This window comes from Kaistia algarum (assembly GCF_026343945.1).
Taxonomy (GTDB): Bacteria; Pseudomonadota; Alphaproteobacteria; order Rhizobiales; family Kaistiaceae; genus Kaistia; species Kaistia algarum.
Genome location: NZ_JAPKNJ010000001.1, coordinates 780,363 through 838,033, shown reverse-complemented (window position 1 = coordinate 838,033; position 57,671 = coordinate 780,363). Strand labels below are relative to the sequence as shown.

Here is a 57,671-nt window from a genome sequence, read left to right as displayed (position 1 = left end):
TAAGCTCGCACGACGGCCCGGACCGGTCGGAATCTTCGTCGGCAGCCATCGCTTCATAGGTCACGAACTCTCGGAGATCAGCTTTCGCAGCTATTTCCGCGAACATGCGCCGGAATTCCGCCTGCTCGAGCCGTTCGCGAATCTGGAGGAGCCGGCGCTGGCGCATGAGGGAACGCTGGAACTGCTGCGGCGCAATCCGGACCTCGTGGGCATTTATGTCGCCGGCGGCGGAATGGCCGGGCTCGTCTCGGCGCTGCGCGAGGCGAGGGCCGGTCATCACATCGTGGCCGTCTGCAATGAGCTCATCCCGGAGACGAGGCTGGCGCTCATTGACCAGGTAATTGATGCGGTAATCGCTACGCCCGTGCCCGAGCTCGCCAGGGCAACGGTGGCGATCATGGCGAATTCGATCCGCTCGTCCACCGAAGGAGAGCCGCCGGTGTTGCTGCCGTTCGGCTTGTACGTTTCGGAAAACGTCTGAGACCCGGAATCGAGCGGGCCACCCGAAGGCGGCCCGCTGATATCTTCGCAACGCGTGGCGTCTCAGTCGCCGGCGTAGATGTCCCGGTTTTTCGTCTCCGGTATGAACAGGACACCGATGACGAAGCAGGCGGCGGCGATCACGATCGGGTACCAGAGCCCGAAATAGATATCGCCAGTCTGTGCCACCATGGCGAAGGCCGTCGCCGGGAGCAGTCCGCCGAACCAGCCATTGCCGATATGATAGGGCAGGGACATCGACGTGTAGCGTATTCGGGTCGGGAAGAGCTCGACCAGCGCCGCTGCGATCGGGCCATAGACCATGGTCACGTACAGGACCAGGATGAACAGCAGCCCGATGACCGATGCCACCTGAGGTCGGAAGATGTCGAACGGGTTCGACATCTTGATGATGCTGGCGTCACCGGCCTTCGGGTAACCGGCCGCCTGCAGGGCGGCCAGCATCGTCTTGTCAAAGGCCGCCTTGGCAGCCTTGACGTCGGTCTGCCCGGCCGGATCGAAGGCCGGGAATTCCTGGCCGTTGATGACCATCTTGACCGGCGTGCCGGCCGGCGCCTCGGTCGTCGTATAACGGATGGAGTTCTTGGCCAGGAAGTCACGCGAGACATCGCAGGGTGCGGTGAAGACCCGCGTGCCGACGGGATTGAACAGCTTGCCGCATTCGGCCGGGTTGGCAACGACGCTGACCTGAACGGTATCCAGAGCCTTTTCGAGCGCCGGATTGGCCTTCGTCGTGATCATCTGGAACAGCGGGATATAGGTAATCGCTGCGATCAGACAGCCCACCATGATGATGGGCTTGCGGCCGATCTTATCGGACAGCCAGCCGAAGAAAACGAAGAAGCCGGTGCCGAATATCAGGGACCACGCGATCAGAAGGTTAGCCGTATAGCCATCTACCTTCAGGATCGATTGCATGAAGAACAGCGCGTAGAACTGTCCCGTGTACCAGACGACGCCCTGGCCCATGGTGAGACCCAGCAGGGCCAGCAGCGCGATCTTCGCATTCGACCATTGCCCGAAGGCTTCCTTGAGCGGCGCCTTCGAGGCGGTGCCGTCTTCCTTCATCTTGAGGAACGCCGGGGACTCATTGAGCTGCAGGCGAATCCAGAGGGAGATTCCGAGCAGAACAACGGAAACGAGGAACGGGATGCGCCAGCCAAACGACGCGAAAGCCTCCTCGCCGAAGAGCGTTCGCGTGAACAGGATGACGAGAAGCGAAAGGAAGAGTCCCAGCGTCGCCGTCGTCTGGATCCAGGACGTGTAGAAGCCGCGGCGGCCCTGCGGGGCGTGCTCGGCGACATAGGTCGCCGCACCGCCATATTCGCCGCCGAGCGCGAGGCCCTGCAGCAATCTGGCAGCGATCAGGATGATCGGGGCCGCGACACCGATCGAATTGTAGCCCGGCAGCAGGCCGACCACGAAAGTGGAAAGGCCCATGATCAGGATCGTCACCAGAAAAGTATATTTTCGCCCCACCAGATCGCCGAGCCGACCAAATACCAGCGCACCGAAGGGGCGTACCAGGAACCCGGCCGCGAAGGCGAGAAGCGCGAAAATGTCGGCGGTCGCCTTGGGGAATTGACTGAAGAACTGGGCGCCGATGATCGTCGCAAGCGAGCCGTAGAGATAGAAATCGTACCACTCGAATACCGTGCCGAGCGACGAGGCGAAGATCACTTTCTTCTCGCCCGCCGTCATCGGCCGCACCCGATCGGCTGTCCCTTTTGAAGTCGTTGCAGTTGCCATGGTCCCTCCCGACTGTCTGGCAGAAGCAGCGTATCGTCGTGAAAATCCCCCGCGCGATCTCCGGCGAACTAGTCTGCGTATCTAGCCACGTAGACGAGTTGTCCCCATCGATTCATGATCGAAGTCAAATCGCACACGGATCATCTGCCGAGTCGCACAAACCGGCAACGTAAACGAATGTGGCGCCGCAGCATCGGTATGCTGCGGCGCCACGAAAACTGAAACGATGGGTTCGATAACTATCGGTTGTCGCGGAAGATTTCGCGTTTCCCCGCATGGTTGGCTGCGCCGACAATGCCTTCCTGCTCCATGCGTTCCATGATCGATGCGGCCTTGTTGTAGCCGATCTGGAGGCGGCGCTGGATGTAGGAGGTCGAGGCCTTGCGGTCGCGCAGGACGATCGAGACCGCCTGATCGTAGAGATCGCCGCTGTCGTCGCCGAAGGAACCTTTGTCGAACACGGCGCCTTCTTCGGATGCCGCCGGCGCCGGAGCCGGGGAATCCTCCTCGTCGTGCGTGACCTCGTCGAGATATTCCGGCCGCGCCTGCAGCTTCAGATGCGCGACGACCTGCTCGACTTCGTGATCCGAGACGAACGGGCCATGCACGCGGGTGATGCGGCCGCCGCCGGCCATGTAGAGCATGTCGCCCTGGCCGAGCAGCTGCTCGGCGCCCATTTCGCCGAGAATGGTGCGGCTGTCGATCTTCGAGGTCACCTGGAAGGAGATGCGCGTCGGGAAGTTGGCCTTGATCGTGCCGGTGATGACATCGACCGAGGGGCGCTGCGTTGCCATGACGATGTGGATGCCGGCGGCGCGGGCCATCTGGGCGAGGCGCTGGATCGCGCCTTCGATGTCCTTGCCGGCGACCATCATCAGATCGGCCATCTCGTCGACGATGACGACAATATAGGGCAGGCGGGAGAGGTCCATGACCTCTTCCTCATAGACCGTGTCGCCCGTCTCCTTGTCGAAGCCGGTCGCGATCTGGCGCGTGATCACCTCGTCGCGCTCGGCTGCCTCGGCAACGCGGGCGTTGAAGCCGTCAATGTTCCGGACGCCGAGGCGCGACATCTTGCGATAGCGCTCCTCCATCTCGCGCACCGCCCATTTCAACGCCACGACGGCCTTGCGCGGATCGGTGACGACCGGGGTCAGGAGATGCGGAATGCCGTCATAGACGGAGAGTTCCAGCATCTTCGGGTCGATCATGATCAGCCGGCAGTCCTCGGGCTGGTACTGATAGAGCAGCGAGAGGATCATGGTGTTGATCGCCACCGACTTGCCGGAACCGGTCGTCCCGGCGACGAGCAGATGCGGCATCTTGGCGAGGTCGGCGATCACGGGTTCGCCGCCAATTGTCTTGCCGAGGCAAAGGCCGAGCTTGGCCTTCGCCGCTGCGAATTCCTGGCTTGAAAGCAATTCGCGCAGCCAGACTGTCTCGCGCTTGGCATTCGGCAGTTCGATGCCGATGACGTTGCGACCTTCGACCACGGCGACGCGGGCCGAAACCGCGCTCATCGAGCGGGCGATGTCGCCGGAAAGTGCGATGACGCGCGAGGACTTGGTTCCCGGCGCCGGCTCCAGTTCATAGAGCGTAACGACCGGCCCCGGATTGGCGTCGATGATCTCGCCGCGAATGCCGAAATCGCGCAGGGTCTGCTGCAGCGTCACGGAGTTCTTGTTGAGAAACTCCTCCGAGAGCTCGAAGTCGGGCTCGACCTCCGGCGGCTCGGCCAGAAGCTCGAGCGGCGGAAATTCATATTCGTCCGAAGCGCCGCGCACGCGCTCCTGGCGCGGCGGCAGGCTCTCGTTTACCGGTGTCGGCGCGACCTCGGCGGCATGCGCTGCAGCCGCTGGCGCCACCGTGCGAGGCTCCGGTGCGTCGGCGACGGGCCAGTCGAACGAGACGCGGACCGAGGCGCGCAATGGTGCCTCGATCGGCAGGATGCTGGGCGCGGCCATCTCGCGATCGCGGATTTCTGCTTCGGCCGCGGCCGCACGCGCTGCGGCGCGGCGCTGCTCGATCGGCGACAAGGGCCGTCGCTCGTCCTTGACGATGTTGCGCGGCGGTGGCGCGACGACATCTGTGCGGATCATGCGGGCGACCTTCTGCACGCTGATCGGCGGTGTCGGACCCGCCGGCTGTGCTGCCGGCGGTTGGATAGCAGGAGCCTGCACCGCGGCGGCCGGCGGGGGAACCGGCTGAACCGCTACCGGTGGCGCCGTCCTGGGCTGCGCGGCGCGAGGCTCGGCCTCGGTCGTCGCCGGCTGGGCAGCGACGGCCGGTCGTCCTTCCGGCTCCGATTCGGCTGCGCGCGGGCGCATCAGATAGTCGGGCGTCCGCGTGAAGCGGGTCGTCGGCGTATAGGTGAAGGGGCGCAGCCAGCTCGGCACGGTATCGAGCGTGGCGGCTTCGATGGCGTCCGAAAGCGATGGCTCGATTCGGGTGGGATTCGGCGTCGCCGCGGCGGCTTGCGGCTTCGGATTCCCTCGCTCCAGCGGTCGATCGCCCGGCGAAGCAGAACGGTTCCGGTCGGGATCGTTGCCGTCGTTCGAAAAGGGAGGCCGCGTGGAAGATCGCATGTTTCTCGGTGCCCTGGCTCGGTGTCTTGCCCGCCGTCTGCTGGCCCCTCAAGGGATAGGAAGTCAGCGTTAACGAAGCGTTGTAGCCATGACTCGAATTGTGTCTTTCCCCAGGGTGTTGCAGGCCTGTAACGGGTCCGGGGAGGCACGGAAAGCCTAGGTTTCCGGGATGTTTTCCTTGAAGATCGCCTGGATGCGGATCGAGGGTCCGCCCGGACGGTCGTCGCCGCGTGCCGCCCGTGCCAATCGATCGATCGCCTCGCGCGCTTCGACCCTCGGATTCTGGTCGATGACGGCGTCCATCACGCCGGAGATCAGGAAGCGCCGCGTGAACTCGGTCAACTCATGTCCGATGAAGACGACCGACTTGGCGATGCCCGATTCGGTGAGCGCTCGCGAGATGCCGCGGTTGCCGGCACCGATGTTGTAGATGCCCGCGAGATCCGGGTGTCGCGCAAAAAGCGAGGAGGCCTCGCGATAGGCGCGCTCCGTATCGTCCCGCACCTCGCGCAGCTCGACGATGGAAAGTCCGGGATATTCCTCGTCGAGAATGTGCCGGAACCCCATCTCGCGCTCTTCATGGCCGCGATAGGACAGCGATCCGGCGAAAAGTGCGACCTTGCCGGTTGCGGTCCGAAGGAATCGGCCCAGCAGGTGCCCGGCAAGCCGGCCGGCGGCGCGGTTGTCGATGCCGACATAACCGACGCGCGGCACATGGCTGATGTCGGATATCAACGTCATCACGGGAACACCGGTGCCGGCCAGCGAGCGAATCGCCTCACGCACCACGGGGTGGTCGAGCCCGATGAGCGCGACGCCTTGGCTGGCCCCGTGGAAGGCGTCCAGCTTCCGCGCCAGTCCTTCTGGATCGAAGCCTTCGATCGAGTGGATGCGGAGGCGGATATCAGGGCGGACGGATGCCGCCTCGGCGAACTGCGCCGAGAGATTGTTGATGAAAGTGTTGCCGCCGCCCGGCAGCACGATATCGAGCGCCACGACGTCGACCAGCTCCGCCGCCTGGCCGACCAGTCGTGGTGTCTCTTCCGTATAGCCCAGCCGCTCGGCCACGCTGAGAACGCGATGGCGCGTTCGCTCCCGCACGCCCTCCCGCGCATTCAGAACGCGGTCGACGGTCGCCGTTGAAACTCCGGCCTCTCTGGCGATGTCGGCGAGCGTGGTGCGCATGCGTGCATTCCCTGATGGGCGACGTTCCGATGTTCCGCCGTCTTATGGAATGGATGATGGCAATGATTGAAAATGATGTCAATTCGATCGGCCATGATGGCGATCGCGATGTCGTCGCTCTAGGCCAGATAAATAAATAAAATCAAATTGATAATCTAAAAGTCAGGCACCTTCTCCTTTTGTTGCATTGCATCAAGCTAATGATGCATCGCATCAAAGGTTGACATCGAAAGAAATCAACATCAATCATTCGGGCAATGCAGGCGCCAAGCCTGATCGAGGGAGGATGGAATGTCCGACGCCAAATCACCCGATTCCCTGGGCTTCGCGCCCGATCCGGAAATCCGCGTCAAAGATTTGAAGATCGGCGCCATCGGTGCCGGCATGATCATGGCCGAGTGCCACCTTGCCGCCTATCACGAGGCCGGCTTCCCGGTCGTAGCTATCGCGTCGCGCAGCCAGGACCGTGCCGCGCAGGTGGCCGCGCGCTGGGGCATTCCGAAAGTTCACGCGACACCGCAGGAACTCATCGAGGATTCCGATGTCGAGATCGTCGACATCGCGTTTCCGCCGGACCAGCAGCCCGATCTGATTCGTCTGGCGCTGAAGCAGCCGCACATCAAAGGCATCCTGGCCCAAAAGCCGCTGTCGCTCACCCTCGATGAGGCGATCGCGCTCCGCGATGAAGCGACGGCGGCGGGCAAGATCCTCTCGGTCAACCAGAACATGCGCTACGACCAGTCGATGCGCGTGCTGAAGCAGATCCTCGATCGGGGCGAACTCGGCGAGCCGGTGATCGCGACCATCGATATGCACGCGATCCCGCACTGGCAGGCTTTCCTGGAGGACTATGACCGCCTGACGCTCGCCAATATGAGCGTGCACCATCTCGACGTGCTGCGGTTTTTGTTCGGCGAGCCGACCGAGATCTATACGGCGGCCCGCAAGGATCCGCGGACGACGTTCGAGCATAAGGACGGCATCACCGCCTCGACGATCAAGTTCGCATCCGGCGTCTTCGCCGTCTCGCTGGAGGATGTCTGGTCGGGCCCCCGCGAGGAAGGTTTCGACAGCGACGTCTACATCAAGTGGCGCGTCGAAGGCACGGAAGGCGTGGCGCAGGGAACGATCGGCTGGCCGACCGGGGCGGTCTCGACGCTGACCTATGCCTCGAAGCGCACCACCGGCGGCAAATGGGTCACGCCGAGTTGGGAGAGCATGTGGTTCCCCCATGCCTTCAAGGGCGTGATGGAGCAACTGCAATATGCGGTGAAGAACGGGACGGCCCCCGAGCTCTCCGTCGCCGACAATGTGAAGACCGTCGCGCTCATCGAGGCGGGCTATCGCTCGATGGCGGAAGGGCGCGCGGTCAGGCTCGACGAGATCAAGGTCTGACACTTCGACGAAAATCGTAACTCAGGGAGGAGTTCGGTCATGCTTCAGGTTGGAATTTTCACGGGGTATTTCCCCTATAGTCTCGAAGAGACGGCAAAGAAGATCCGCGCGCTCGGCTTCAACACGGTCCAGCTTGATCTCCATTTCAAGGATGTCGACCTTTCCGCCGGCCAGATCACCAAGGAGAAGGCGAAGAAGGTGCGCGACACCTTCCGCGACCACGACCTGCCGATCTGCTGCATCTCCGGCTATACGAACATCATCCACCCCGACAAGGACGAGCGGGCCCGGCGGGTCGGCTACCTCAAGGAGATCATCCGCAACGCGCGCGATCTCGGCAGCCCTTACGTGATCTCGGAGACGGGCACCTACAACACCGAATCCGACTGGGTGCACGATCCCAAGAACAAGACCGAGGAAGGCTTCGAGGTCTGCCGGGAGGTCATCGCCGACCTCGCGCAGACGGCCTATGACCATGGCGCGACCTTCCTGCTCGAAACCTATGTGAACAACGTCGTCGGCTCGGTCGAGGAGACCGTGAAGATGTTCGCGCAGGTCGATCATCCCGGCCTCGGCCTGTTGATGGATCCGACCAACTATTTCGAGACGCACAACATCGACCGCATGGATCCGATCCTGAACCAGGTGTTCGACACGCTCACCGACAAGATCAAGATCGCCCATGCCAAGGATGTGAAGCGCTCGGGCGACGACAAGAGCGAGAAGCACGCCGACATCGGCGACGAGGATGCTCTCGAAAGCCACACCTTCCGCGGCGTCGGCGAGATCGAGCTGCCCGCCCCGGGTCTCGGCTCGCTGAACTACGATCTCTACCTGAAGCGCCTCGCTGAGAAGCACCCCAACATCCCGATCATCATCGAGCATCTCTCGGAAGACGACGTGCCGCGCGCCAAGAAATTCCTCGACGGCAAGCTCCGCGCCCACGGGCTCTGAGCCGCGCGAAACCCATACCGCGAACATCAATATCCCCGGGCGTCGTCGGCGCCCGGGTCTCCAACTGAGAAGCGAAGATGACCAAGCCTGATATGGGAACGATGATGACCGCGCCTGAACCCGGCCGCGACTTCTCCATCGGCCGGATCCTGCGCCAGCGCGAGGCCTCCGTCGCGCTGATGATCATCGCCGTGGTGATCTTCCTCTCTTTCGCCAATGAATATTTCCTGACGCCGCGCAACATTCTCAATGTCGGCCGTCAGGCCTCGGTCGTCGCGATCGTGGCGCTAGGCCAGGCGCTCGTCATCATCGCGCGCGGCCTCGATCTTTCGGTCGGCTCCGTGCTCGGCCTGTCCGCCGTTGTCTCGGCCTTCGTAGCGCAGGCGACCGGCAATCAGGTCCTGGCGCTCGGCGCCGGCCTCGGCACGGGCATCGTCGTCGGTCTCGTCAATGGCCTCCTGTTCACGCGGCTCAACATCAACCCATTCATCGCGACGCTCGGCACGCTGTCCGTGGCGCGCGGCCTGGCGCTGCTGTTCACCGGCGGTATCCCCATTCCCTATTCGGGCTGGGCGCAGTGGCTTGGCGCCGGCAAGATCGTCGAAGTGCCGGTCTCGCTCATCCTGATGCTGCTACTGGCCCTCATCTTCCACATCTTTGCCACGCATACCCGCATCGGCCGCAATATCTATGCGATCGGCGACAGCCCTAAGGCGGCACGCCTCGCCGGCATCGACGTCGAAGGCACAAGGCTCCTCGTCTTCGTCCTGTGCGGCCTGCTCGCCGGCCTTGGCGGCATCATCCTCGCGGGCAACCTCGCCAGCGCCAATCCGGACCTCGGCCGCGGCTATGAGCTTGATGTGATCGCCGCTGTCATCCTCGGCGGTACGGCGCTGTCGGGTGGTCGCGGCACGATCTATGGCGTCGTGCTCGGCGCGCTGTTGATGGCGCTGCTCGGCAACGCCTTCGTTCTGCTTGGCATTTCGGCCCACTGGCAGGTGGTGACGAAGGGCCTTGTGATCATCCTTGCAGTCGGAATCGACGGCTTCCGACGCGGCAGGGAGGAGTGAGTTCGCCGTTGGGAAGGGAAACTGAAATGAAGCTTACACGACGCACTCTGCTGCTGGGCACCGGCGCCGCGCTGCTGTTCGGCTCGGCGGCAATCGCCCAGGAGCTGCCGCAGGGCGGCACTGTCAAGGCGAATGACAATACCAAAGGTCCGCAGCGCATCGCCTTCATGGCATTCCAGAACAATCCGTTCTGGATCCCGGTGACCGAAGGCGCCAAGGCGGCCAAGGACTATCTCGCCAAGTTCAACACGACCGTCGACTATGTCGATCTCGGCGACACGCTGTCGGCCGAAGTGGTGATCGCCGGCATCGAAAGCGCGATCGCTCAGAAATATAACGGCATCGTCATCGTGCCGGTCTTCGACGGCACCGAGCGCGCCATCAACGAGGCGGTGGCCCAGGGCATTCCGGTCGTCAACATCATCGCGGAAGGCAACGCCCCATCGGACCGGCTGCTGTTCATCGGCCAGGACGCGAACGCGGCGGGCGCGCAGCTCGGCGAGTTCATCGGCAAGAAGCTCGGCGGCAAGGGCAAGGTCGGCGTCATCACCGGCTATTTCGGTGCCGCGCAGCACACCAATCGCATGAACGGGGCGGTCGATTACCTGAAGAAGAACTATCCCGACATCCAGATCGTCGGTCCGTTCGAGAACCAGGACAAGGCCGAGATCGCCTATTCCCTCGTCCAGGACATGTACACGGCCAATCCCGACCTGAGCCTCGTCTATGTGACGGCCGGCGGACCCTTCGGCGCGGCCAAGGCGATCAAGGACCTCGGCCTGACCGGCAAGGTCGGCGTCGTCGGCTTCGATCATACGCCGGAGAATGTCGAATATCTGAAGACGGGCGAGATGTGGGCGCTGATCGACCAGGCCCCGTTCCAGCAGGCCTTCGATTCGACCGTGCTGCTCCACAACTACCTCATCGACGGCAAGGCGCCGGCCGAGAAGGTCATCGCCGTCAAGGGCAACATCCTGACCCCCGACGGTCCGCTGAAGTAATCGCCGTCTCGGGAGGCGCGGCGGCAGCGCCGCGCCTCGTTTTCCGAAAGAGTTCCATGAACGCCTCTCTCCTCAAGATCTCGCGGCTCGAAAAGTCCTTCGGCCCCGTTCGGGTGCTGCAGGGCATCGATCTCGACATGGAGCGGGGCGAGGCGATCGGCCTGATCGGCGAGAATGGCGCCGGCAAGTCGACCCTAATGAACATTGTTTCCGGCTCGCTTCAGCCGAGTGCCGGCAGCCTTGCCTTCGAGGGACAGGACATCGTCATCCAGTCCGTGCGGCACGGCCGCGAACTCGGCATCCGTTTCGTCCATCAGGAGCTCTCGATCATTGGCGCCCTGTCGATCGCCGAGAACATGTTCCTCGGCGACTACAAGGCCGGCCGGTCCGGCTTCATCAACCGCCGTGAACTCGGGGTTGCGACGCGCGCCGTGCTGGAGCGCGTCGGGCTTGCGCATCTCGATCCTTGGATGGAGGCCGGGCGGCTCAGAAGCGGCGAACAGCAGCTGATCGAAATCGCCAAGGCGATCGTCGAGCGCCCGAAGCTCCTCATCCTGGACGAGCCGACATCGTCGCTGACCCCTGTCGAGGCGCAGCGTCTGTTCGATCTCGTGTGCGAGCTGCGCGCCGAGGGCGTCGGCGTCATCTTCATCACGCACCGCCTCGAGGAGGCGCTGGCGAATTGCGGCCGCGTCGTGGTCCTTCGCGACGGCGTGCTCATCAGCGATCGCAAGACCGACGAGACCAGCAAGTCGCAGCTGATCCTCGACATGGTCGGCAAGGCGGCGACATTTGCGTATCGCGGCGGTACGCGGACGCCGGGCCCGACGCGCCTCTCCGTCAAGGGGCTCGCCGACGAAGATCATCTGAGCCCGATCGACATGGAAGTGCGCGCCGGCGAGGTCGTGGGCCTGTTTGGTCTCATGGGCTCGGGCCGGACCGAATTCCTCGAAACGCTCTATGGCTATCGCCGCGCCCGCTGCGGCGAGGTCCGGCTCGACGGCGCCCTCCTGTCGCGGGCCGGTGCCGACAAGTCCGTGTCGTCCGGTCTGTTCATGCTGCCGGAAGGGCGGAAGATCCAGGGCATCCTGCCGACCCATTCGGTCCAGTCCAACATCACCATCGCGCGCCTTCCCGCGCTCACCCGTCTCGGCTTCGTCGCCGAGGGGGCGGAGAAGGCCGACGCGGCGCGCATGGCCCGCTCGCTCAACATCCGCATGGGTGACATCCGCCAGCCGATCACCAGCCTCTCAGGCGGCAATCAGCAGAAGGCGCTCTTTGCGCGCGCTTTGCTCGCCGAGCCCAAGGTGCTGCTGCTCGACGAGCCGACGCATGGCGTCGATGTCGGCGCCAAGGCGGAAATCTACGACATCGTCCACCGCCTCGCCGAGAGCGGTGCGGGCGTTCTCTTCGCCTCGTCCGAGCTGCCGGAGATCATGGCGCTCGCCGATCGCTGCGTCGTCTTTGCCGGCGGCCGGGTCGCGGGAACGCTGGAGCGCGCCGCGATGACGGAAGACGCCATCCTTCATCTTGCCTTCGACTTCTCGCAGGGCGGCGATGCCGCTGCCGCGATGCCGGTCGGGCCAGCCTAACGACAAGGGAAACAACACATGGTGCAGCTCTTCGGGAAGACGCTGACGCGGCGGGAGATAGCGGCAAGCTCCGGCGCCCTGGCGCAGTTCGCGGGCGTCCGGCTGATGACGCTCGGCGACGGGCTCGAGCGCGGCATCCGCATGCTGGAATTTCGCACCGGCACGGGACTGCGCTTCACCGTCCTGGTCGATCGCGCCATGGATATCGCCGATTGCGACTATCGCGGTCAGGCGATTGGCTGGAACTCGCCGGCCGGGTTCCGCAGCCCCTATCTGCACGAATATGAGGGCGAGGGCGGCCTTGGCTGGCTGCGTTCCTTCTCGGGCCTGCTGGTCACCTGCGGGCTCGACCATATCCTCTTCATGTATGACGAGCCGGCCGACCACTATGTCTACGGCCCGCGCCAGACGGTGAGCCACTCGATCCATGGCCGGGTCGGCACGATCCCCGCGCGCCTCACCGGCTATGGCGAGGCCTGGGACGGCGATGAGTGTACGCTGTGGGCGGAAGGCATCGTCCAGCAGGCGACCGTCTTTGGCGAGGATCTGCACCTCATCCGTCGCATCGAGGCCAAGGTCGGATCGAACGAAATCCAGATCCATGACCGCGTCGTCAATCACGGCTTCTACAAAACGCCGCACATGTACTGCTACCACATCAATGCCGCGGCGCCGCTGCTGGAGGAGGGCGCGCGCTACGTTGCCCCGATCGAGGACGTCGTCTGGGCGGCCCATGCTGGCGAGGCTTATCGCCAGCAGGGCGTCGGCTACCGGACGATGCCGTCGCCGCAGCTGAACTTCCACGAACAGGTCTGGCAGCATGAATTGAAGGCCGATGCGGCTGGCCTCGTTCCTGTCGCCCTCGTCAATGACCGCCTCGGCCTCGCCTTCGAGGTAGAAACGCGCAAGGACCAGTTCCCCTGCCAGTATGAATGGCAGAACCTTCAGTCGGGCCAATATGCGCTTGGGCTCGAACCCTCCACCAACCACGTTCTCGGCCACAAGGGCGCACGTGATCGCGGCGAGCTGATCTGGCTGGAGCATGGCGAGGAGCGGCGCTACGACACGGTCTTCCGCATCCATGACGGCAAAGCGGCGCTGGCCGGCCTGGAAGCAAGGATCGCGGCGATCGCCGTCCAGCCTTCGGAGGAATACCCGGCGCCCTCGGGTAACCACCGCAAGATCGCGGGCCGCTGAGGACGATGCCGAGATGACGATGGCGAACAGGACCATTCTCTATACCGGCGCGGCAGGCGGCCTTGGCCTGCCGTCCACGCTTGCCTTCCTCGCGGCAGGGGCGACCGTGGTCGCGGTCGATCACGACCCCGCGAAGGTCGCGGCGCTTCGTGCGGCGGCCGACGCCGCCGGTCATGGCAAGCTTGTCGTGGCGGCCCTCGAAATGTCGGACCTCGGCGCCTTCCGTGCTTCGCTGGAGGCGCTCTCGGCCGAGGTCGGCGGCTTCGATATCGTCATCAACAATGCGGCGATTTATCCGTCCAAGCCCTTCGAGGACTACACGATCGAGGAGCATCAGGCCGTCCAGCGGGTCAATGTCGACGCCGGCATCGTCTGCGTGCAGGTCGCGCTGCCCTCAATGCGGGCGAAGGGCTTTGGACGGATCATCAACGTTGCCAGCGTCACGCTCTCCGGCGGCTGGGCCAATCTATCCCCCTATATCCAGTCCAAGGGCGCCCTCGTCGGGCTGACGCGGGCCTGGGCGCGCGAATTCGGGGCGTATGGCGTGACCGTGAACGCGATCTCGCCGGGCGCCTTCCCGACCGATGCCGAGAAGATCCACCCCGATCCGGAAGGCTACAATCGCCACGTGCTCGAGCGGCAGGCGGTGAAGCGGCGCGGCGATCCTTCCGATATCGCCAATGCGCTGCTGTTTCTCTGCTCCGACGGCGCCGGCTTCATCACCGGGCAGACCCTCAACATCGACGGCGGCTGGTGGATGACGTGATGGTCCGTCATGCCCCGCACCGATCGCCCGCTTGCTCCAAGGAAGGCTGACATGGGAATCCTGTCCGGATACCGCGTTCTCGACTGCTCAATCGCCATGGCGGGGCCGTTCGCTGCCCAGCGCCTGGGCGATCTCGGCGCCGATGTCGTCAAGGTTGAGCCGCTGGCCGGCGAGTGGCAGCGCCATGTCGCGGCGGGCGGCGCGCGCGGCAACAAGGTCAATGTGTCGTTCCTGTCGCTCAACCGGAACAAGCGCTCGCTGGCGGTGGACCTGAAGAACCCCGAGGGCAAGGCGGTGCTGATGGAGTTGGTGAAAACCGCCGACGTTTTCCTGCAGAACTACCGCCCCGGCGTCGCGAAGCGGCTGGGCGTCGATTATGAGAGCCTTTCGAAGATCAATCCGAAGCTCGTCTATGTCTCGATCTCGGGCTATGGCGAGGACGGTCCCTACCGCGATCGTCCGGGCCAGGATCTCGTGCTGCAAGGCATGTCCGGCGCGATGCTGTCGGCCGGGCGGGCCGGCGAGCCGCCGAATGCGGCCGGGCAATATCTCGTTGACGCGATCACCGCCTACACCGCCTTCGAGGGCGCGCTGGCGGCGCTACTGCACCGCGAGCGCACCGGCGAGGGCCAACTCGTCCAGGTCAACATGCTGGACGCGATCACGACAATCCAGATGCAGGAGCTATCGGTCTTCACGGTGGCGGGCAAGCCGCAGACCCGGTCGGCCGAGCCGCATGCCCATGTCTATATCCGCGCGCCTTATGGCGCGTTCGCCACATCGGACGGCTTCATCATCGTCTCCTTCCCGAAGCTCGCGACGCTCGGCGCGGTGATCGGCGAGGAATCGTTCCTGGCCATGGATGACGAGGTCGACACCTGGACCAAGCGCGACGAGATCTTCGCCAAGACGCGCGAGAAGCTGAAGACCAAGACATCCGAAGAGTGGCTGGCGCTGCTGCGAGCGGCCGACATCTGGTGCGGCCCGGTCTATGGCTATGCCGATCTGGTCGAGGACGAGCAGATCCAGCACAACGGCACCTTCGTCGAATATGACCACCCGACCGAAGGGCATGTGAAGACGCCGGGCTTCGCGATCAAGTTCTCGAAGACACCATCCGTCGTCGAGCGCGGCGCGCCGCTGGCCGGCCAGGACACGCGTGCGGTGCTGCAAGAGGCTGGCTATGACGCCGCCGCGATCGACAAGCTGCTCGCGGACGGCGCCGTGGCACAGGCGAAGGACTGAGCGCCATGACCGAGGATATCCGCTTCGAGGTTGACGGCGCCGTCGCCACCATCACGCTGAACCGGCCGCTGAAGCTGAACGCCGTCACGCCCGAAATGGCGAAGGCGATCGTCGCGGCCGTCGAGGAATGCAATGAGAGCGACACGATCCGCGTCGTGATCGTCACTGGCGCGGGCGAGCGTTCGTTCTGCGCGGGCTCCGACATCAAGGAGCTCGACACCTACGAGACGCCCTGGCAGTTCCGCAACCGCTCGGATTATTGCGACGCGATCCGCAAGCTGCTGAAGCCGACCATAGCGGCGGTGAATGGCTATGCCTTTGGCGGCGGGCTCGAGACGGCCATGAGCTGCGATATCCGCATCGCGTCGGAGAATGCCCAGTTCGCCGCGCCCGAGATCAAGCTCGGCTGGATCGGCGGCGGCGGCATGGCGGCCTTCCTCTCCCATTCGGTCGGCGCCTCCAACGCGGCACTCATGCTGATGACGGGCGATCCGATTTCGTCGGAGAAGGCGCTGGCCTGGGGCCTCGTCTCCGAAGTCGTACCACAGGCCGAACTGCTGGCTCGCGCCCGGACTATTGCCGGGATCATTGCCAGCCGCGCCCCGATCGCCGCCGAAACGGCAAAGCTCAACCTCCAGGCAGCGGTCTCCATGCCGCTCGACAAGGCGATCGAATACGAGCGCGACCTCCAGACGATCTGCTTCGCCACTGACGACGCCAAGGAAGGACGCGCTGCGTTTAAGGAAAAGCGGCAACCGACATTCAGGAGGCGGTAGCTCCCTTGCCGCCGCGCCAGATCAGCCGGCGGTAGAGTGTCGTACGATCGATGCCGAGCCGCCTTGCGGCGAGCGAGACATTGCCGCCGGCTGCCTCAAGGGCATCCTGCATCGCCACGAGCGTGACCTCGGATAGCGATGGCTCCGTTTGAGCTTCGGCCTTGGCCGGCGAGGCAAACGACATTGGCGAGCCGGCGGCGATTTCCGCCGGCAGCGCATCCGGCGGCAGGGGGCGGCCGGGCTCGGCCAGCGCGATCAGCGCGCGCAGCATGCCGGTGAGCTGGCGGAAATTGCCCGGCCAGTCATAGGCGGCGAGGCGTTCCAGCGTCTCCCCGGCCAGAGTCCCGCCCGACAGTTCGCCGCCGAGCGACTCCCATGCGGATTTTACCAGCGCGCGCCGATCCGGGAGATCGCGCAACGCCGGCAGCTCGACGACATATTGCGCGATACGGAAATAGAGATCGGAGCGGAAGGCGCCGCTGGCGACGAGCTCGGTGAGCGGGCGATGCGTGGCGCAGAGCAGGGCGAAATCGACCTTGACCGGCACGCCGCCACCAAGCGGCGTCACCTGTCTGTCCTGCAAGGCGCGCAGGAGCCGTGCCTGCAGGGCGAGCGGCATGTCGCCGATCTCGTCGAGAAAGAGGATGCCGCCTTCCGCCTGGCGCAGCAGGCCGCTGCGGCCCTGCCGGCGGGCGCCGGTAAAGGCGCCTTCCTCATAGCCGAAGAGCTCGGATTCGATCAGGCTTTCGGGGAGCGCCGCGCAATTGACCGCAATGAAGGGCTTGTCGGCCCGGTCGCTCATCGCATGGACGCGCCGCGCGAATACTTCTTTCCCCGCTCCCGTCTCGCCATGGACCAGCACGGGCACGTCGGCGGCGACAAGGCGGACGGCACGCGCCAGCGCCGCCTGCGTGGCGCCGTTGAAGAAAGGCTCGATCTCGCCGGCAGAACGCCGGAGGTGCGGAGCTAGCGAGCGCTGCGGCAGCGTTTCGGCATCGAAGCGACCCAGCAGCGTCGTGCCCGAGCGCATACGGATTGAGCCGATCTCGCCGCCCGGCGCGATCGGCTCGAACAGTTCGTCGAGCCGGACATGGTCGATTGCTTCCCAGCCGAGCTTCAGGGATTGCAACCCATGCCGGTTGGCCGCCACCAGGCGATCTTCCTCGAAGACGAGGATCGCCTCGCTGGCCGTTCCGATCAACTCTGCATCGCTGTGGAAACGCAGCACGCGGCGACCCTCGAGGTCCCGGTCGAACAGTCGGTGCTCGATCTGCTCCACCGCGAGCCGCACGAGGCCGAGCGCGTGAACATGGCGGACGGCCGCGTGGCCGGACATGTCGAGCACGCCGACCAGGTCGCCTCGGGGATCGAAGATCGGCGCGGCGGCGCAGGTCAGGATCCGGTGCGGCTCGAAGAAATGCTCCGCGCCATGAACGCCGATCGGACGCCGCTCGACCAGCGCCGTCCCGATCGCATTGGTTCCGATCGCGCTTTCGTTCCAACCAACGCCGGGCCGGAGCGCCACCCGCGCCGCGCGGCCTGCGAAGTCGGAATTGCCGACCATGTCGAGCACGAGACCGTTGGCGTCGGTCAGGATGACCACGCTGTCGGTCAGCCGCGCTTCTGCCCTGAGCGCCGTCATCTCCGGACGCGTAATGCGCCGCAGCCGCTCGTTCTGATCCTGGACCCGCTTCAGTTCCGCCGCGCTCATCACGCCGATGCGCGGCCGTTCTCCAATATCGAGGCCGTGGGTCGCGCAGCGTTGCCAGGAACGGAGGATCGGCTCGGCGACAAGTCCTTGCGGGACATCGCCTGTGCCGAAGAAGCGGCGGCGCGCGATTTGCAGAGTATCGCCGCTCGTCTGGATCGTCATCGGCCGTTCCTCCCGGCATGTTGCTTTCTGCAACAGGTGTTGCGGCAAGCTCCAATCCTTATCGCAGACTGTTGCACCGATTTTTCAGACTCGTCCATAGCCGAGGCGGGCCCCGCCCGGCCGCCGCCAAGACAGGCGTGAACGATCATATGCTTACCGTGCTGCAGCAAAGATTGACGCGGTGCAAAGCCGGCAAATGGCACGGCGGCTGCTGAGGTGGAGGGGCGTGTTCACCATGGGAGGAAACCATGAACAAGCCCGAATTCCTCGGCGCCAAGACCAAGTCGCCGTTCAAGCCGCGTTATGAGAACTTCATCGGCGGCCAGTGGGTCGCGCCAGTGGCCGGCCGCTATTTCGACAATTCTTCGCCGATCAACGGACAGAAGATCACCGAGATCCCGCGTTCGCAGAAGGAGGACGTCGAACTCGCGCTCGACGCCGCCCACGCCGCCAAGGTCGCCTGGGGCCGCACCAGCGTTGCCGCCCGCGCGCTGATCCTGAACCAGATCGCAGATCGCCTCGAACAGAATCTCGACCTGCTCGCGCTGGCCGAGACCTGGGACAATGGCAAGCCGATCCGCGAGACGACCAACGCCGACATCCCGCTTGCGGTCGATCATTTCCGTTATTTCGCCGGCGCGATCCGCGCGCAGGAAGGCTCGCTCTCCGAACTCGACCACGACACAGTCGCCTACCACTTTCATGAGCCGCTCGGCGTCGTCGGTCAGATCATCCCGTGGAACTTCCCGATCCTGATGGCGGTGTGGAAGCTCGCGCCGGCGCTCGCCGCCGGCAATTGCGTGGTGCTCAAGCCGGCCGAGCAAACCCCGGCCTCCATCCTTGTCCTGGCCGAACTGATCGCCGATCTGCTGCCGCCCGGCGTCCTCAACATCGTCAACGGCTTCGGCCTCGAGGCGGGCAAACCGCTCGCCTCGTCGAACCGCATTGCCAAGATCGCCTTCACCGGCGAGACGACGACCGGCCGGCTGATCATGCAGTACGCCAGCCAGAACCTCATTCCCGTGACGCTGGAACTCGGCGGCAAGTCGCCGAACATCTTCTTCTCGGACGTGATGGCTGCCGACGACGATTTCTTCGACAAGGCGATCGAGGGCTTCGTGCTGTTCGCTTTCAACCAGGGCGAGGTCTGCACCTGCCCGAGCCGTGCTCTGATCCAGGAAGATATCTACGACCGCTTCATGGAGCGGGCGCTGCCGCGCATCCGCGCCATCAAGCAGGCAAGCCCGCTCGATGATACGACCATGCTGGGAGCCCAGGCCTCCAGCGAACAGCTTGAGAAGATCCTCTCCTATATCGACATCGGCAAACAGGAAGGCGCCGAACTCGTGATCGGCGGCGAACGTGCCGTGCTCGAAGGCGATCTTGCCGGCGGCTATTACGTCCAGCCCACCGTGTTCAAGGGCCACAACAAGATGCGGATCTTCCAGGAGGAGATCTTCGGCCCGGTTGTCTCGGTCACCACCTTCAAGACCGAGGAAGAGGCGCTCGCCATCGCCAATGACACGCTCTATGGCCTTGGCGCCGGCGTGTGGACGCGTGATGCCAATCGCGCGTACCGCTTCGGCCGCGGCATCGAGGCCGGCCGTGTCTGGACCAATTGCTACCACGCCTATCCGGCCCATGCGGCCTTTGGCGGCTACAAGCAGTCGGGCATCGGCCGCGAGAATCACAAGGCGATGCTCGACCATTACCAGCAGACCAAGAACCTGCTCGTCAGCTACAGCCCGAAGAAACTCGGGTTCTTTTAGTAGCTGACCGAGAGTCGGCGGATTCCCCCGAATCCGCCGACGCTTCGCCGGGCCGGACGTCTGTGCCGGCCATCCAGGCAGCCACCCCATGGAACGACAGGAGGGCCGCGATGAGCTCGTTCATCCCCCGCGTCACCGGCACGCCCGCCGCTATCAACCTCCTCCGCACGCTGCGGCGGGAACATGGCGACATCCTGTTTCACCAGTCCGGCGGCTGCTGCGACGGATCCTCCCCGATGTGCTTCCAACTGGGAGATTTCATGATCGGCGACCAGGACGTCCGGCTCGGCGAAATCGACGGCGTGCCCTTCTTCATGAGCCCGTCGCAGTTCGACTACTGGAAGCACACCCAACTGATCATCGACGTCGTTCCCGGCCGCGGCGGCATGTTCTCGCTGGAAAACGGCACGGAACAACGCTTCCTGACGCGCTCACGTTTGTTCGAAGACGTGGAGCTGGATCGGTTGGAGCCGATTGCGGCCGGCCCTGATCTAGCTCCAGTCTGATCGCCCTTTCGGATCGATCCTCCTCCCGGACGGTCTCCCTTGACCGGTGAAGCGCGCATTTTTCCGCTTCGCCGGTCTTGTTTTGGCCGGTTCAATAATCCCACTGCGCGCCGACGCCGAGTTCGCCCGCACCGTCGGCACCTGCCGCGCCCTGAAGGCGGATGTTGCGCGTTATGTCGACATCGACCGTCACCTTGCCGGACGACGCGTTCGGCCCCTGTCGGGCGCCGACATAGACCCGGTCGTTGAGGCGCTTGCCGATGCCGACCTGGCCGGTGGCGTCGACGTCGAGCGAATCGACGCCCAGCGAACGGCGGACGCTGTCCAGCACGCCAGGGCCGCCGCCAGAGAATTGGGCTATGGCCTGAGCCACTTGGATCGCCTGGCTGGCATTCAGCGTGCTGATCGACTTGCCGAACAGGATTCGCGACAGCACCTCGTCCTGCGCGAGGCTGGGCGTCGACGAGAAGCTGATCTGCGGGGCCGAGGCGGTGCCGGAGACGATGACCTCCGCCGTCACGTCGCTTGTCGTCGTCGATGCCGTGAAGTCGATGGTTGGATCGGTCGAGCCGCTGAAGCCGACCGTGCCTTCGGTGAAATCGAGGCGGCGGCCGAGAATGTCGAAACGGCCGCGACGGAGATTGAAGGCGCCGAGCGTCACCGGGCTCGCCGTCGTGCCGCGAACCGTCAGATTGCCGGCGAATTCGGCTTCGATGCCCATGCCGCGGACGAAGACCGCGTTGGGCGCGGCGAGCGTTAGGTCGAGATCGGCGACGAAGGCGGGTGCGGCTCGGCCGTTGCTCGTGGCGGCGGCGCGGGCTTTCGCCTTGGCGCGCAGGCTCGTATCGGCCAGCGTCTTCTGGCCGCCGGTGTTGATGTGGCGGACCTGCAGCGGATCCAGTCCCCCGGAGATGCGGTCGGGAATGTTGATGTCGAGGCGGCGAATGTCGAGACGGCCGCCGATCTTCGGGCGCGTCGCGATCGGACCTTCGATGGTGATATGGCCATCGCTGACCATCGAGATCAGCGCGCTGGAGAGCAGGGCCGCGCGGTTGAGGCGGATATCGATCGACGCCGGGAAGCCCTGCGCCGCGTCAAGGCCGATACGGCCGGAGCCGGAAAGCGAGCCGCCCTGCGGGGTCTGCGCGGTGAGGCGGGTCACCTCGAAGGCGCGATCCGTGCCGGTCAGCACGGCCTCGATGTTGGTGAGGGTCACCCCATTGACGGAATCGACAAAGGTCGCGCCGGTAACGCGTACCGTTCCGGAAGCGGCTGGCGCGGCGGTGGTGCCGCGGATGGCGGCGTCAACGGTGGCCTTGCCGCGAACCGTCGATCCCGAGGCGGAAAGTGCCGTATTGGCGATCGCGAGGTCGATGGCGCCGGCGATGCGCAGATCGAGGTTACCGGCGCCGATCGGGGCCGAGCCGCGAATGGTGAGGCCGGACAAGTTGCGACCATTGATCGAGGCATCGACATTGACCCGACCGCCGCCAAGCGTGCCGCGCGCGGCGATGTCGAACGGTCCGGCGCCCTGCTTGGCGATCTCGGCCGTCGTGAGGCCAGCCACCCGGAAATCGTAATTGCCGGAAGGGCTTGCGGCCGTCCCGGTGATGCGGGCGGTGCCGGAGAGTGTGCCCTTGATGTCGAGAGTGGGGGCGGCGATCGCGGCGATGGCGAGCGGCAGGTTGCGAATGTCGGCGGTCAAATCGAGGCTCTGGCCGGCGCGGCCCGAGATCGTGGCGCCGCCGCCGCCAGTCGCCAGCACCAGGCGGTCGATCGCAACTTCGCCCTTGGCAATCGTGATGTTGGCGGGGGAGGAGAGGGTGACGACCGCCGGGCCCTTGGCAAGACGAAGCTGGTCGAGCCGGATCCGCGTCGTGCCGGCCGATGGCGCGACATTGGCTTTGGCGGCGATCGATGCTCCCAGGAACGCCGTGTCGAGCGTGATGTCGGTGGCGCTGCCCGCGCTCTTCGCAGTTATCGTTGCTGATTCAATACGTTGCGAAGCGGTGACGAGGCCCGACAATGTCGCCTTGCCGTCGAGAACGGGCGTTCCTGCCGGGTCGAGGACGCGCCCATCGATGTCCGCTTGGTCGAGCCGGTTGCCGGCAAAGGCGATGTTGCGCGCCGTTCCGTTGACGGCGACGCGCTGGACCCCGTTCGGGGCATCGAGCACGACCGTCGCGTCGAGACGGCCGGCGATGTTGGTGAGGATCAGCGCCGAGAGGTCGGAAAGATCGGAGGCGGCGACGGTGAAGCGGCCGGTGGCTATACCGCTCGCTAGGCTTGCGCCGCCCGTCGCCCGGACGCCGCCAATGGCAAAATCGAGGTCGTCGATGCGCTGGCCGCCGGTTGTGGTGGCGAAGCGCGCGCTGCCCTTGGCCGGCTTGTCGGCGATCTGGCCGTCCAGGGCGATCGTGCCGGCCGGCGCATGAGTGAGGTCAGCGAGGTCGACGGCAAGCCGGAGATCTTCGATCCGCTTGTCCATGGCGACGGCCGAGGGGATGTCGATCGTCCCCTTGAGGCCGAGGGCGTCGAGGCCACCAGAGAAGCGCAGTTCGGCATTGGCGCCTCCACTGATGCGCGGGTCGAGCCGCTTCAGATCGGCGAGCGCCAGCTTTGCGGTCAGGTCGGCGGTCGAACGTTCGATGGCGCCATCGACGGCGAGGTCGAGCCCGTCGGCGGAGAGCTTCAGGCCGCTGACGCGGATCGAGCCATCGGCCGAGCGCGAGACGCCGCCCGCGATCCGGCTCTCGCCCTTCAGGAAGCCGTCGGCAATCGCGACACCGGTAGCGACGTCGCGAGCGGAGCCAGAAAGATCGAGCGAGACAGCGGAGAAGTGCTCGCCCGTATCGATCTTGCCATCGAGCGCGATGGTGCCGGAGAGCGGCCGGCCGGCGAGCGCGGCGAAGGCGGCGAGGTCGAGCCGCGGCAGATGCAGCGCGCCCTCGACGCCGGTGGCGCTCGCCTTGCCGGAAAAGGCGAGGTCGAGTGGGGCGAGCTTCACCGATGCATCGGTGATCGCGGCGCCGGAAGGGCCGAGCGCGCCGGCAAGGTCGAAACTCGCCGTGCGGCCGAGCGCTTCCATCACCTGGGCGTCGTCGGAGGAAAGGCCGCTCGCGGTGCCGGTGGCGGTGAAGCCGAGACCGTCAGCCTGGGGCGCCGTCTTGACGGCGAGGTCGAGGCGTTCGGCGCCATAGCCATGGCCGGCAAGACCCGTCGCCGCCAACTCGGCATCGACCGCTGGGTTGGCAAAGGCGCCGTTGACCTTGGCGTGCAGGCGCCAGTCCTTCCAGGCGACGCCCGGGGCGAAGCTGGCGAAATGCGAAGCATCGCCGCCGACGAGGTCGAAGGCGACATCGGCGGTTTTGGTATTGGGGTCGACCGTGCCGACCAGCGCGAGACCGAAACCGGCGGCGGAGAGGTTCAGCCCCTCGATCGTCGCGAGATTGTCCGCGCCGATCACGGCGGAGCCGTTCAGCGTCGTCTCGCCGGAGAGGAGCGGACGGATACTGGCCGGCATCAGGCCGCCGACGCTGCCCTTCAGATCGAGCATGACGCGCCGGCCGCCATCGACGGCACGAACAGCGCCGGTACCACCCAGGCGACCCGCTGCACCGGCATCGAGCGCGAGACTTCCGTTCCAATCGTCCAGTGGGGCACTGCCCTTGACGGAAAGCGACAGCGCCGGCAGGCCCTCGATGGCCGCGAGACGAGCCACCAGCCCGCCCTCCGGCTCGGAAGCCGTGACGTCGAGGTCGAGAATATCCTTGCCGCCATCCGGGGCATAGCGCGCCCGGCCCTTGAGTTTGCCGGGCGCATCGCGGCGCGTCAGGGCGAAATCGAGCGCCAGCCCCTCGGCCGGGTCGACCAGCCGGGCGGAGGCGGTCAGCCCGAGCGTCGCGGGCATGCCGACGACCGCCTCGCCGATGTCGATCGTCGCAATGTCGAGCTTGCCGAGCACGACGCGGATCATCGGCAGGCCGCCGGAGGATGCGGCCGAAGGAGTTGAGGCCGGGAGCACCGGCTGGCGCGAAATCGCGACGCGGTCAGCCGAAAGCGTGTCGACATTGACCCTGCCGCCGATCAGCGCCAGCGGGCTCCAGGCGAGGCCGAGATTGTCGATCTCGCCAAATGCTCCCTGGCTGTCGGCCAGCGTGATGCGGCCGATGCGCATGTCGGACGGCACGAAGCCCGAAATGTCCTCGATCGATACCGTGAGACCATCCCGGCTGGCGAGCCCGCTCGCGAACGAGGCGAGCATGCGCTTGCCGGGCCCCGTCTGGATCAGAGCGAAGAGGACCACGACGCCGAGGACGATGGCGACGAAGAGAATGCCGAGGGCGGCGACGATCTGGCGGGCGATACGCATCAGAAGGCCTGTCCGAGGCTTAGATAGACGCCGTAGCCGCGCTGGTCCTCGCCGCCGCTTACCGGCACGGCGAAATCAAGGCGAAGCGGTCCAACGGCGGAGTAATAGCGCAGGCCCAGTCCGGCACCGACGCCGAGCTGGTTCAAGTCCGGCGTTTCGGCGGCCGAGGCCGTGCCGACATCGACGAACGGCACGACGCCGATCGTGTCGGTGATCTTGATGCGCGCCTCGGCCGAGGCGGTGACGAAGGAAAGGCCGCCGATGATGTCGCCATCGGCGTTTTTCGGGCTCTGCGACTGGTAGTCGAAGCCGCGCAGGGTGCCGCCGCCGCCAACATAGAAGCGCCGCTGCGGCGGCACGTCGGTGAGGCTGGCGCCGAAGATCGATCCCGCGGCGACGCGGCCCGCCAGGATGTAGCGATTGTCCTCGTCGAGCGAGTGATAGGCCGAGAACTGACCCTTGGCCATGACCGGCCCGGCGCCGGCATCGCCCAGATAGACAAAGGGCTCCAGCGTGCCCGAGGCACGCAGGCCGCGGGTCGGATCCAGCACATTGTCGGTCGTGTCATAGGCCAGATCGATCGGGACGCCGAAGATGTTGTAATTGTTGGTACCCGAGCTGTCCTGGACCTGCGAGGCTTCGAGGTCGAGTCCGATGCCGCCGGAAAGCTGGTCGTTGAATGTGCGCCGGACATTGGCGGTGAAGGTGATCGCCTCGCGGATATAGGCGTTGGTCACTTCGCGCAGCACGGCCGCCTGCATCAGGAGGTCGTCCTTCGGCGTCAATATGCCGGGTTTGCCGAAGCTGACCATGAATTTGTAGCCAAACGGATCGGCATCCGGCACGGAGCTCGGCAATTCGCTGGCATAGGAGACCTGTCCGTCGAGGCGCAGCGTCTCGGCGCCGCCGAAGAGGTTGCGGTGGCCCCAATAGACATTCGCCACCGCGCCGTCCGTCGTGCCGTATTTGGCGCCGAAGCCGACATAGCGCGGCTTACGCTCGGTCACGTCGATATCGATCGGCAGCCGGCCCGATGGGTCTAGCTGCTCGCCCTCGATGATGCGCACGCCCGAGATCGCTTCATATTTGAGCAGCGCCTTGCGGGTCTCGGCGATCTTCTGCGGCGTGAACATTTCGCCCGGCTCGATCCGGACCCGTTCCTCGACGAAGCTCTTCTTCAACTTCTCCGTCCCGGTGACCGTCACCATGCCGAACTGGACCGGCCGTCCGGTCGCGATGAGATAGGTGACGTCGACGGTGCGGGAGGCATGATCGGCGACGATGTCCTTGTCGACGATCTTGGCGAAGGCATAGCCGCGGTCGCGATAGAAGGTGGAGATACGGCTCTCGGCCGCCAGAATGGCCGAGGAATCGGCCGCATCCCCGGTCTGCAGCCCCAACTGGCGCCATGTCGGCACGTCGGCGAGCGGCTTGTGCTTGTCGGCGTCGAGCAGTTCGATGGAGCCGAAATGGAACAGCGGGCCCGGGTCGACGGTGACATCGACCGGCACGGGACCGGCGGCGCGCGCCGCCTCGATCGCGGCCAGCGCGTTGGGCGCGGTCACGGGGACGCCGGCGACGCGGATGGTGATCGTCCCGCCATAACGCGCCTCGCCGTAAAGTGCGGCGGTGATCAGATCGACATCGGAGGCCGCGCGGCGCAGCAGCCCGGCCGCGCCGGAAGGCGGCGTGCGGCGGAGCGACAGGAGGTTGGACGCGCCACGCACCGCGTTGCGGACCGATCGGTCGGCGTCGACGACGTCGATCGTCAGCGCATAGGGCACCGCATCAATGACGGGCTCGGTCTTGCCTCGACCGAACAAGCCGCTGAACTGGTCGCCGATCTTGTCGAAGAAACTGTCGCCTTCGACGGCGAAAGCGCTCTGGGAACCGAGGGCGACGACGGCAAGGCCGACCAGCGCCATCCGCCCGCGCTTCGGATTGCGTCGTCCTCCAGGGAATGGCAGCCTCGAATTCGCCAACGGAACGCCTTACTCGTACGCCTCTGCTCGATGCTTTCTGCCTTCCCTATAGAACGCAGTTTCATGTGTCATCGAGGTTAATTTCGGGTTCCTTGCGACGATCAAACGTCGCCGCCAAGAAATTTCCGCTCTTCAGCAGGCTGTCTCCAAACGAAACGCTAGAAGCCGAAGGACGGTTCCTCTGCCTCATTCGGATGCATTTCGGCTCCGATGGCAAGGGTTGAGGCAGGGTAGGGGCTTTGAACCCTTCTCTTGATGCAGAGGGTTCAGGGGTCGAGCGAGGCGCCGGCCGCCAATACTCCGGGACTGGCGCCTCGCTCCGCCCCTACCCGGAACTCGTCGCTGCCGTCTCTGCCCGAAAGCTGGCATCCAACCTGCATCGCAACGTGGGTTCGGCTTCACCGTCTTGTCACCCGACGGGAGGAATGTCGAAGCCGACTGCATGATGCCTGCCGCGCTCGTCCCTTCATCCATATCAAGCCGACGCGCAACGGGCACCGGGGAACTCGTCCATGAACGAATATGACATGATCGTCATCGGCAGCGGCCCGTCGGGGCGCCGCGCCGCGGTCCAGGCTGCCAAGCTCGGTAAATCCGTCCTCGTCGTCGAGAAGGGTCGGCGGGTTGGCGGCGTATCCGTCCATACCGGCACGATCCCGTCGAAGACGCTCCGCGAGACGGTGCTCAACCTGTCGGGCTGGCGCGAGCGCGGCTTCTATGGCCGCTCCTATCGCGTCAAGCAGGACATCGGCGCCGAGGATCTGATCGCCCGCCTGCGCAAGACGCTCGACCATGAGGTCGAGGTTCTCGAGCACCAGTTCAGCCGCAATGCCGTGAAGACGGCGAATGGTGAGGCGCGGTTCGTCGGGCCGCACGAGGTCGAGGTCACGGCGGAGAACGGCGAGATCCGGGTCTATACCGCGGACCACGTCCTCATCGCCTGCGGTACCCGACCCTTCCGCCCGGATTATGTGCCTTTCAATGGCACCTCGGTGTTTGACAGCGACGAGATCATCGAATTGCCGCGCCTGCCGCGCAGCCTGGCGGTCATCGGCGCGGGTGTGATCGGCGTCGAATATGCGACGATCTTCTCGGCGCTCGACGTAGCGGTGACGCTGATCGAACCGCGCAACACCTTTCTGGACTTCATCGACAAGGAACTGATCGACGAGTTTATGCACGATCTGCGCGACCGCAATGTCGGGCTGCGGCTCGGCGCGGCGGTGACGTCGATCGAGGTCAAGGACAATGGGAAGGTCGTGACGACGCTCGCCGATGGCCGCATGGTGACAACCGACATGCTACTCTTCGCCGCCGGCCGCGTTGGCAATACGGATCGTCTCAACCTCGATGCCGTGGGGATTGCGACCGACCATCGCGGTCGCATCGTGGTCACGCCGCAGACGCTGCAGACCTCGGTTCCGCATATCTATGCCGCCGGCGACGTCATCGGCTTTCCGAGCCTCGCCTCGACCTCGATGGAGCAGGGGCGCGTCGCCGCCTGCCACGCCTTCGGGCTCGCGCCGCCGCCGCCGCCCGAGTTCTTTCCCTATGGCATCTATTCGGTGCCGGAAATCTCGACCGTGGGCATGACGGAGGAAGAGGTGAGGAAGCGCGAGATTCCGTATGAATGCGGCATTGCCCGCTTCCGCGAGACTTCGCGCGGCCACATCATGGGCTTGAACACCGGCATGATGAAGATGATCTTCTCGACCCGCACGCGCCGTCTGCTTGGCGTTCACATTGTCGGGGAAGGCGCGACGGAGCTGATCCATATCGGCCAGGCGGTGCTGAATCTGAAAGGCACCATCGACTATTTCATCGAGAACACCTTCAACTATCCCACACTGGCCGAGGCCTACAAGATCGCGGGCCTCGACGCCTGGAACCGGATGGCGCGGCCCTGAGACCGCGCCGGCCGATCCGCCGCTTCACTCGAAGAAGCTGACGCGCCCGGTCGCCACATCCTGCATGGCGGCGACGACCTTGACGTCGCCCGCCTCAACGAGGTCGCGGATGACGACGCTGCGATCGACGATCATCTTCGCCGCGAGCTTCGCATTCATGTCGGCAACGGCCTGGACGAAGGCGGGGTTGTCGGCGGTCTTCTCACCGTCAAAATCGGCACCCGCAGCGACGACTGCCGGCTCGATGTTGGAGAGTGTCGCCGTCAGATTGCCGAGCTGGGCATTGCTGATTGCGCCGCGGATGGCGCCGCAGGCCGTATGGCCGAGTACGACGATCGCTCGCGCGCCGGTCAGCTTGGTCGCAAATTCGAGGCTGCCGATGATGTCGGTATTGACGAAATTTCCGGCGATCCGGGCCGTGAACACAGCGCCGATCCTCTGGTCGAAGATCAATTCGGGCGGAACGCGCGAATCGATGCAGCCGACGATCGCGGCGAACGGCGCCTGGCCGGATGCGGTCGCCTTGATCTGGCCGAGGAGGTCGCAATTGACCGTCTCGTTGTCGAGCAGTCGCTGATTGCCGGCCTTGAGGCGCGCGATCGCGTCGTCGGGGCTCGTCGCCGTCTGCCGGGTCTTGTCGAACGGCACGCATGTATCGGCCAGCGCTGGTGCCGCGACGAGCGAAGCCAGACCGAGGCCGGCGGCGCCACGCAGGAAGCCGCGACGGCTGCAGCCACAGGCCGCAATTCCGCTATGCATATTCATGGAATGTCCCCTCCCGATGGCAGGCGCTTTCGCGGCCTGCCCGTGTCCCAACCCTTGCGGCACCTGTGAAATCAGAGGCCGCTTCCCCATATCCGGACTGGTGTGTTCGCAAGGCCGAACGTACAGACGCCGGAGCCAGCACACCGAGCCCCATACACCCCCAAGGTGAACCCTATCATGACGTTCTCGGCCTACGAAGTTTCCGTACCGCTCTTCCTCCGCGGCTTCGCCAATCTCTCCGCCAATCTTGAAAAGGGCAGGGCCTTCGCTACGGCGAACGGCATCGATCCGGACGAGCTGGTGGAGGCAAGGCTGATCGCCGACATGCTGCCGCTTTCAGGCCAGGTGCAGCGGGCGAGCGATACGGCCAAGGCCTGCGCCGCGCGGCTGACCGGCATAGCCGCGCCGAGCTTCCCCGACGAGGAGAAGACGCTGGCCGAATTGGAGGCGCGGATCGCGAAGACGGTCGATTTCCTGAAAACCGTCCCACCGGAGGCGTTCGAGGGCGCCGAGGCGCGGCCCATCACGCTGAAGTCGCGCGGCGGCGAAACGCATTTCGTCGGCCGTGACTACCTCTTCCAGCACGCGCTTCCAAACTTCTATTTCCACGCGGCAACCGCCTACGACATCCTGCGGATGCGGGGCGTTCCGGTTGGCAAGCAGGATTTCCTGGGGCCGTTCGGCCAGTAAGACGAAGGCGGCCACCCGGTTGGGGTGGTCGCCCTCTTGCCGAACCCGATTAGCCCGGGTTGGGAGCGTCGTCCGGCTGTGCGGCGTCGTCTGGCGCGCCGGGACCCTGCGGGCCGGCGTCATCGGGACCGGCGCCGGGTGCCGGCGGCGGGCCGCCGGCCGGGCCGCGATGGAAGCCGCCGGGGCCGTGGCCGTCCGGTCCCATCATGCCCGGTTCGCCATGCATCCCCGGACCACCGCGCATGCCCGGACCACGCGGCGGTCCGAAGCGCAGTTCGACGCCCGCAAGCTTTTCGAGCTGGTCGGCGGTGAGCGTGGTCTTCAGCACGTCGATTGCCTTGGTCAGCGTCGCGGCCTTGGCAGCCCGCTCGGTGATCTCGCGGGCGAGGCGTTCCTCGCGGGCGAAGGCCTTGGCGCCGTCCTTGGCCGCGTCGTCCGGCTTCGGCGGCGCGGGCGGCTCGAAGAGGGCGAGCAGGGCGCTGGTATAGTCGCGCCACGCATCGATCTGGTTGGCGCGGACCCCGATCAGGGTTTCCGCCGCCGAGAGCTGCATGGCCAGATGCATTTCACGGCCGGCGCGCGGACCCTCGCCGCGCATCCACCCCATCGGGCCACGCGGGCCGTCGGGACCGCCCTGCCGGAAGTCGGCGACCTGGGCATTCGCAGTCTTCGGTGGTTCGGAGGCCGATACGGCCGAAAGCACAGTCGATCCGGCGACGACCGCGAGGCCGAGTGCAGCCAAAGTGCGTTTCATTGCAGTCTCCTTGGTTCGTTGGACGCAGGCCGAAATTAGGAACAGCTCGTGGCATCCCATCGTCCTTTGCGTGACGGAGCCTTGCGCCAAAGGGGAAACTTGTTTCGAAAGGTTTCTGTTCCGGGCCTTGTGAGATTTCGTTACCAAATCAGCATTCTGCCGGTGGAAGATGGCAGTATGGCTTTCGGCGGAACGGGCGCCGCGTGTCCGAGCGAGGAAAAATGCAATCTCAGCCGCATATCTTGGTCGTCGATGACGATCTGGAGATCCGCAAGCTGCTCGGCCGCTATCTCGACCAGCAGGGCATGCGCGTCTCGCTCGCGGCCGACAGGCGCGAGCTGGAGGAGAATCTCGCGACGCAGACGATCGACCTGATCGTTCTGGATGTCATGCTGCCCGACGCTTCCGGCCTCGACATATGCCGCCAGCTCCGCGACCGCCGCCCGCATGTGCCCGTCATTCTGCTCACGGCGCTGAAAGAGGATGTCGACCGCATCATCGGCCTGGAGATCGGCGCCGACGACTATCTCGGCAAACCCTTCAACCCGCGTGAATTGCTGGCCCGCATCCGGGCTGTGCTGCGTCGCGTCTCCGATCTTACCGAGCCGCCGACGGTCGCTGCCTACCGCTTTTCCGGCTTCGTCGCGACGCCCGAAACGCGCAATGTCCTCGATCCGGACGGCGCCGATGTCGTGCTGACCGGTGCCGAGTTCGATCTGCTGCGGGTCTTTCTCGATCGACCCGGGCGTGTCCTGTCGCGCGAGCAATTGCTGGACCTGACGCAGGGCCGCGAGGCCGATACGCTTGACCGGTCGATCGACGTGTTGATGAGCCGGCTCCGCCGCAAGCTGGGAGATGGCGGCCAGTTCCAGATCTTCAAGACCGTTCGCAATGGTGGCTATCAGCTCTCCGTCCGCGTTGATGTGGTGGAGACGGCCGCTTGAACTCGCTCCGCCTGCGGCTCGCGCTCCTCGTCGTCGGGGCGATTGTCGCGGTGGTGGGCCTTGCGACGGTCGTTGCGATCGGCGTGATCGGACGGCCCGGGCCAGATCGCATGGTCGCAGATGCGGCGTTGCAGGTCGATCTCATTGCGCGGCTGGCGGCCGAATTGCCGGATGAGTTCGAGCCCGGCACGCCGGCCGGTTCGAGGCTCGGTCTGCAACTCATGCACCGGCCGGCCGACGGCATCGTCGAACCTCGGCTCACTGACCAGATACGACGACAGCTCAGCCGCATCGGCCGGCCGATCGACGTCGTGGTCACGCAGCCGAGCCCCGGTGCCCCGGCTACCGTCTCCGTGCCGATTGAGAGCCAGGGGTGGTGGATAACGCTGCCGCTTTCGACGCTCCCGCCGCCGCCCCGGGCTGGCTGGGTGCTGCTCCTCGGCTGGATGTCGGCGATCACCCTCGGCGCGGCCGGCATTGCCGTCGTCATTTCCAACCGCCTGGTCAAGCCGTTGCAACTGGTCGAGAGCGCGATCGCTGCCGTCGGGCCGGACGGTGTGTTGCCCGCCCTGCCTGAAACCGGATCGGGCGAAATGAAGGCGACGGCCGCTGCCTTGAACCGTCTTTCCGCCCGACTGAAGAGCGCCATGGAGAGCCGCATGCGGCTTGTCGCCGCCGCGGGCCACGACCTCAGGACGCCGATGACGCGCATGCGCCTTCGCGCCGAGTTCATCGTCGACGATGAGGAGCGGGCGCTGTGGCTGTCCGATCTGGAGGAACTTGACCGCATCGCCGACAGTGCCATCCGCCTCGTCCGCGAGGAGGTAGAGGCATCGGCGCCCGATCCGATCGACACCGGCCCGTTCCTATCCAGCCTGGTTGGCGAGCTCGTCAGTCAGGGCCACGCGCTTGAGCTGGGACCGTTGGCTCCGGCGTTCCTGAGCGTCACGCCGCTGGCACTCGCCCGCGCCTTGCGCAACCTCCTGATCAACGCGGCGACGCATGGCCGCGGCGGCAGCCTCTCCTCGCGCGTGGAGGGGGCGATGCTCGTCATCCGGATCGAGGACAGGGGGCCGGGTATCCCGCAGGAGTTGATCGACCGGGTCTTCGAACCTTTCTTCCGGGTCGATCCGGCTCGCCGTCAGTCGATGCCGGGGGCCGGTCTCGGCCTTGCCATTGCCAAGGAGATCATCGAGCGCGGCGGTGGTACGATCCGCGTGACGAACGCCGAAGGCGGCGGCCTCGTCCAGGAGGTCAGGTTGCCGCTGGCCGCGAACATCAATTGAGGCTCTACGTCGTCGCGGGCAGGTCTTGCGCCCTCGGGGGTGCCCAGATCTGCCGGCCTGCCAAGGGTAGCAGCGCTTCCGCCGGCATGGGCGCGGCAAACAGCCAGCCCTGCATGCGCTTCACGTTCCTGTCGGCAAAATAGAGACGCTGCTCTTCCGTTTCGACGCCCTCGACAATGACGGCAAGGCCAAGTTCCCGGGCGATTTCGAGCATCGGTGGAACGATCCGCGATTGAGAGGAGCCATCCGTGACATGGCGGGTGAAGCTGCGGTCGATCTTGATGCAGTCGACCGACAGATCGCTCAGATAGGAGAGATTCGAATAGCCGGTGCCGAAGTCGTCGATATGGATGAGGTAGCCTGCCTCGCGGAGCTTGCGGATGCTATCCGCCTGCGCCGCCGTATCCACAATGCGTCGTTCAGTCAGCTCCAGCGCAATCTGATTGGGGTGGATGCCGCGTAGCTCGAAATATTCGTGCAGGATTTGGAAGAGCTGAGGCTCCAGCAAATCGTTGGCTGTGATGTTGAGACTGACTTTGAAGTTCCGATTGAACCGCAGGAACGTGCTCAGATCCTGGCTGGCGAGCCTGACGGCCAGCAGGAAAAGATCGATGGCAAAGCCGCCGGCCTCGGCGACTTCGATAAATTCCGACGTATCGACCTGACTGCCATCCTTGCGGAACCAGCGCATCAGCGCTTCGGCCGATACGCAGGTTCCCGTCGATGTGTCGATGATGGGTTGGTAGTGAAGCTCCAGTTCGCGGCGTTGCATGGCCCGCCGAAGCGCCCGATCCATCGACGCGTGCCGGGTGATCCAGTATTGCACTAGGGCGGCCCCGATGATCCCGAGAAGCGCCCCGCCCGCGGCGGCGGCAGCGAGCGTGCTGGCATGGGCCAGGGCGACGTCGGACCAACGCATGCTCAGGACGTAGCAGAGCCAGCCCGTACAGGCTGAAACCAGCATTCGCTCGCTCGTGATGATTGGCTTTCCAGCGCGCAGCGCCGTCTCAGAGAGCCCGACCACCGGGCCATTGCCGGTCACGACCGAACCCATGGGGCCGATCCGAACTATGCTGAGTTGGTGGCGACGGCCCAGCATGGCCGGCGGATCGATGTTGGGCAGTCTAGCCACCACCACATGATCCGCGTTCAGCACCATCGCCTTGACGCCCGGGGCCTGCGCGAGTTCGGCGCTGACCCAAAGCCGCCAGCCGTTTGGTGCCACGAAATCCGGGTGCGCAAGCGGCGGGATGGACTGGGCCCGACTGCCGAGACTGCTGCTGCACAGCAATTTTCCATCGGCTTGATACGCGACATCCTTGACGCCTCTCGATCGCAGCAGGATCACCCTGACCTGGTCGAGAAAGGCCGCGCTGCAGGGTGGGTCCTGGATGCTGCCTACATCGCGAACGACGCTGGCCGTGTCGGCGATTTCCGTGGCGCGCTGAGCTATCGCCTCGCTGACGATTGTCTTCATGCGGTCATGCTCGAATCGGAACACGAGAAAGCCGCCCAGCGCGGTTGCCAGCAACGAGGCGACAACCCCTATCCCAATGATTCTTCTAGTATTTTTCTTCATGATCTGGAAGGGCCCCCCAGCCCTTCCAGAACAGTATCCATATCGAATTTAGTTAAACAGTGACCTTCATACTCGACAAATTTCTTGGTTAATCTATAAAATTTTAGCCAAATTTTCTGAGCAGTAGTCTCAGTGCGAGACATCCATAAAATCAATACTGTAAATTCTATCGATACATCAAAAGGGTTGTGTTTGACGGGCCTGGCGACGCGTGCCCTCAGGGGGTGGCGCCATTCGCCACGCTCCGTCCCCCGACCCAGACGGCGACGATGTTGGCCTTTGAGGCCGTGTTGATGGTCTTTTGCAGGACGCCGGCCGCGTCGTCGGCTTCTTCGACGATCCGGAGCGTCGAGCCTTGCGCCGCCGGGTCGATCAGCAGGGCGTCGAAATGGTAGCCCTCCGCGAAGATGCCGACCGGCAGGTCGAGCGCGGCGCCGCCGCCGGCGGTGGCGAGATGGAAGGCGAGGTCGAAATCGACGCGCGAGCCTGGCCGTCCGCGTCTTTCCGCCGGCAGGGACGGATCGACGCCTGTCTCCAGCATACGCGACGCCGCGATCGTCATGCGCTGCACTTCGAGCATCGAGGCGCTCGGCCCGCCTGAAATATCGGTGCCAAGCCCGACGCGGACGCCCTTTTCGAGTGCGGCCCGCAGGGGGAAGACCGAATTGGCAAAATAGGCGTTGGAGAGCGGACAATGCGCGACACCGGCGCCGCGCGCGCCGATGCGGTCCATGTCGTCCGGCGTGATAAAATTCGAATGGGCGAGGATCGTGCGCCGCGTCATCAGCCCGAAGCGGTCCAGCGCTTCCGTGTCGGTGACGCCGTAGCGCGATAGAGCATAGCCATGCTCCCAATCGCTCTCCGAGCAGTGTGTCTGAACATGGCATCCGCATTCGGCGACGATCTCGCCAAGCCCTTCCAGCACGGCGTCGGTACAGGAGGGGATGAAGCGCGGCGTCGCCACGGCGTGGACAAGGCCGTGATTGTCGGGATGGGCGGCGACATAGTCGATGACCGCGCGCGTCCCGGACAGCGCCGCCGCCGCCGAGGCATCGCGATAATAGGGCGGGCATTCGTCCGGATTATCCATCGCCACCTTGCCGACAAGTGCGCGCTGGCCCGCCTCGATGCAGAGATCAACGAGGAGGCGGGTCGCCTCCTCGTGCACGGTGGCGAAGTAGAGCGCCGTGGTCGTGCCACCGGAAAGGAGGTCGCGGACCAGCGCTCCATAGTGCCGCCGCGCGAACGCGACATCGGCATAGCGCGCCTCCAGCGGGAAGGTATGGCGCTGCAGCCAGTCCTCTAGTGGCACGTTCAGTGCCTTCCCGAGCTGGGGATATTGCGGTGCGTGGATATGGAGGTCGACGAAGCCGGGAAGGACGAAGCTGCCGGTCGGCATTTCAACCAGCGAGCCTTTGGCGAGCGCTGTCGCGCGCGCTTCCCCGTGGCCGGCATCCGACGAGCGATGCAAGGCCGCGATGTCGCCCCGATCGTCGAGGCGGATCAGCGCGTCCGCCAGGATGTCGAGGCTGCCGGCTTCGGGCGCGTGATAGAAAGTGCCGGCGATGGTCTTGCCGCGAAGATCGGTCATGGGCTGGTTTCGGTCCTGGGGTGCGGCTCGGTCCGCCAGAGAAGGCCGATGCCGATGATGGCATAGAGGATCGCGAACAACACCATGACCATCCGGGTCTGGAACGATTCCGGCGCGGTGGTCGGGATCGGCGAGACGCCGAGGCCGAACACGACGAGGAAGATGCCGAGCGACCCGGCGAAGACCTTGCCACGCGCCGGATCCGCGGCCCTTCCGCCGAGGAACAGGCCCATGGTGAGCAGAATCAGGAACATGAAGACCAGGCTCTCGCGCATGGACAGCAGCGTATAGGCGAAAGAGGCGAGCAGGCCGCCGATGACATTGACGACGAGCAGGCCCCAGATGGCCTTCTGGTCATGGGCGATATCGGCCTGGTTGATCAGCGAGACGACGGTGAGCGGCACAACGATGGCCGTCGTGAAGGCCGGGTTGATGAAGCAGATCAGCACCGAGCCCAGCAGGATCAGCGTGTTCGATGCAGCGCGTTGCAGCGGATGGGCGGGGGCCGGCCCGAGCGAGCCGGCATCGCCAGGCCCCGACGCCGCAGGCTCGGGGAACAGGGCATGCGCCGCCCAGGCGATCAGAAGGCCGGCCGCCAGCGAGCCGAGCAGGACCGCGGACGTCGCCTGGCCGAGATCGATATTGGCCATGCCGAGTACGATCGTAACGGTTGAGATTGTCAGCACCAGCCCGACGATTGGCAACGCCTTGCCGAGCGCCTGCGCCGTAAAGCAAAAGAAAAAGAGCAGGCCGATCAGCAAGAGGAGAACGACCGGACGGTCGTTGAACAAGCCGACCAGAAGGGTCAGGGCGCCGCCGGTTACAAAAACGACCGCCGCCATGACGATTCCTGCCGCCAGCGGCAGAGGACGACGGCTCGTCACCAGGAACTGTAGCGCCAGCATCGGCGCGAGAAAGGGCAGCACCGAACCGATGGCAATGGCGGCGGTGAACCCCGCCGAGACGGCGAAGGCGAGGCGCAGGCCGAAATGCCGCTCCCGCTTCAGCTCAAGCGCCTCGGCGATGCCGTCCGGTTGTTCAGGTCGCATAGCTCAGCCACGAGACGAGCCGGATCCAGAGCGAGCCGAGCGCATTGGCCACTGGATTGTCGCCTGTATAGATCACGACATTAGCCTGCGAGCCGTATCGCACGCCGGACGGGACGCCTTCGTCAAGCACGATGCGAAGCGGGAAACGCTGCGCTTCGCGCACCCAGCCGCTGTCGTTCTTGACCGTCGGCAGGCCGGTTGCCGGATCGATGCCCCCCTGCGACACACCCCAGCCCACGCTTTCGACATGGCCGCCGAAAACGCGTCCGGGCAGCGTGTCGAGTACCACTTCGACGGGTTCGCCCGGCGCAAGGTATTCGAGGCTGTTCTCCTTCAGGTTGGCGGCGATCCAAATGGTTTGCGCATCCAGGAAGGTCATGGCGAGCTGGCCGACACCGACGAACTGGCCGATCGCGAGCTGTAGATTGGTCACCGCGCCGCCCGACGGGGCGAGGACGGTGGTGCGCAGCAGGTTGAGACGGGCGGTTTCCAGCGCGGCCAGAGCCTGGCGCAACTGCGGATTCTCGTCGCCGGCCGGGCCGAGTGCCTGGCGGGCTTGCTCCAGGTCGGCTTCCGCGCGGGTGACGCGTGCCTCGGTGCTCTTCAGCAGCGCTTCCGCGTCGTCCTGCTTCGCCTTGGCGTAGACGCCCTTTTTCACAAGCTCAAGCACCCGCTGCGACTGCTCGCGCTGGTTATCGCGCTCGGAAATCGCCTCGACGAGACGGGCTTGCGCTGAATCGACGGCCGAGGTCGAGGCGCCGATGGTCTGCCCCACCAGCGCCAGCTGCGCCTCGGCATTCTCGACGGCGATCTGGAAGGGCTGCGGATCGAGGCGGAACAGCAAATCGCCTGGCTTGACGACCGCGTTGTCGACAACGCCGATCTCGATCACCTTGCCGGCAACCTCGGGCGCGATCTTGACGACATAGGCCTGAACGCTCGCCTGCGAGGTATAGGGCGTAAGCCGCTCCATCAGGATCGACACGAAGAAGAACAGGATCGTGATCCCCAGCACCACGAGTGCGGTGCGCCGCAGCGGATTGCCGTGCTTCGGTTCGTCCGGCAATTCGGGCTTCGGCTCGGGCTTGATCTCCGGCGTCGGCTCGGCAGGGGTTGCGTCGATGACGATATATTCGGTCGACATGATGCTCCCCGATCAGTGGGCCTGGGTGACGGCGGCGATCACGCCGAGATCGCGGAGGGCGGAGATCATCAGCTGGACGGCGAGCGCTGACAGCAGCAGCCCCATCACCTTGGAGATGATGATGCCTACCCCGGCATTTTTTCCGAGGCCCAGCTTGCCCGCCGACAGCAATATGCCGAGGTTGAGCGCCATGATGGCGAGCACGATCAGCGCGATCACCAGCTTCTGGACTAGCGTCTCCGTCTCCGCGACGATCGCGGTGATCGCCACGAGGCCCTGCGGCGTCGCCATCAGCGGAATGGCGAGCGGATAGATTGCTATATCGGCGGAAGGCAGCCCGCCGACTTCCTCGTCCTTGTGTTCGCCCAGCACCATGTCGAGCGCGAAAAGCAGCAGGATCAGCCCGCCGGCGATCTTCAGCGCCGGAATCGACACGTGGAAGAGGTTCAGGAGGTTCTGGCCGAAGAAGACGAAGACAAGGCACACAATCGCGGCGACCGTCACTGTGGAAAATGCGATCTGGCGCCTTAGCGCCGGCCCCGCCGTGGCTGTGAGCTTCGTGTAGACGATCGCCGCCTTGAGCGGGCCGACCGTGACAAAAAGGAGGGCGATGATGTCCGCAATTCCGAAGTCCGGCGACATGGGCGTGGGTTTCCCTGGGCGAAGCGTGCGCAGCCAGCCATGAGGAGTAGAGCAAATTACCAAGGCGAAACAGCCCCTCCAGACCTTGGCCACAGGCATGCGTCAAACCCGGAGAGCTCGCCCGCTTGCGCTCCGAAGTGGAAAACATGGCGAACCCAGAGAGTCGTCGGTAAGTAGTATTGCAGCGACGGTAGGGGCACTTTACCGAAGTCGACGAATATCCTATTATACACGGCCTCCACTTGAATCGAATACGATCAAATGTGAGAGTGAATATTCACAGGCACGTTCCGCTCCCTTTTTAGGAGGGGTTGATCATGCGTAGATTGACGCATCTGGTCTTGGTTGCCGGCGTTGCGTTGCCGTTGATCGTCATCGGCGGCGATGCGTTTGGCCAGGTTCCGCCCCACACGCCCGGAACGGTCTGTTTCACGCCGCAGTTCTGGTGCTGGGCGTCTCCGCCTGGTCCCCCGGGCTTTGCGTGTGCCTGCCAGACTTCCGGGGGCCCGATTCCAGGCCAACTCGGATAAAGGCGAAGATAAATGGCTGGAGGCAACGCTATGGCCGACTTTGCAGCCGATCAGGCGAAAGAGCTGCTTGATGATGCGATCCTTATTGCCTCGTTCGGGCAGCGCGCGGGCCGCCTCGACGACGATACGCTGTTTCTTGCCATCCAGAAGGTCAAACAGGGCAACCAGATCAGTTGGGGTAGCCAGGAATTCTCCGATCTGCAGGCCGCGATCAACAAGTCGATCAAGCTTATATCGCCTGCGACGCTCATCGATCTGAAGAGTGGCTGGAATCCTTTCGGCAAGCAGCGGGAAAAGAGCGTAGCTCGTGAGAGCCGAAGCCGTGTTCTCTTCGTCTTCGCCACGGTCCTGCTCATCTTCGTGTGCGGATTCTATACGGTCTGGTACAAGCGGGCCGCGGCGCTCGTCGAGGACAGCCCGACGATCAAGATCGACAGGCAGGATGAGATCATCAACGATGTCTTCTTCAGAGCCATTGAATCCGGCGAGATCGATAAGGATCAAAGGGCGATCAAGATCTCGAGTCTTTCGGACATTACAATCAGCGAAAAAGTCGACGAGCTTCGCAGACTTCAGCGGCAACTTGGAGAATTCAAGCAGAACTATAACGACATCATCGTCGACAATGTTCCGGGGAAGGTGCTGATATACAGCGCTTTGAACGTGTTGTGGCCGCCGAAGCTCATTTCCACTGCGCAAGCGGGTTCGATCGATATTTATTCCTTGCCGCAGCAGCCCGTGTCTCAGTTGACCGACCGTACGAAATGCATCCTCATATCGCAAACTCCGCAGCCGGCTGGAGCGGAAGCTTCACCGACAACGCATAGCATATCGAACTTGTCCGGCTACGTGTTGGATCGCGATGACATGTGGAACCAGATTCGTTGCATTGTCGGCCTGAGGTCGATGGAAGAACTCGGCCTCGCCAACGTCAATCAGGAGGTCGTCGCGCTGAAGAACAAGATCGACGTCTTGGGGCTATGGTTCCTTCCGGCGCTCTATGGCGCGCTTGGGGCAGTAATGTTCTATATGCGCGAGTTCCTCAATCCAATGACGCGAAATCCAGGACTTGCGTCGGTATTCCTGCGCGTGTCGCTGGGCGTTTTCGCCGGCATCGCCGTGGTGTGGTTCCTGTCGCCGGCGGTGAAGCAGGGCATCGGGATTCCGGATCTTGGGTTCGGCATTCTCACTGTCGCCTTCCTGTTGGGCTTCAGTGTCGACGTGTTCTTCACGCTGCTCGACAAACTCGTGACCATGGCCAAGAACGGGATTGGCCGCCTCGGCGCTCCCACACCCGCGCCCGGCGTTCCCAAGTAAGGCATCCCTCGCAAGCCTTCATTAACCACAACGGCCTAGTCTGGGTTCTGGGGTGGCGATCCTTGGTGGCTTCGTCGGAGTTGCGTGTGCGTATTTCGGCCCGGACGTTTCTTCTTCTCGCGACAGCGGCCGCGCTTCCTGGCATGGCTTCGGCCGATCCCTGGACGCGCCTCTATGCCGAGCGCACCGCCGCCTATCAGCTTCCCGCTCCGCTGGCCGCAGAATCGGCCGCGCTGACCCATGGCACGGCCAGCGAGGCGCCACCGGCGGCCGAACCGGCGCCACCGGCCGCCGCTCCCGCCGCCGAGGCTGCGCCGCCCGCGCAGACGCCTGTGACCGCACCGGTCGAAGCCGCGGCTCCGGCACCGGCCGCCAAGCCTGTCGAAAAGGCGGCCATACCAGCCGATTTCATGCAGCAGGCCAACGAGCCGGTTCTGCCCCACAGTTGGGAAAAATCCGACCGGGCCGATCCGCGCATCGCGCGGCTGCAGATCCTGCTCGACCGCGCCAACATCTCGCCCGGCGTCATTGACGGCCGCACCGGCCGCAATCTCTCCAAGGCCGTGGCAGCGCTGCAGAACATGTACGGCCTGCCTTCCACCGGCCGCCTCGGCCCCGATGTCGATGACATTCTCGGTCGTTTCGGCGCGACGCCGGTCTTCGTGCCCTATGTGATCACACAGGCCGATGTCGACGGGCCCTTCGTGCCGGTGATGCCGAAGGACTATGGCGAGATGGCCAAGCTCGACCGTCTCGCCTATCGCGGGCCGACCGAGGAACTGGCCGAGCGCTTCCACATGGACGAGGCGTTCCTGCGCCGCCTGAACCCGGATATCGACTTCAACACGCCCGGCTCGGTGATCATCGTCGCCGATGTCGGGCCGAATGCGACGGCGAAGGTCGCCCACCTTGTCGCCGACCAGCAGGCGCGCCAGCTCATCGGCTATGACGCGGCCTGGAATGTCGTCGTCGCCTATCCGGCCACCATCGGCAGCACCGACATGCCGTCCCCGACAGGTATTCATGCCGTGAAGGCGATCGCCGTCGATCCGGTCTATTGGTATCGCCCGAAGGTCAATTTCCAGCAGGGCAACAACACCAAGTCGCTGAAGCTGGCGCCTGGGCCGAACAATCCGGTCGGCGCGGTGTGGATCGGCCTGGACAAGCCGACCTATGGCATCCACGGCTCGCCGGAGCCGAGCAAGATCGACAAGACCAACAGCCATGGCTGCCTGCGCCTGACCAATTGGGACGCGAAGGAGTTGGCCCGTCTGGTGAAGCCGGGGGTCGATGTCGAGTTCATCGACCCGACCCCGACGGCTTCGGTCGCGGCGGCTCACGCCACCGCGGCGCCCGCCGCCATGGCCGAGGCCTCACAGCCGGCGGCGATGCCGCCGCCTCTGGCTCAGTAGGGACCGCCGGAGGCGATCCGCGCGAACGCCGCCTTCAGCGCCGCAATCCGGTCTGCATAGGCGGCCGAAAGGCAGCTGACATCGGCGCCGCAGGCCTGCCGCCGCGACAGCCAAGCCTTCTGGTCATCGCGCGTTGCTCCGGCGCCGCCCATGGCGAGCAGCGGTAGCAGCGTCTGATAGAGCGTCGCCATCTCCACATCGGCATCGTTCAGAGCAAGGTTGCCGCAGATCGCCACTTCATCCGGCTTGGCAGCCTTGGCGCAGGGAAAACTCGCGGCCAGGGCCGGAGCAGGCAGGGCGCCCGCCGCGAGAATGGCGAGTGAGAACAGCAGGCCGGCTTTGCTTGTCATGTCTTCGCCTTGCAGGTCGTCGCCTTGCCGGCGATGGTCAGCGTTCCGCCATTGCCCTTGATCCAGAATTCCGTGTCGTCCTTCACGTAGCGCCCGCCATCGGCGGAAAGCGCCTGTGGCAGCACGAGCTTCCGGCCGGTCTTATAGGCGAGTGTCACCGAACCTTTGGCGGCGGCCGGCGGCGTGAAGGTCGCGGTAAAGGCCGTGCCGTCGGCACAGCGATAGCGCGCGGTGGCATCGGCCATTGCCGGCGCCACAGAAGCCAGGGCGACGGCTATGCCGACCGCCGACGCAACCCAGTTGATTCGCATCTTTGCCTCCTCGACAGCATTCGCCCGGAGTTTAGCGGGGTGGATGGATCGCCGCGAGGGGCGGGCTCAAAGCTGCGTGCCGAAGGTGACCAGCCAGTCCGGCATGGCCTCCACCAGCGCCCCTTCGACCACGCGGTCATATCCGGTCAGCATGCCGAGGCCGACGAGAATAAAGGCGAGGCCGAGTAGCGTCCGCCCGATCGCCGCCGATCGCCCCGCGACCAGCTTGCCCCGGCGCGCAAGCAGGCCGAACAGGAAGCCGGCGATGAGAAGCGAGGCCGCGGCACCGAGCGCGAACACCATCATGGTGATCATCGCGGCGGCCAGCGAGCCACCGCCAGCCGCCAAGGCCAGAGCGGCGCCGAGAGTCGGCCCGACGCAGGGAGCCCAGGCCAGCGCCAGCAGCGCCCCGAGAAGCGCCTGCGCAGCAAGGCCCGAGATCGGTAGCCGGCCCGCAACTCCGTCAGCCAAGGCACCGAGCGGCGCCATCATCATCTCTGCCCGATGGGCCAGTGCCGGCACGATCGACACAATGCCGAAGCCGATCAGCAGGATCGCGATGACGATCCGCCCCGGACCGGTATCGCCGAGCTCCGTGCCGAGCGCGGCTAGAATACCGCCGATGATACCGAAGGTGACGGCGAGCCCAAGCGCGAGGGCCACGGGGCCAAGCGGATCGCGCGCCCGCGCCCCGGCGATCACGATCGGTGCCAGCGGCAAGACGCAGGGATTGGTGATGGTCAGGAGGCCGGCCAGGAAGGCGAGCGCAATGGCCGCCATGGACTTAGGAGACCGCCGAGAGGACCTCGAGAACCGAGGCCTCCGACGTCCCCCACGACATCTTCGCGACCTGCTTGCCGCCCTTCCAGGCGATCAGGGTCGAGCGCGGGACGCCGAGGGCCTTCACGATGTCCTTCTGCTTGTCATAGTCGACCTTGAAGAACTTGATGCCGTCATAGCGCGGATCGCTGGCGAGGCGGGAGAGGATCGACGCCTGCGCATGGCATTGCAGGCACCAGGGCGCATAGACATGCACCACCACCGGCTTGCCGGAGCGGATCGCCTTGTCGACGGCGGCGGCGTCATAGGCGACGAACTCAAACGCCGAGGCGGGCGGGATCGCGATCCCAAAGGCGACAAGGGCTACGGACCCCATGAGCGCGCGGCGTGACAGCATGTGAGTGTTCTCCATCGTCATCGATGACATCGATACGAAGGAAACCGGCGGGCGGTTACGCGATCACGCGGAATTGAGGACGGGTGTCAGGCGACCAGCACGGCCCCGAAGATGCTGATCAGGCCGATCGAGGCGGCTGCGCCCGTCCAGTAAAGCTTGCGATGGTGCTCGTCGCGGAGAGCGTCGCTGGGTTGGAACGCCTGGGCGGCAACAACGGCGGCGGCGGCGACGGCGGTGTAGACGAAGACAGGGAACATCAGATCCGTGGCGTGTTTTTGTTGTTAAGACCTGATTGAGGATAATGGATCGTAAACGCCGAAGTCCAGCGTGACGGACGCCGCGCCGCCGCTGAAACGCGCCACGGTGCGAGATTTCGGCCGGTAACGTTAAGGCGCGGCGGCGCGCCTTCCACCGTCCCTATTTCTTGCCCCCGGCCGAGGCGGGCTGCGGCGTCTGCATCCAGAAGGGCAGCTTGGCAAACCAGGGCGCCGCATAGCTCATGCTGGTCGACTTGCTGAAATTGGTGAAGTCGTTCCAGAGCCCCAGCGCCTTGCCGTTGCCCATGCCCTTGAAGCCACCCTGTGCCAGCACGTCGCCGGCATAGTGCGAGCAATTGGCGCAGCCGAAATCGAAAGGCTCCGTCCCTGTGCCCGGCATGCGGCCCTTGGCGTAACTCATCGCCTGGTCGACGGAAGCTCGGGGGATGCGCATCGTATTATATTCGAAGGGCCGTCCGGGCATGTAATAGGGCGGCTTACCCTCGGCCTCGTTGAAATCGGCGAACAGGGCCTTCTTCGGTCCAGTCGGCGTGTCGACCGTGCCTCGCATGCCGTTCTTCTCGGTGAACCAGAAGCCGCCGCCGTCCTTCTCCAGGATGATCGCGACATGCCCGTCGGGGCCGCCGATCGACTTGGCGAAGCCGACGCCGATTTCCTTGCCGGTCGGGGAGGGCCAGAAATTGTCGAGGTTGTCGCCGATGACCGTGAAGCGGCCGCCGCGGGTCGAGAAGCTGTCAGCCGGCCCGAGGCCACGCGCCTGGCCGTAATAGGTCCCCTTGCCGAAGGTGGCGCCGCGAACGTTCTTCGAGGCGAAAGGCAGCAGCGAGGTGACGATATCGAAGGTGCCGGTCGCGTAGTTCCCCTCGCTATATTGCTCGATGCCACCGGCGACGCCGTAGGCGGCGAGCGGCACGGCGAGTTCGGGCGCGAAGACCAGCGCCGGGGCGATGACCGCGCCGAGGCCCATGGAGATGCCGAGTTCGCTCCAGGAGAAGCCCTCGGCGCGCTTCCTCGGGTCCTCCGACATCTGGATGCCCTGCCGCACCGCATTGATGCCGCCGGCAATCAGCGCGCCCACCGCCATGACGGCGAGAATGGCGAGGAAGGCGAATTCGCCGTCCGGATCGATCAGATCGATCGGGTTCTGCGCCGCATAGACATAGAGCGACGACGAGTTGGCGTAGCCCTGCGGGTCCGGCGAAAGGAACAGCCCGTGCACAGGATTCATCAGCCGCCGCTTCGAGAGATAGAGCCCTGTTGCGGCGAGATGGCGCTGGCCGCCAAAAATCGGCTCGGCGCCGAAGATCGAAACCGGGCGGACGGCGCCGCCGGGATCAAAGATCGTGGGCAAGCCGAAGGGGCGGTAGCGATAGGTCTCGATGAGCGAGCCCTGATCGTCGGCGAGCGCCACGAGATTGTGCCGCCCGTCGAACAGCGTGAAATGGGTCGCGCCGGGGCGGTGATAGGCCAGCGGCAGACCGGTCGTCGCATGAACGGTCTTTTGCCGGATCGCAATGCCGGCTTCGCTCTCCTGATCGGCGCTATCGCCGAAATAATGCAGCCGCCGCGCCGGCCGCCCCTGTTCGCCGATCACGGCCGGCCGGCCGAGGCTGTCATAGGTGAGGCTCAGGACTGTGCTGGCGCCGGATTTGACCGTGGTGATGCGGCCGAGCGCATCGGCGCGATAGGTGAGGGTACCGTCGCTGGATTGAACGCCTTCGGCCGAATGGGTGAAGGCGGAGAGCCCGTCGCTCAGGATCCGGTGGCCCGGCAGATAGGTATAGGCGCGGTTCGCCTCGCCGGTATGCGTCGCCGTCAGCCGCGCGTCGCTCCGATCATAGCTGAAGCCTTCCGCCTCCGGAGCGCCGGCCGCTGCGCCGGAAGCCGCGGTGATCGCCGCGTCCTGGTCGGTCTGCAGCGATGCGTCGGGCAGCGGCAGGACGAAGCCCTTCTTCGCACTCGCGAGGCGGTATTTCGGGTCGAACTCGAAATAGGACAGCGCCGAAGTCTGCCCCAGCAGCGCCTCGATCCGGCGGCGATTAGCCTTGTCGTAGCGATAGCGGATCCGCTGGTCGGCGCCGGCCGGGCTTGTCGCGGCCAGGTCGACGAGGCGTTTGCGCTCGTCATAGCGCGCCTGGATAGCAAGGGAGCCGGGAAGGTCCGCACTACCGAAATGCGCGCCGCCGGAAGGCTTTAGCAGGGCGAGCGGCGTAACGCCGGAGCCGAGCGCGCCAGCGGCTGTCTGCTCGATCTTCGTGACCGTGCCGTTCAGATCATGGCTGTGCCGCTCCGTGCGCCCGTCCGGCCAGATGCGCAGTACCTCGCCGCTCGCCTCGTCGAAGCTGCGGGTCATTGTGGCGCCGCCGCTCGTTTCGGCGACCAGGCGGCTGCGGCTGTCGTAGGCGCGTTTCACCGTCTCCGCGCCAAGATCGGCGCGCACCACACGGCCAAGGCCGTCATAGCGGAACTCATGGGCGGGAACGGCGTCGACGCCAGCCGGTACTGCCGCATTGGTGATCGCGGCCAGCCTTCCGCCCGCGTCATAGGAATAGTCGAAGGCGACGCCGCTGCCGAGCGCCTCCTGCGCGATCCGGCCGTCCGCGCCATAGCTGCGCGTCGACGTGACGCCGTTCGGATAGGCGGTGGCGATCATCCGGCCGACGCCGTCATAGGCATAGGTCGAGATCTCGCCGGTCGGGTCGGTATAGCGGATCGGCCGCGATAGCGGATCGAGCTGCCAGCGATGGGCGACGGCGAGCCCGGCCGCATCGTAGATTTCCTCGGTTCGCTGGCCGAAGGCGTCATAGGCGATGGTTTTCACCCGGCCCAACGCGTCTTCCTGCCGCACCATCCGGTCGGCGGCGTCATAGCCGAACTGCATCGCCGAGCCGTCCGGATCGATGGCGGCGCTGCGGCGATTGCGGGCGTCGAAGCTGTAGCGCTTGACGATAGACGAGATCGTGCCGTCGGGCTCGACATGCCGGCTCTCGGTCCGGATCACATTGGCGTTGCCGTCATAGTCGTAGCGCTCCTCATTGCCCATCGGGTCGGTCTGGCGCGTGAGCCGGCCGAGCCCGTCATAGGCGAACAGCGTCTCGCCGCCACGCGGACCGACAATACGGACGAGGCGGTCGTTCGGGTCGTGGAAATAGCGCGTGACGACGTCGACCGCCATTGTCGGGTCGTCGACGAAGGAGGCGGTCGTCTCTTCGACCAGCCGGTATTTCTCGTCATAGCGATAGGTCGTCTTCGCCAGCGTCCGTACGGTTCCCGACCCGTCGTCGCCAATAGTCTCGACACGTTCGACGAGGTCGCCGCTGCGCCAGGCCTGCCTTATTTCGGTGCCGTCCGGCCGCGTCGTCTTCTGAAGCCGCGCGAAGCCGTCATGGTCGTAGTGGGTAGCGAGCCCATCCGAGGCGATCTCCTGCGTGACTCGGCCGCTGCGGTCATGAACATTGCGGGCCGTAAGGCTGGTGCCGTCGCCGCCGGAACGGGTTTCCTTGATCAGCGCCCCGCGCTCGTCGAAGACGCGGCGGATCACCGTTCCGGCCGGATCGACGGTGCGCGCTGCAAAGCCGCGAAAATCGTAGCAGGACGTGACGACCCGCGGCGCGGCGGTATTGGCGGCCATCACGATCTTCAGCGGAAAGCCGAGCACGTCGCGCTCGAAGCGGTCGACGATGCGGGGGCCGAGGCCGGGCTCCGCATAGTCGCCGCGCGGCCGCTCGATCGCGCTGAGTTTCCGGTCGGCGTCGAAATGCAGGAAGACGCGCGGATCGTCGCCATTGACTGGCGGAGGCGAGACGATCTCGGTCTGGCCGAGTGCGTTGACGTTCTTGTTGGTCGAGTTGCCGTTGCCGTCCTTGTTGGCGACATCGAAACCGAAGGCGTCGTAGCCGGTCTCGTTGACGATGCCGAGGCCGCCGACATCGAAGACCTGGCCGATGAGGCGGCTCGCTTCCGCACCGGCATTGCCATAGACGCTCTCGTTGCGCGCGCCGTCGGGAAGGATCGTCGCAAGGGTCTGGCCCTTGGCATTATGCTCGAAAAGCGTCGCCGAATTCTGCACCGTGCCGTCCGGCAACGTCGCATCGGGATGGCGGATGCGCTTCAGCTTGCCGGTATTGGTGAGCGCGCCGGGGTTGAGGTCGAAATCATAGTCGTAGCGGACCAGCGAGCCGGCCTCGTTCTTCTCCTCCACCAGAAGCTGGTATTTCGGCTCGTAGCCGCCGCGCCAGACGATCCGGCTCGGCGCCGGGAAGCCGGCGGCGGCGGTGAGTTCACGGCGCAGAAGCTTGCCACGCATGCGCGGATCGACATTCCCATCGTCGAAGATGGCGAGTTCGGCGCTGCCATCGGGAAGCGTCGTCGAGACGAGATTGCCTTGGCTGTCATAGCCGTAACCGATAGCGACGACGCGGAACGACAGGTCCTTGACGAGACGGAAGCGCCGGTCGAGCAAGTCACCGCGATAGTTGAAGGTGTAGGTCTCGACCCCGAAATCGGGATTCATCACCTCGACCTGCACGGCGCCGATATTGATGAAAAGCGGATCGTCCTGGTCGTATTGCAGCTGCGTGTAGCAGAACTGGAACAGATAATCGCCATAGAGCTGTTCCGTTAACTTGGCGAAGCCGAAGGAAGCCGGGTCGTCCTCATAGGCGTTTTCGAGATAGACATTGCCGTCCGAATCCGCGACGCGAACGATGTTGTGGCGGATCAGCGGATGCTCGAAAGGATCGGCATAAACGTAGATCCGGTCGACCCCGTCTGGATGGTCGCTGGTCGGCGGCGAGACGACGCGGGTGAGCTGCATCGTCTGTTCGTCATGCTCATAGGTCCAGCGCCGCCCGGCCGGATCGCTGATCGCGACCAGCAGCCCGCAATCGTCATAGTCGAAATGCAGGAAGCGATCATCGTCGTCGCGCACCTCGGCGAGGCGGTTCTCGCTGTCATAGGTGAAGCGCAGCGCATTGCCGTGGCGGTCCGACAGCCAGACGATTGGGATCCGCTCGATTTCGGTCCAGCCGCCGGGGCGCTGGAAGCGCATCGTCGTGCCGCCCTCGCCGAGCACCTCATAGGTCTGCGCCTGGCCGACGACCGGCTGCAGCTTCTCGAATACGCCGCGCGGCGGCTCGAAACCGGCGCCGGTCGGCTTGAAGATGTCCTCGTGCAGATTGCGCCAGAGCGCGATCGTCCCATCGGAAAGTTCGCGCAGGTAGAGATTGTAATTGTGGTCGAAGTTCCAGCCGAACGGGCCGAACACGGCGATACCGCTGCGATAGCTGCGCTTGACCGCGAGCGGCAGGATCGTGTTGGGGATTTCGAGATCGGTGTCGTCGAGAAAGAACGCGCCGTTGAAGAGATCGACCGGATCGCCGGCGTCGGTCTTGGTCTTCGGTTTGTCGGAGGAGACCTGCTTTTCCGGTTCGCCCGTCGGCGGACGCGTCGGCTCGTCGCCGGGACCGGGCGGCGCGTCGGGCGGTGTATCGGGCGTCTCCGCGCCATCCGTCCCGGCCTCTTTGGGGGCGGGAGCGCCCTGATTGGCGGCGGAATCGCCGGCATTCGGATCCGGCTTGGTGTCGCTGGGCGGCGTCGGCGGTGTGCCGGTCGGCTGGGCATTCGTGCCCGGCCCGCCCGCGCCGCCGGAAGCCGTGCAGGTGTCCTGCATATTCTTCCAGAAGTTCGGCGACTTGTCGGCCCGGCCCGTATCGGGGTTCTGCGACTTGAACGCATCGGCGAAGGCGAGGGCCTCGCAGGGATTGTCGGTCTGAAACTTGTCGCCACCCTTGTAGGTCGTTCCGCCATAGTCGAATTTCTTGGCACTCGCTGGGACGCCGACCGTGAAATTGGGCATGGCCGTCTCCTTCGCGTCCTAGCGGATCGCAACCACCACGGCACGATTCCCAGCCCAGACCAGATCGCCTTCGTTGATGTCGACGGCGACCTCGGCAATTTCCGAAGCGGCGTCGATGAAGGCCGCGAGGTCTTCCTCCAGCCGCAGGCATTCCGCATTGGTCATCACCCGGCCGACGAGACGCGCGATTTCCGCCGGATTATCTGGCTTTGTCAGGAACCGCTCGACGACGACCAAGGTTGGCTCGCCGGTCTGGCGATGGCGGCCGAGATGGATTTCGAGACCATCGCGAACCAGTTCGTTGCGCGTCACCGTGACCATCAGGGGCTTGCTGCCATAGTCGATCTCGATCTCGGCGATGTCCTCGACGCGAGCCATGGCGAGATCGGCGTGGCGCTTGCCGATGGCCATCATCGTCTGCGCCGTGCGGGCCAGTTCCCGGCCCGCCTCGTCGTCGCGCGCGACATTGACGATGAACTCCTCGAAGCCGTCCTCATCGCGGGCGACCACGTGCCAGACGCTGGAGGTGTGGCCTTCCTTGATGTTCCAGAGTTCGCAGAGGCGCGGGCCCTTCGGCGGAAGTCGCGCTTCGAGATAGCGCTCCGCCGCGCGCGCCGATTGGCGGAACGAGAGGACGTGCAGCCGCAGCGCCGCCGCGCGCAGGTCGAGAAGCGCCGGCTCGTCGCTGGGCGATCCGTCATGAAGCCGATGGGCCAAGCGCGACCAGTCCTCCGGCTCGGCGATCTCGCTCAGGAGGCCGCGGCTGGCGATACCGTGGAACGGTCCGCCGGACCCTGTCGGGGTCTCGCCACCGGCCGGCGGAACCGGATTGCGATCCGGTCCGTGATAGAGGCTGAAGGCGAAACCCGGCTGTCGTCGTGGCAACGGGTCGGTGCGTCGCACCGTGGAGGGGCTTGCCATGACGCTGTCCCTATTTGCGCTTGGCCGTTGATGCGCCGTCGTCCTTCTTGCCCGAGCCGCCCTTGAAGGCGACGCCGAGCGCGGCGAGCTTCATGCGCTGCGCCTCCGCCTCGTCGAGGCCGGTGATGCGGGCGAGGTCGGCGCTGCGGAAGGTGAGCACGTCTTCGAGCGACACCGCCTTCGCGTCCTTCTTGAGATAGCCGGCAACGCGCGACACCACCTCCTTCGGCAGTTTCGAGGCGCCCTGGCTGCGGACCAGTTCCCGGCCGAGCCGGCTCTGGAGCACCTTGTATTCGAGCTGTTTGGCGAAGAAATTCGTGTCGATGAAGCGCTGCGGCACGAGCGTCGGATCGTTGAGGCTCTTGAGCGTCTCGGTCCGCATATAATTCGAGAGTTCGTTGACCTGCTGCAGCGTGTAGCGCGATTCCGAGACGCGTCCGAGTGGCATCGAGGCTGCCGCCGGAGCCGCTGCCGCAATGGCCGCGCGGGCCTTCTCGGCACATTCGACGCAAGGCTCGCCATCGACCGCGTGCGTATGCGCGGCCATGGCCTGCATCGGCGCCGCGCCGGCATTGGCACTGGCATAGCGTGTCGCATAATTGGCCGCGGCGCGCGAAACAGCGAGATGCGCGGGGATCGGACGGATCGCGACGACCATCTCGTTGAGATGGCGCTGTCCTCGGTCCGAGGCGCAGCAACAAAGGCCGCGCGTCGTGATCATCAGCACCTGCTCCTCGCCGATCTGCTTGGTCGGCGTGGTCGAGATGAGGTTGACCTGAACCTGGCGCCGCGCATGGCCGGCCCAGGACTGGATCGTGTCGGGGCAATCGACGCAGACCTCGCTGCCCTCGTAGCAGATATGGCCGACTGCTTGGGCGTTGATGTTCAGGGTGTGGCCGTTCGGCGTGACGACGACGCTGGTCGAGCCATGCGTCGCCTCGTTGATCAGGTCATTGTAGGAATCGATCCGGTAGCCGGCCGGCGCATCATAGGTGACGGTGTCCTGCTTCTCCGTGCGGTAGCACTGGTAATGCACGTCCCAGCATTCGATGAAGCAGGCGCGGGCGCCGACAATGCGTTCGGCCGGAATGTCATGATCGGTTGCGACCGGCGCATTGGCCGAGGCGATCGAGGTCGATTCCGACTTGCGGTCATAGTCCATGATCGGCGTCGTGGTCAGATGGCTGGTGTCAAGCCGGAGCGCGACGCAGAAATCTTTCTGCTCCTTCAGTTGCGCGACGACGAGGAAGAATTCCTGGATGCCCTCCACCGGGCGGGGACCGCGCACGAAGCCCGAGGGTTCTTCTAGGACGTGCGGCCTCGGCTGCACGAAGAACACGGCCCGGTTGGTGCCGAGATGATAGCTGTCGAGCAGATGATACATCTGCGAAATCTGGGTCGAGAACGAGAAGGTCTCGCGCTTCTCCGTGCCGACATCGGAGGAGCGCGAGGACATCCCTTCCTGCGCGTTGAGTTGCTTCGTTCCCCATTGCCCGTTCGGGGCCGTATAGCTGAAGCCGCCGCCCGTGCCGGCATAGGAGCCTTGCGCGCTGACGCCGCCGCCGCCCATGTCGACGTCCAGGATCTCCATCGACTGCGTCGATCCGCTCGATTTGGTGACGTTGAGCGATTCGATCGAGCGCGACTGCTTTTCCTTCGTATCGGTGGCAAGCTCGTAGAGTTCGCGCTTCTTCGGCTCGAAATCGATGAAGAAGGGATAGTCGCCGCGCGGCAGCTTGCCCTCGCCCTCCTTTGGCCCGACCAGTACCTGCAGGATCGCGCCATGGCAGGGATTGTAGGAATTGAGCAGCTCGGTGAGGCCGGGGATCGTCGTCACGTTGACGCCGTTCCAGTCGATCGTGCCCTGGACCTCCTGGTCGAGCGGCTGATAGCCGGTGAGCGTCGCGGTCACCTTCAGATAGGTAATCCGGTACTTGGGATAGATCTGGTTTTCTTCCTCGGGGAGATATTTGAACACCGCCATCGACGTCTGCCATTTGGCGGGAAACCGCTCGTCGCAAATGCGCGGATCGATCATGTCCTCCGTGACGCAGATGCGTTCCCACGGTATGTCGGTCGGCAGGCTGAGCTTGAAATTCGACATGAGAAATCTCCCCCTGGAGGTCGGGCGCTGGCGCGGACATAAGTGCGCGTACCCCGTCCGGCCACCGGGCCGGGCAGGCGAGCATGCGGCGGCGACCGGTCGCGACGGGACATGCCCGTCCAGCGCGCCCAAGACCCGCGCCGACACGATTCATCGCTGCGTCTTTTCAAGCGAGCCGATACAAAGCCTCGGCCAAGCGTTCAAAAGGGTCAGGTTCTATTGTTGGGTTGTCGAATTAAATCGATTTTGACGACAACCAATCGTAGAAATTGAATTATCCAGCGCTCTCAGCCTGGATTGACATCAATTATACGGAACGTCTACTGACGTAATACTGAAGTCTCGACGAGCCGATGATGCGGCGAAGCCGGGAATACGTCAAGCCCCTGGACTATGGGCTTCGACAACCCACGGAAGAGTCTCGGCTTTTTGACCCTGGGCAAGCTCAGTCGCCCGCCTTGACGACATGCCCCTCATATTGCGGGAGGTCGTCGTTGATGGTGTACCAGGGCGCCTTGGAGCCGACGAAGATATGGACTGAAGGGCGGATCGACGGTGTGTCGAGGAGCGTGCCCATGCCGACATGGATGAAGGCGGCATCGCGCACCAGCGAATAGAGGAACGAGCCGCAGCGGCGGCAATGCGCATCGTGAGCATCCGCCGAACCATGAAGGAGGAGGTCGTCCGCTCCGGCCGTAACGCGCAATCGCCCGGCCTCGATAGCGGCGATCGGCTTGAAGGCCGCGCCAGTGGTCCGCCGGCATTTCCCGCAATGACAATTGAGCGCGTAGAGGAATGCGTCCGGCACTTCGTAGCGGACGGTGCCGCAAAGGCAACTGCCGGCAAGGCGGCGCGGCCCGGCCTCGGTGCCGCCCTCGCTCGCGTCAGGCATGGCCGGTCTCCTTCCCATACCAGCGCCGCCGTCCCGCGAGTTCCCGCAACAGGAGGCGCGTGAAGATGCCGGGGCCGCTCGAATAGATGCGCCAGCCACCATCGAAGGCGATCGTGCCCTCAACCGCGCGAGGCCAGTCGCGGCTTGCCGCGTAGCGATCTGGGAAGGCAGCGTCGCTTGACGAGAAATAGCTGTTGCGCTGGCGAAGCGACGCCGAGGCGACGTGGCGGGTCACGCTGACCGGATTGACGCGCGCGATCTCGGCCGAAAGCTTCGCCCGCTCGCCGAGCTTTGCCAGCACCTCGCAATGGCGCAGATGCGCATGGACATACATGAGGCCGATCTCGCGGCCGAAGAAGGACGAGGATTCGGCGCGGCGGAACAGGGTTTCCGGGCCGCCGCGATAGGTGACGGGCCTGTCCATCAGGCGGACGCCATCGGGGAAGGCGAGGTGCTTTTCGATGAGCGCCAGATGATGGCGCGCCTCGGCCTCGTCGAGCAGCCCGCCGAGGATCGCCTGCGTCATCGCGATCAGCGAATAGGAAAGGCCCGTTCGCGTGTCGCTGGGGTGCAGCAGGTATTGGGTGGTTCCCCCTGCCGGATCGAACAAGCCATAGCCGGCGACGACACCGTCCGCGACGAGATGCTGGCGGAAATCGTGCCGGATCGCGCTGGCGAGGTCGGCGAGGTCCTGCCCGTGCTCGGTCTCCCCGGCTCGGCTCAGGATCGCGCCATAGCGCGCGACCTGCTCATGCAGCAGCCCCGCGGTCCAGCTCGATACCATCCAGTCGCGCAAATGCGGATCATGTGGCTGCAAGCTGTCGTTCCAGTCGCCCTCGCCATAGCGGATCAGATGCGTGCCGGGAATGAAGCGGGCCTTGGCGGCGGCAAGCAGCGTTTCGACATGGGCGCGGATCGTCTCGGCCGGCCCTTTCACCTCGCCGCCATGCCGCCAAGTGACCTTCGCCTCCAGGACGGAGAGATCTCCGGTTTCCTCGATATAGTCGGCAAGCGCCTTGAGCGGCCAGATCAGGATGTCGCCATGCGCATCCCCGGCGCGAATGCTGGAATAGGGCGGCAGCATGAACCATTGCGGCCAGTCGCCGGTCGAAGGGTCCTGCTCGGCGAACAGCGTCAGCAATATCTCGCGGACGGTCGCGTCATGGCCGAGCGCCAACAGGAACTCGAGCGGTCCCTGGCAGACGTCGCGCGTGCCCCAGGCGGCTCCTGTATATTGCTCCAGCCCGTGCGGAACCGTCAGGTGCACCATGGCGTCATGCGCCAGCCAGGGCAGGAACAGATTATGCGCGGCCGTCTCGGCATCCTTGCCGGGAAGGTTGGCGTCGCGCGTCACATGGCTCCAATAGAGCCGCGCCGGCGCCAGCAGGTCCTCGTCGGATCGACCGCCGGCATAGGCATCCGCGAGCCGCTCGGCCTCGGCGGCGTCGGTCATCGACCCGGTCACGGCGAAGACGAGGCGGTGGGTCGGCTTCGAGCGGAGCACGACATGGCCGCCGGCGTCCGCTGAATCGCCCAGGGCCAGCAACTCGGCGCCGCCGATCGCCTCGACGGCCTCCGGCGTCGACGTGACGAGATGCATCGTCGCTTGCGGATAGCGTTGGCCCCAGAGCCAGTCGGAACCCGGCCGGAACGAGGCGCGAAGGCGTGCTTCGTCGATCTCGACCGTGCCGCTCTGTTCATATTCGCGCTCGCCCATCACGAGATGGCCGAAGACGAGGAATCGGCAGGCCGGCCCATCGACGGTGACCGACCATTGCATCGCCGCGCCCTCGCCGGATGCGATCGCCTGCACCTCGATCGTGCGGTCCGTGAGGCGGTAAAGCCAGCGGCAGTCGGAAAGGCCGATCTCGAACAGCGACGGCATGGCGAGCAGGCGCCAGCCCTCGCCCGTGTCGACGAGGATGTGCAAACCGCTGCCGCGCGTGATGCCGTAAGGATCGCGCGAGACCGAGAAGAGCTTGTGGAACGAGGTGTTGCCGATGGTGAGCTGCGCCGAGAACACGCCATGCATCCAGGCGGTCGAGGCGAGCGTCCGCTCGTCCAGCGTCATGCCCTGGCCGCTGCGCAGGATCGCTCCATGCCGCCTCGCGACGAGATTGTCCTTCGCCGCGAGTACGATATGGCGGTTCTGTGCACCGTCCCGCACGAAGAACGACAGCAATGCGCCTGTGGCTGTCTCTTCCTCCAGACGTTCCGGGTAACGCGCCGTGATGTCCGCATCCGCCATGGGCAAGGCTCGGAGCAGCGGCGTATCCTGGACGAGGCTGCGACCTGCGGGTGCGGTCGCGACGACGAGGCGGGGCAAGGTGGCGGCACGCTCGCCGAGCGGATCAAGCTGCGCGAGGTCTCCCTCGCCGGACGCTTCCGGGTGGTCCGGCAGGAAAAGAGCGAAGAAGGAAATCGTGGCGCGCTCGCCGGGCTTCAATTCCCGCGCCGCCGACAGGATCGCCGGCGCCGCCACCTCATGCTGCAGCCGCTCGCCCGGAAGCACCGTGCCGAAGGGAAGGTCAACCACGCCTGCGCTTCGATAAAGCGGCCCGAAGAGCTGCATCGCATCCGTGGCATAGCCGACGCCGCCATCGAGGCAGCCGATCGCGATCCAGGGATTGCGGCTGCCCTGCTTCAGGTTCTGTCGGCTCATCACGATCGCGCCGAAGCGCGGATGCTGCATCGGCGCGTGGTCGATATATTGCGAGGCATAGGCCTCGCTGCCCATCAGGAAGCCGCGCCCGCCAAGGCCGAGATCCTGGATGAGGACGAGATCGAAGGGGAGGGCGCTGTCGCCGCCATTCTCGATCTCGACGCGCCAGAAAAAGGCGGCCTGCTCGGGATCGAGTACCAGTTCGGCGCGGTGGCGGATGCCCTCGGTCTCGCCCTCGAAGACGAAGCCGTTTTCGGCCGCGCCGATGCGGCAGCGGGCCGCCGGGCCGACGATCTCGGCGACGAGTGGCGAGGACCCGCCGGTGCGCAGCAGCAGCCTCCCGATCCCGCCATGAACCGGCGAGCCGAGCACCTGGTTAATCATAACGGCGCCGTCCGCACCCCTATGGCCAATCTCGAAGATCGAGCCATTCGGCAGCCGCGAGATGTAAAGGCCCGACGGGCTGGTGGCCGTAGCGAGACCCAGTTGCCCGTCGCGGGGCGTCGTGAAGCTTCGCATCGTCGCTGCCGTCATCTTCAGCTCCCTCTCAACGTCCGCCGATCAGCGCCTGCATGTAGCCCATGGCGAAGGCCATGCCCGCATGCCAGGGCGCCGGGCAACTCATCTGCGGGCTGTGGTCGGGAATGAGCACGCCCTCATAGCCATTGCGGCGCAGGATAGCGACGACGCGGGCCATGTCGATGTCGCCCTCATCGATGAAGGTCTCGTGATAATGCGGCACGCGCCCCCGCACATTGCGGAAATGCAGATAGGCGATGCGCCCCTGCTGCGAATAGGTGTCGACGGCCTCATAGACATCGCCCTCGCTCATCTCGGCGACGGTCCCCAAGCAGAATTCCAGCGCATTGGCTGGCCGCGGCACAATGTCGAGGAGCCTCTGATAGAGCGCGGGCTGGTTCACCAGGCGCGGTTGGCCGCGAACCATGTCGAGCGGTGGATCGTCGGGATGGGCGGCGAGAGTGACGCCGGC

42 protein-coding genes (2 of these 42 cut by a window edge) are annotated in these 57,671 nt (G+C 65.0%); 18 read left to right on the top strand and 24 right to left on the bottom strand.

What is annotated here, in order from left to right; genetic code table 11:
- Nucleotides 1-481, top strand: the end of a protein-coding gene (locus OSH05_RS04120) for a LacI family DNA-binding transcriptional regulator (RefSeq protein ID WP_104217447.1). Its footprint begins 557 nt before the window's first position; the window shows 481 of its 1,038 coding nt (coding positions 558-1,038); its start codon lies beyond the left edge, outside the window; the stop codon is at nucleotides 479-481.
- A gap of 62 nt (nucleotides 482-543) precedes the next feature.
- On the opposite strand, the gene OSH05_RS04115 is transcribed toward OSH05_RS04120, so the two are convergent.
- The 3 genes from OSH05_RS04115 to OSH05_RS04105 form a co-directional block, all read right to left on the bottom strand.
- Nucleotides 544-2,250 (bottom strand): MFS transporter, encoded by a 1,707-nt coding sequence (locus OSH05_RS04115; RefSeq protein ID WP_266352050.1) that lies wholly within the window; start codon nucleotides 2,248-2,250, stop codon nucleotides 544-546.
- Nucleotides 2,251-2,489: 239 nt separating this feature from the next.
- A complete protein-coding gene (locus OSH05_RS04110; RefSeq protein ID WP_266352049.1) occupies nucleotides 2,490-4,835 on the bottom strand; it encodes a DNA translocase FtsK in 2,346 nt (781 codons plus the stop codon).
- Nucleotides 4,836-4,991: 156 nt separating this feature from the next.
- Entirely contained in the window at nucleotides 4,992-6,020 is a 1,029-nt protein-coding gene (locus tag OSH05_RS04105) for a LacI family DNA-binding transcriptional regulator (RefSeq protein WP_104217449.1), read from the bottom strand.
- A 291-nt stretch (nucleotides 6,021-6,311) separates the two neighbouring features.
- Here OSH05_RS04105 and OSH05_RS04100 point away from each other — a divergent pair, with 291 nt between their 5' ends.
- The 9 genes from OSH05_RS04100 to OSH05_RS04060 all read left to right on the top strand — a co-directional run bounded on the left by OSH05_RS04100 (nucleotide 6,312) and on the right by OSH05_RS04060 (nucleotide 16,016).
- Nucleotides 6,312-7,415, top strand: coding sequence for a Gfo/Idh/MocA family protein (locus OSH05_RS04100; RefSeq protein ID WP_104217450.1), 1,104 nt, complete (start codon nucleotides 6,312-6,314; stop codon nucleotides 7,413-7,415).
- Nucleotides 7,416-7,454: 39 nt separating this feature from the next.
- Nucleotides 7,455-8,369, top strand: a complete 915-nt coding sequence (locus tag OSH05_RS04095; protein ID WP_104217451.1) for a sugar phosphate isomerase/epimerase family protein — start codon at nucleotides 7,455-7,457, stop codon at nucleotides 8,367-8,369.
- A 104-nt stretch (nucleotides 8,370-8,473) separates the two neighbouring features.
- Nucleotides 8,474-9,439, top strand: coding sequence for an ABC transporter permease (locus OSH05_RS04090; RefSeq protein WP_104217692.1), 966 nt, complete (start codon nucleotides 8,474-8,476; stop codon nucleotides 9,437-9,439).
- Between the two features lie 26 nt (nucleotides 9,440-9,465).
- Nucleotides 9,466-10,440 (top strand): sugar ABC transporter substrate-binding protein, encoded by a 975-nt coding sequence (locus OSH05_RS04085; protein WP_104217452.1) that lies wholly within the window; start codon nucleotides 9,466-9,468, stop codon nucleotides 10,438-10,440.
- 56 nt (nucleotides 10,441-10,496) lie between these two features.
- On the top strand, nucleotides 10,497-12,032 hold the full coding sequence (locus tag OSH05_RS04080; protein ID WP_266352048.1) for a sugar ABC transporter ATP-binding protein: 1,536 nt from the start codon (nucleotides 10,497-10,499) through the stop codon (nucleotides 12,030-12,032).
- An 18-nt stretch (nucleotides 12,033-12,050) separates the two neighbouring features.
- The gene (locus OSH05_RS04075) at nucleotides 12,051-13,229 is read left to right on the top strand and encodes an aldose 1-epimerase family protein (RefSeq protein ID WP_104217453.1); all 1,179 of its coding nucleotides are present in this window, start codon (nucleotides 12,051-12,053) and stop codon (nucleotides 13,227-13,229) included.
- Between the two features lie 13 nt (nucleotides 13,230-13,242).
- Entirely contained in the window at nucleotides 13,243-13,995 is a 753-nt protein-coding gene (locus OSH05_RS04070) for an SDR family NAD(P)-dependent oxidoreductase (protein WP_104217454.1), read from the top strand.
- Between the two features lie 51 nt (nucleotides 13,996-14,046).
- Complete coding sequence (locus tag OSH05_RS04065; RefSeq protein WP_104217455.1) at nucleotides 14,047-15,240, top strand: CaiB/BaiF CoA transferase family protein; 1,194 nt, start codon at nucleotides 14,047-14,049, stop codon at nucleotides 15,238-15,240.
- Nucleotides 15,241-15,245: 5 nt separating this feature from the next.
- Nucleotides 15,246-16,016: an enoyl-CoA hydratase/isomerase family protein gene (locus OSH05_RS04060; protein WP_104217456.1), complete on the top strand. Its 771-nt coding sequence runs from the start codon at nucleotides 15,246-15,248 to the stop codon at nucleotides 16,014-16,016.
- Here the strand turns inward: OSH05_RS04060 and OSH05_RS04055 are convergent.
- The gene (locus tag OSH05_RS04055) at nucleotides 16,003-17,889 is read right to left on the bottom strand and encodes a sigma-54-dependent Fis family transcriptional regulator (RefSeq protein WP_104217457.1); all 1,887 of its coding nucleotides are present in this window, start codon (nucleotides 17,887-17,889) and stop codon (nucleotides 16,003-16,005) included. The two genes, OSH05_RS04060 and OSH05_RS04055, sit on opposite strands and share 14 nt — an antisense overlap.
- Nucleotides 17,890-18,137: 248 nt before the next feature.
- On the opposite strand from OSH05_RS04055, the gene adh reads away from it, so the two are divergent.
- Together adh and OSH05_RS04045 are read left to right on the top strand one after the other, a co-directional pair.
- Nucleotides 18,138-19,658 (top strand): aldehyde dehydrogenase, encoded by a 1,521-nt coding sequence (gene adh / locus OSH05_RS04050; RefSeq protein ID WP_104217458.1) that lies wholly within the window; start codon nucleotides 18,138-18,140, stop codon nucleotides 19,656-19,658.
- A 110-nt stretch (nucleotides 19,659-19,768) separates the two neighbouring features.
- Nucleotides 19,769-20,164 carry a DUF779 domain-containing protein gene (locus OSH05_RS04045; protein WP_104217459.1) on the top strand — a complete coding sequence of 132 codons (396 nt, stop codon included), beginning with the start codon at nucleotides 19,769-19,771 and terminating at the stop codon, nucleotides 20,162-20,164.
- 91 nt (nucleotides 20,165-20,255) lie between these two features.
- Here the strand turns inward: OSH05_RS04045 and OSH05_RS04040 are convergent, their stop codons facing one another.
- Nucleotides 20,256-24,536 (bottom strand): translocation/assembly module TamB domain-containing protein, encoded by a 4,281-nt coding sequence (locus OSH05_RS04040; protein ID WP_104217460.1) that lies wholly within the window; start codon nucleotides 24,534-24,536, stop codon nucleotides 20,256-20,258.
- The gene (locus OSH05_RS04035; RefSeq protein ID WP_104217461.1) at nucleotides 24,536-26,461 is read right to left on the bottom strand and encodes an autotransporter assembly complex protein TamA; all 1,926 of its coding nucleotides are present in this window, start codon (nucleotides 26,459-26,461) and stop codon (nucleotides 24,536-24,538) included. Before OSH05_RS04035 ends, OSH05_RS04040 begins: the two co-directional genes overlap by 1 nt.
- Nucleotides 26,462-27,030: 569 nt before the next feature.
- Here OSH05_RS04035 and sthA point away from each other — a divergent pair.
- The gene (sthA, locus tag OSH05_RS04030; protein ID WP_104217462.1) at nucleotides 27,031-28,425 is read left to right on the top strand and encodes a Si-specific NAD(P)(+) transhydrogenase; all 1,395 of its coding nucleotides are present in this window, start codon (nucleotides 27,031-27,033) and stop codon (nucleotides 28,423-28,425) included.
- Between the two features lie 24 nt (nucleotides 28,426-28,449).
- Here the strand turns inward: sthA and OSH05_RS04025 are convergent, their stop codons facing one another.
- Nucleotides 28,450-29,190 (bottom strand): carbonic anhydrase family protein, encoded by a 741-nt coding sequence (locus tag OSH05_RS04025; RefSeq protein ID WP_266352047.1) that lies wholly within the window; start codon nucleotides 29,188-29,190, stop codon nucleotides 28,450-28,452.
- A 177-nt stretch (nucleotides 29,191-29,367) separates the two neighbouring features.
- Between OSH05_RS04025 and OSH05_RS04020 the strand changes: the two genes are divergently transcribed.
- The gene (locus tag OSH05_RS04020) at nucleotides 29,368-29,880 is read left to right on the top strand and encodes a DUF1993 domain-containing protein (RefSeq protein WP_104217463.1); all 513 of its coding nucleotides are present in this window, start codon (nucleotides 29,368-29,370) and stop codon (nucleotides 29,878-29,880) included.
- Between the two features lie 49 nt (nucleotides 29,881-29,929).
- On the opposite strand, the gene OSH05_RS04015 is transcribed toward OSH05_RS04020, so the two are convergent.
- Complete coding sequence (locus OSH05_RS04015) at nucleotides 29,930-30,634, bottom strand: hypothetical protein (protein ID WP_104217464.1); 705 nt, start codon at nucleotides 30,632-30,634, stop codon at nucleotides 29,930-29,932.
- Between the two features lie 221 nt (nucleotides 30,635-30,855).
- On the opposite strand from OSH05_RS04015, the gene OSH05_RS04010 reads away from it, so the two are divergent.
- Both OSH05_RS04010 and OSH05_RS04005 read left to right on the top strand, forming a co-directional pair.
- On the top strand, nucleotides 30,856-31,578 hold the full coding sequence (locus tag OSH05_RS04010; protein WP_104217465.1) for a response regulator: 723 nt from the start codon (nucleotides 30,856-30,858) through the stop codon (nucleotides 31,576-31,578).
- Nucleotides 31,575-32,864: an ATP-binding protein gene (locus OSH05_RS04005; protein ID WP_104217466.1), complete on the top strand. Its 1,290-nt coding sequence runs from the start codon at nucleotides 31,575-31,577 to the stop codon at nucleotides 32,862-32,864. Before OSH05_RS04010 ends, OSH05_RS04005 begins: the two co-directional genes overlap by 4 nt.
- A 4-nt stretch (nucleotides 32,865-32,868) precedes the next feature.
- Here OSH05_RS04005 and OSH05_RS04000 read toward each other — a convergent pair whose 3' ends face one another.
- From OSH05_RS04000 to OSH05_RS03980, 5 genes are all read right to left on the bottom strand, one after another.
- Complete coding sequence (locus tag OSH05_RS04000; protein WP_266352046.1) at nucleotides 32,869-34,341, bottom strand: EAL domain-containing protein; 1,473 nt, start codon at nucleotides 34,339-34,341, stop codon at nucleotides 32,869-32,871.
- Nucleotides 34,342-34,660: 319 nt separating this feature from the next.
- Nucleotides 34,661-36,034: a guanine deaminase gene (guaD, locus tag OSH05_RS03995; protein WP_104217468.1), complete on the bottom strand. Its 1,374-nt coding sequence runs from the start codon at nucleotides 36,032-36,034 to the stop codon at nucleotides 34,661-34,663.
- Nucleotides 36,031-37,083: a DUF2955 domain-containing protein gene (locus tag OSH05_RS03990; protein WP_104217469.1), complete on the bottom strand. Its 1,053-nt coding sequence runs from the start codon at nucleotides 37,081-37,083 to the stop codon at nucleotides 36,031-36,033. The genes guaD and OSH05_RS03990 overlap by 4 nt, the downstream gene beginning before the upstream one ends.
- Nucleotides 37,073-38,227, bottom strand: a complete 1,155-nt coding sequence (locus tag OSH05_RS03985; RefSeq protein ID WP_104217470.1) for an HlyD family secretion protein — start codon at nucleotides 38,225-38,227, stop codon at nucleotides 37,073-37,075. Before OSH05_RS03985 ends, OSH05_RS03990 begins: the two co-directional genes overlap by 11 nt.
- Before the next feature lie 12 nt (nucleotides 38,228-38,239).
- On the bottom strand, nucleotides 38,240-38,869 hold the full coding sequence (locus OSH05_RS03980) for a MarC family protein (RefSeq protein ID WP_165801455.1): 630 nt from the start codon (nucleotides 38,867-38,869) through the stop codon (nucleotides 38,240-38,242).
- A 560-nt stretch (nucleotides 38,870-39,429) separates the two neighbouring features.
- On the opposite strand from OSH05_RS03980, the gene OSH05_RS03975 reads away from it, so the two are divergent.
- Nucleotides 39,430-40,716 carry a hypothetical protein gene (locus OSH05_RS03975; RefSeq protein ID WP_104217472.1) on the top strand — a complete coding sequence of 429 codons (1,287 nt, stop codon included), beginning with the start codon at nucleotides 39,430-39,432 and terminating at the stop codon, nucleotides 40,714-40,716.
- Nucleotides 40,717-40,802: 86 nt separating this feature from the next.
- The gene (locus OSH05_RS03970) at nucleotides 40,803-42,128 is read left to right on the top strand and encodes a L,D-transpeptidase family protein (RefSeq protein ID WP_104217473.1); all 1,326 of its coding nucleotides are present in this window, start codon (nucleotides 40,803-40,805) and stop codon (nucleotides 42,126-42,128) included.
- Here OSH05_RS03970 and OSH05_RS03965 read toward each other — a convergent pair.
- The 11 genes from OSH05_RS03965 to OSH05_RS03915 all read right to left on the bottom strand — a co-directional run.
- Nucleotides 42,122-42,478: a lysozyme inhibitor LprI family protein gene (locus OSH05_RS03965; protein ID WP_104217474.1), complete on the bottom strand. Its 357-nt coding sequence runs from the start codon at nucleotides 42,476-42,478 to the stop codon at nucleotides 42,122-42,124. The two genes, OSH05_RS03970 and OSH05_RS03965, sit on opposite strands and share 7 nt — an antisense overlap.
- Complete coding sequence (locus OSH05_RS03960) at nucleotides 42,475-42,789, bottom strand: MliC family protein (protein WP_104217475.1); 315 nt, start codon at nucleotides 42,787-42,789, stop codon at nucleotides 42,475-42,477. The genes OSH05_RS03965 and OSH05_RS03960 overlap by 4 nt, the downstream gene beginning before the upstream one ends.
- A 66-nt stretch (nucleotides 42,790-42,855) precedes the next feature.
- On the bottom strand, nucleotides 42,856-43,569 hold the full coding sequence (locus OSH05_RS03955) for a cytochrome c biogenesis CcdA family protein (protein WP_104217476.1): 714 nt from the start codon (nucleotides 43,567-43,569) through the stop codon (nucleotides 42,856-42,858).
- Nucleotides 43,570-43,573: 4 nt separating this feature from the next.
- A complete protein-coding gene (locus OSH05_RS03950; protein ID WP_165801456.1) occupies nucleotides 43,574-43,966 on the bottom strand; it encodes a thioredoxin family protein in 393 nt (130 codons plus the stop codon).
- A gap of 86 nt (nucleotides 43,967-44,052) precedes the next feature.
- Nucleotides 44,053-44,223, bottom strand: coding sequence for a hypothetical protein (locus OSH05_RS03945; RefSeq protein ID WP_165801457.1), 171 nt, complete (start codon nucleotides 44,221-44,223; stop codon nucleotides 44,053-44,055).
- 160 nt (nucleotides 44,224-44,383) lie between these two features.
- On the bottom strand, nucleotides 44,384-50,101 hold the full coding sequence (locus OSH05_RS03940; RefSeq protein ID WP_104217478.1) for a DUF6531 domain-containing protein: 5,718 nt from the start codon (nucleotides 50,099-50,101) through the stop codon (nucleotides 44,384-44,386).
- An 18-nt stretch (nucleotides 50,102-50,119) separates the two neighbouring features.
- Nucleotides 50,120-51,022 carry a hypothetical protein gene (locus OSH05_RS03935; protein ID WP_104217479.1) on the bottom strand — a complete coding sequence of 301 codons (903 nt, stop codon included), beginning with the start codon at nucleotides 51,020-51,022 and terminating at the stop codon, nucleotides 50,120-50,122.
- Between the two features lie 10 nt (nucleotides 51,023-51,032).
- Nucleotides 51,033-53,126 (bottom strand): hypothetical protein, encoded by a 2,094-nt coding sequence (locus OSH05_RS03930; protein WP_104217480.1) that lies wholly within the window; start codon nucleotides 53,124-53,126, stop codon nucleotides 51,033-51,035.
- Nucleotides 53,127-53,571: 445 nt separating this feature from the next.
- Entirely contained in the window at nucleotides 53,572-54,018 is a 447-nt protein-coding gene (locus OSH05_RS03925) for a GFA family protein (protein ID WP_104217481.1), read from the bottom strand.
- Entirely contained in the window at nucleotides 54,011-57,214 is a 3,204-nt protein-coding gene (locus tag OSH05_RS03920) for a GH36-type glycosyl hydrolase domain-containing protein (RefSeq protein WP_104217482.1), read from the bottom strand. Before OSH05_RS03920 ends, OSH05_RS03925 begins: the two co-directional genes overlap by 8 nt.
- 13 nt (nucleotides 57,215-57,227) lie before the next feature.
- A protein-coding gene (locus OSH05_RS03915) for a mannonate dehydratase (protein ID WP_104217483.1) crosses the window boundary here: on the bottom strand, nucleotides 57,228-57,671 show its 3' portion. The gene runs 618 nt beyond the window's last position; the window shows 444 of its 1,062 coding nt (coding positions 619-1,062); its start codon lies beyond the right edge, outside the window; its stop codon occupies nucleotides 57,228-57,230.

Coding starts and splice junctions, on each gene's coding strand:
- OSH05_RS03945 (WP_165801457.1), bottom strand. CDS start 44,223: ATGTTCCCTGTCTTCGTCTACACCGCCGTCGCCGCCGCCGCCGTTGTT.
- OSH05_RS03955 (WP_104217476.1), bottom strand. CDS start 43,569: ATGGCGGCCATTGCGCTCGCCTTCCTGGCCGGCCTCCTGACCATCACC.
- OSH05_RS04025 (WP_266352047.1), bottom strand. CDS start 29,190: ATGAATATGCATAGCGGAATTGCGGCCTGTGGCTGCAGCCGTCGCGGC.
- OSH05_RS04090 (WP_104217692.1), top strand. CDS start 8,474: ATGACCGCGCCTGAACCCGGCCGCGACTTCTCCATCGGCCGGATCCTG.
- OSH05_RS04010 (WP_104217465.1), top strand. CDS start 30,856: ATGCAATCTCAGCCGCATATCTTGGTCGTCGATGACGATCTGGAGATC.
- OSH05_RS03960 (WP_104217475.1), bottom strand. CDS start 42,789: ATGCGAATCAACTGGGTTGCGTCGGCGGTCGGCATAGCCGTCGCCCTG.
- OSH05_RS04065 (WP_104217455.1), top strand. CDS start 14,047: ATGGGAATCCTGTCCGGATACCGCGTTCTCGACTGCTCAATCGCCATG.
- OSH05_RS03980 (WP_165801455.1), bottom strand. CDS start 38,869: ATGTCGCCGGACTTCGGAATTGCGGACATCATCGCCCTCCTTTTTGTC.
- OSH05_RS04100 (WP_104217450.1), top strand. CDS start 6,312: ATGTCCGACGCCAAATCACCCGATTCCCTGGGCTTCGCGCCCGATCCG.
- OSH05_RS04110 (WP_266352049.1), bottom strand. CDS start 4,835: ATGCGATCTTCCACGCGGCCTCCCTTTTCGAACGACGGCAACGATCCC.
- OSH05_RS04045 (WP_104217459.1), top strand. CDS start 19,769: ATGAGCTCGTTCATCCCCCGCGTCACCGGCACGCCCGCCGCTATCAAC.
- OSH05_RS03965 (WP_104217474.1), bottom strand. CDS start 42,478: ATGACAAGCAAAGCCGGCCTGCTGTTCTCACTCGCCATTCTCGCGGCG.
- OSH05_RS04080 (WP_266352048.1), top strand. CDS start 10,497: ATGAACGCCTCTCTCCTCAAGATCTCGCGGCTCGAAAAGTCCTTCGGC.
- OSH05_RS04040 (WP_104217460.1), bottom strand. CDS start 24,536: ATGCGTATCGCCCGCCAGATCGTCGCCGCCCTCGGCATTCTCTTCGTC.
- OSH05_RS04085 (WP_104217452.1), top strand. CDS start 9,466: ATGAAGCTTACACGACGCACTCTGCTGCTGGGCACCGGCGCCGCGCTG.
- OSH05_RS04035 (WP_104217461.1), bottom strand. CDS start 26,461: ATGGCGCTGGTCGGCCTTGCCGTCGTCGCCCTCGGTTCCCAGAGCGCT.
- OSH05_RS03950 (WP_165801456.1), bottom strand. CDS start 43,966: ATGCTGTCACGCCGCGCGCTCATGGGGTCCGTAGCCCTTGTCGCCTTT.
- OSH05_RS04015 (WP_104217464.1), bottom strand. CDS start 30,634: ATGAAACGCACTTTGGCTGCACTCGGCCTCGCGGTCGTCGCCGGATCG.
- adh (WP_104217458.1), top strand. CDS start 18,138: ATGAACAAGCCCGAATTCCTCGGCGCCAAGACCAAGTCGCCGTTCAAG.
- OSH05_RS03975 (WP_104217472.1), top strand. CDS start 39,430: ATGGCCGACTTTGCAGCCGATCAGGCGAAAGAGCTGCTTGATGATGCG.
- OSH05_RS03925 (WP_104217481.1), bottom strand. CDS start 54,018: ATGCCTGACGCGAGCGAGGGCGGCACCGAGGCCGGGCCGCGCCGCCTT.
- OSH05_RS03940 (WP_104217478.1), bottom strand. CDS start 50,101: ATGCCCAATTTCACGGTCGGCGTCCCAGCGAGTGCCAAGAAATTCGAC.
- OSH05_RS03985 (WP_104217470.1), bottom strand. CDS start 38,227: ATGTCGACCGAATATATCGTCATCGACGCAACCCCTGCCGAGCCGACG.
- OSH05_RS04105 (WP_104217449.1), bottom strand. CDS start 6,020: ATGCGCACCACGCTCGCCGACATCGCCAGAGAGGCCGGAGTTTCAACG.
- OSH05_RS03990 (WP_104217469.1), bottom strand. CDS start 37,083: ATGCGACCTGAACAACCGGACGGCATCGCCGAGGCGCTTGAGCTGAAG.
- OSH05_RS04075 (WP_104217453.1), top strand. CDS start 12,051: ATGGTGCAGCTCTTCGGGAAGACGCTGACGCGGCGGGAGATAGCGGCA.
- OSH05_RS03935 (WP_104217479.1), bottom strand. CDS start 51,022: ATGGCAAGCCCCTCCACGGTGCGACGCACCGACCCGTTGCCACGACGA.
- OSH05_RS04020 (WP_104217463.1), top strand. CDS start 29,368: ATGACGTTCTCGGCCTACGAAGTTTCCGTACCGCTCTTCCTCCGCGGC.
- guaD (WP_104217468.1), bottom strand. CDS start 36,034: ATGACCGATCTTCGCGGCAAGACCATCGCCGGCACTTTCTATCACGCG.
- OSH05_RS04060 (WP_104217456.1), top strand. CDS start 15,246: ATGACCGAGGATATCCGCTTCGAGGTTGACGGCGCCGTCGCCACCATC.
- OSH05_RS04115 (WP_266352050.1), bottom strand. CDS start 2,250: ATGGCAACTGCAACGACTTCAAAAGGGACAGCCGATCGGGTGCGGCCG.
- OSH05_RS03930 (WP_104217480.1), bottom strand. CDS start 53,126: ATGTCGAATTTCAAGCTCAGCCTGCCGACCGACATACCGTGGGAACGC.
- OSH05_RS04000 (WP_266352046.1), bottom strand. CDS start 34,341: ATGAAGACAATCGTCAGCGAGGCGATAGCTCAGCGCGCCACGGAAATC.
- sthA (WP_104217462.1), top strand. CDS start 27,031: ATGAACGAATATGACATGATCGTCATCGGCAGCGGCCCGTCGGGGCGC.
- OSH05_RS04055 (WP_104217457.1), bottom strand. CDS start 17,889: ATGACGATCCAGACGAGCGGCGATACTCTGCAAATCGCGCGCCGCCGC.
- OSH05_RS04095 (WP_104217451.1), top strand. CDS start 7,455: ATGCTTCAGGTTGGAATTTTCACGGGGTATTTCCCCTATAGTCTCGAA.
- OSH05_RS04070 (WP_104217454.1), top strand. CDS start 13,243: ATGACGATGGCGAACAGGACCATTCTCTATACCGGCGCGGCAGGCGGC.
- OSH05_RS03920 (WP_104217482.1), bottom strand. CDS start 57,214: ATGACGGCAGCGACGATGCGAAGCTTCACGACGCCCCGCGACGGGCAA.